The following is a 57,671-nucleotide window of genomic DNA, read 5'->3' on the forward strand; positions in this document are numbered from 1 at the left end:
TGGCGGTGTCGACAGACGCCGCCACGCCACCAGGCAATTAGAACCGGTGGATGATGCCTACGCCCGCAGCAAACTGGCTGCGTGACGAGGACGGCGCGCTGTTCTGACCGTCGCCGATATCGGCCGTTGCGTTGATGATGCTCGTGCCGTTCGTTCCGATCGTCTGGCCACCCGCACGCTGATAGGCTTCCAGCGCGTACAGACCGGTCCGCTTGGAGAGGCTGTAGTACTGCGAGAGGTTGAACTGCTGATAGCGTGCCGAGCTCGAAATGCCATTCGACTGCGTTGCGCGCGTATAGCTATAGCCGGCAGCCAGATCCAGCACCGTCAGCGGCTTGAAGTGCAGCACTGCGCCAGCCGTATTGAAGATCGCCTCGTTGTGGAACTTCGAGTTGATGCCCGGGATGTATTGCACGTTCGAGTACGAGAACGAGACGTCCCATTGCGCGCTGAACGCATAACCTCCCGTCACTGCAACGCGTTGCTGCGCCTGCGCCGTCTGGTAGCCGTTATTGATGCCCGACACACCCGCCTGCGCGCCCGCATTCGACGTCGTGGAGTTAGCGTCCCACGCACCGCCGCCAGACGCCGCGTTATTGATGCGCTGGTAGCCTGCCGCGATCCCGAACGGACCATTCAGGTACTGGATCGCCGCGCTATACGTCGAACCGGCATTGGTGCTGCCTGCCACGCCGCCCAATGCATACGAACCGCTCACCGTCAGGCCATACATGCTCGGCGACGTGTACACCAGCGAGTTATTCACGCGGTACAGCGTATCCAGCGAATCGATATCGCCCGGGTGTGCACCGTACGCGCCCGTCAGCCACGTGGTTGGGCTATACGGCGACAGCAGCGTGTAGTACGACGTGTACTGGCGGCCGGCCGTGAACGTACCGTAGGTGGGATTGGCCACACCGACATACGCCTGCCGGTTGAACGCCAGACCGCTGACGGACTGTGCGCCGGTTGCGCTGTTAAAGCCTTCTTCCAACTGGAAGATCGCCTTCGTGCCGCCGCCCAGATCTTCGGAGCCCTTCAGGCCGAAGCGGCTGCCGGCCCAGATGCCGTTCAGCATCTTGATCACCGAGCGGCCGCCACTCGTCGAACCGAGCGACGTCTGGCTGCTCTGATAACCAATCCCCGTATCGACGATCCCGTACAGCGTCACGCTGCTTTGAGCGTGCGCGCCGAGGGCGACCAACCCAAGGGCCGAGGTTGCTATTACCTTTTTCATTTCTGCTCCTCTGTAAAAAACTTATTTGTCGTATCTGGCAGTGCCACACCGGCGCCGACTCTTAATCAAGCGTTCAAAACACCGGGTGACCATTGATCAGGCTAGGCAACCACGTCGAGAACATCGGCACGTACGTCACGATGTTGATCGCGCTGAAGATAGCCAGGTAATAAGGCCACGCCACCTTAGTGGTTTCACCTATCGACACATTGCCGATCGCGCAGCCGATAAACTGCACCGACCCAATCGGCGGATGCACGAGACCCAGTGCGCAGTTCAGCAAAATCATGATGCCGAACTGGACAGGGCCGACGCCAGCATGCATCGCCATCGGCAGGAACAAGGGCGTGGTGATCAGGATGTGCGCGGCCATGTCGACGAACGTGCCGAGGAAGATCTGGATGATGTTGATGTAAAGCAGCATCAACCAGGGCAGGCTCGTTGCCCCGTCGAGCATGTGTTCGATGGCGTCGGGAATCTCCAGATAGGCCATCTGGTAGCGCAGCATGTTCGACACGCCGATCAACAGCAACACCACGCCCGTGGTTTTAGCGGCCTTGGACAACGCATGAAAGAGCTTCTTCATCGTCATCGTGCGATAAATGACGATCGTCAGCACGAGCGAATAAGCCACTGCGATAGCAGCCGCTTCCGTCGCTGTAGCAATACCCTTGGCCACGCAGAACAGAATGATCGCGATCACCATCAAGCCGGGCAATGCGCCGAGGAACGTGCGGGCCACCGCAAACCAGCCAGGAAAGCGCTGCAGTTCGGTCGAGCCGTCAGGACGGCGCGGATAGCCGAACTTGACCGCTTGCCAGTACGCAGCGATAAGCACGAAACCCATCACCCACAGCACCGGCAGCAGACCAGAAAACAACAGATCGCCGATCGACACGCCGCTCATCTGGTGTCCGTTCAACGTTCCCGTGATGCCTTGGGCCGCGAACGCATAGATGATCATGTTCGTCGACGTGGGCATCAGCGCGCCCGCCAGCGACGAATGGGTCGTCACGTTGACCGCATAGGCCGCGCTATAGCCTTCGCGCTTCATCAGCGGAATGACGACGCCGCCCATGGCGGAGGTGTCTGCCGTCGGCGAACCGGACACGCCGCCGAACAGCGTGCACGCGACCACGTTAGCCATGCCGAGCCCACCGCGGAAATGGCCTACCGTGGCCTGAGCAAAGCGCAGGATGCGGTCGGCGATACCGCCGTGCAGCATCAACTCGCCAGAGAAAATGAAGAACGGGACCGCGAGAAACGAAAACGCGTTCATTCCCGAAATCATCGACTGCATGGCGGTAGCCGCCGGCAAGCCTTCATACAGATACGTCAGGACACACGAGAGTCCCAACGCGAACGAAACAGGAACCCCGAATACGAGGAAGACGAGGAAACTAACTGAGAGGATGGCAAGTTCCATGATTCTTCTATTTTTGTTTCTGTGCGAAAAGCCCCAGCAGGTTCTCGAACGAGAACAGAGCGATGCAGGCGCTGGCAATGACCGGAATCAGATATCGAAGCGCTTCCGGAAGGCCCAGGATCGGGATCTTGTCGTCCATCGTCGTCTCCGCCATCTGCCAGCAGCCGAAGAAAATCGCCACGGCCAGCACGATCAGGCAAATATGCTGGAACGCATGGGCGATCGTCTGGCCTTTCGGCGGCAGTTTCTTGACCAGCGAGTCAAGGCCGATGTGGCCGCCTTCACGAACTTTGAGCGCGGCGCCGAACATGGCGATCACGATCACCAGCAGGAGGGCAATGGGTTCGACAAAATCCGGTGCGTCGCTAAAGACATAGCGCATCACGACGCTATAAATCACCAGCAGGCACAGCGTGGCGAGACTCGCCGACGCCACGACCACCAGCACGCGGAAGAGAAAATCATTTGGGCGTTTCATGAATCTCATTGACCCCATCCTTGCATACAGCGGACTTATATTTGATCTTCAGGAATCCTGCTAACGCTCACCGGCTCAGGAAACCGCGCGGCGGGAAAAACCGGCAGCGCGTGCTGCACGGCCCTTCTCCACCGCGTTACGTCCAAACTTATTTGACTGCCTGGATTTCGTCGACGAGCTGCTTCATTTGCGGGGTCTTTTCATACTTCGCCCAGACCGGTTGCATCGCCTTCACGAAAGCAGGACGGTCGATCTGCGACGCGGTAACGATCGTCGCGCCACCCTTGGTGACCGTCTTTGCCGCGTCGCTTTCACGCGCGGTCCACAGCTTCGTGTAGTAAGGCACGGAGTCAGCCGCCGCCTTCTTGATGATGTCCTGTTCCTGCGGCGTTAGTGTGTCCCACACCTTCTTGGAGAACACCAGCACTTCCGGCGTCATCGAATGCTGGGTTTCGGAATAGACCTGCGCGACTTCGAAGTGCTTGGTCTCTTCGTACGACGGCAGGTTGTTTTCCGCGCCATCCACCAGACCCGTCTTCAGGCCCGTATAGACTTCAGCGAACGGCATCGGCGTCGGCGTGCCGCCCATCGCCTTGATTTCGTCGACCATCAGATCCGACGGCTGCACGCGTACCTTGAGGCCCTTCATGTCGGCGGGCGAATGGATGGCCTTCTTTGCGTACATCGAACGCGCGCCGCTCTCGTAGAACGTCAGTGCGATCATGCCCTTCGCCTTGAAGGCGTCGAGAATCTTCTGGCCTTCCGGGCCGTACATCACTTTGCGGAAATGGTCGATGTCGCGAAACAGGAACGGCAGAGACGGAATCATCGATTCAGGCACGATCTCGTTGAACGCGGCACCGTTGGCGCGCGCCATGTCCAGTGCGCCGATGCGCACCTGATCGATCGTGTCGTTCTCCGAGCCCAGTGCACTGTTGCCGAAGACCTTCACGGAATCCTTGCCACCGGTTGCCTTGCTGATTTCTTCACCCATGTATTTCACGGCCATATTGGTCGGATAGGTGTCGCCATGCACGTCCGACACGCGGAACACGCGCGCGTGTGCCGACACGGTGCTGAACGCCAGCACGGAGGCCGCGACAATCATCGAAACACGGGAAGAGGCAAACTTGTTTTTCATCGTGACATTCCTTGAAATTAGATCATCCGGATGCGGAGGGCCGCTTGCGAAGGACCGCTTTCGCGGAGTCGCTTACGGAGGGCCGCTAACGGATGCGACATGGTTTTGATGCGTCTCCCGGCTCCACGCACGCAGCCCCTGTGGGTAGCGAGCGGTTCGCCGTGCTGGCCTGTTGTACTTCCCCGGCACAGATGCTCAGCACTCCTGTCAGACAACTCGACTTCTTTACTTCGACTGCTTCGGCATGAACCCGCGCGCGTTGGTCATGCGCGTAGAGAACACTGCCCTCTTTGTCCGGCGCCCCAACCATCTTGAAATGAATTTGTTGGGGCTCATATGTTGTACGACGACATATGAAGTCTATAAAACGTCGTATGCGTTGTACAGCCGGTATTTACCCGCACGACAGCAGGTTGGGCGTAAAAGTTTCTGAGTCAGAAACTAGCCTGAAATCCATGCCAGAAGGGGATTCAGGCAAAATCCCCACCTCGCAGGTTTATATTTTTCGTAGGGAGGAAGATGACCCGAGAGTGGCATTTTTGCCACTATGTTGTACGACAAGTGACGAATAAAAGGCAGCAACTGTTGGGCGCCGACGTGCTAATTCGCCGGCGCCCGCCTCATGCACATCGCTTGTTCAGAGTTCGCCCGCGTATTCGGGCTCGGGCAGCCCGGTCACACCGGGACGAACGGCAAACAGGTGGCCGTCGTGTTCACTCGCGCCCGTCGCGGGGCGAATCGACGTCACGAACAGCGTGTCCAGATCCCGGCCGCCGAACGCGCACATTGCCGGTTTCACGGCCGGCACAGCAATCTGCCGATCGAGCTTGCCTTGCGGCGTAAAACGCAGCAGCAGGCCGGCGTCGTTTGCGCAAATCCAGTAGCAGCCATCGGCATCGACCGCCGCGCCGTCAGGACGACCAGCATAATCATGCAGGTCGGCGAATACGCGCCGATTGCGCGGCACGCCCGCTTCGATGTCGTAATCGAACGCCCAGATTTGCCGGCGCAGAGGATGCGAGTCAGACAGATACATCGTGGCGCCATCGGGCGACCACGCCAGACCGTTTTGCGTGATCAACGCGTCGACAACCGGCGCCGACAGCACGCCCCGCTCGTCGAAGCGATAGAGCGCGCCCGCAGGATTTGCCGCCGCCATGTCCTGCACCATCGTGCCTGACCAGAAGCGCCCTTGCCGATCGCAACGACCGTCGTTGAAGCGCATATCGTCGAAAGCGAAGAGCGGCGCAGCGAGCTTTTTGCCCGTCACCTTCATCGCTTCGCCGCGGGGCGCGTCTTCAGTCAAAGTGACCGCGAAGAGCCCGGTCTCACAGCCCGCCAGCACCGTGCCGCGATGATCGAAGGCGATGCACGCCACCTTCTCCGGCAATTGCCACTCGGTGCGCTCAGCCGTTTCGAGCCGCAGCCGCACGATCTTTTGCGCCGGAATATCCACCCAGTAGAGCGCCTGTTCAGCGGCACGCCATACCGGGCTCTCGCCGACCGACGCGGGCGCCTGCCCTGCCGCCTCGACACGCTCCACCCGCGGGTTCGCGATGCCGCTCACCGCTTCGGCTCCATCGGACCGGCCAGCACGAACGGGCCGCCCTGGAAATGCTGCGTCGGATCGTCGAGGTCGGTGGTGGGTGCCGTGACCGGAAAGAGGTGCTCGAACTCGACCGAACTGTCCTGCGGACGAAAACCGAGGAACGCCGCCTTGGTGTTATCAACCCACTTGGTCCGGTTATCCGAGACGCCATAAACGATTGCGTGCCCGACCCGGTTGGTAAATAGCGAGCAGCGCACCAGTTCGATAAAGTCGCGGAAGCTCAGATAGGTGACGAGCATGCGCGGATTCTTCGGCTGCTCGAACGACGAGCCGATCCGCAGACACACCGTCTCGAGACCGAAGCGGTCGAAGTAATAGCGCGACAGCGATTCGCCGAAGCACTTCGTCACGCCATACAGGCTGTCGGGACGCAGCGGCGCGTCGATATCGACCACTGACGTCGTGGGATGAAAACCCACGGCATGATTCGAGCTCGCGTACACGATGCGCTTCACGCCCTGCTTCTGCGCCGCCGAGTAAAGGTTGTACAGGCCGCGGATATTCGCTTCGAGCAGATCTTCGAACGGCGCCTCGACGGAAATGCCGCCCAGATGAACGACCGCATCCACACCTTCCAGCAGCGCATGAACGGCGGCTTCATCCGCGAGGTCCACGATCGATGCTTCTTCATGCGCCGCCACTTCGCCCAGCGGCGCGATATCGGTGACGCGTACTACATCGGCCCATGCAGCGAGCGCACCGCGCAACTGCTTGCCGAGGTTGCCGGCAGCGCCCGTGAGCAGAAGACGGCGGAAAGGTTTCTGCGCCGCCGGGCGGTCGAGGTTCGAGTCAGTCATATCCCAGTCTTTGTCGTGATTACGATCGGTACTATCAGGTCACCGGCGCCGGATTGAACAGCGTCAACGCATTGTGGAGTTTGAGTTTCTCCGCGCACGTCTCTTTGCGTCCGCTTGCGACGTCGAGCATCAGGCGGAACAGCTCCCAACCCACGTCTTCGATCGTCGCGGCGCCGGTCGCAATAGTACCGGCGTTGATATCCATCAGATCGTGCCAGCGGCGCGCGAGATCGGAGCGCGTCGCGACCTTGATGACTGGCACTTCAGCGAGGCTGTACGGCGTGCCGCGGCCGGTCGTGAATACATGCAAGTTGATGCCCGCCGCGACCTGCAGCGTGCCGCAGATGAAATCGCTCGCCGGCGTGGCCGCGTAAATCAGGCCCTTCTGCTTGACCTTTTCACCAGGCGACAGCACGCCGGAGATGGCCGAGTTGCCCGACTTGATGATCGAGCCCATCGCCTTTTCAACGATGTTCGACAGGCCGCCCTTCTTGTTGCCGGGTGTGGTGTTGGCGCTGCGGTCCGCGCCGCCGCGCTTCAGATAATCGTCGTACCACTGCATCTCGCGGATGATCGCAGCCGCCACGTCCGCATTGGCCGCACGCGCCGTCAGTTGATCGACGCCGTCGCGCACTTCGGTGACTTCGGAGAACATCACCGTTGCACCGGCGCGCACCAGCAAATCGGTGGCGAAGCCCACGGCGGGATTCGCGGTCAGTCCGGAAAATGCGTCGCTGCCGCCGCACTGCACGCCGATCACCAGATCGGAGGCCGGGCAGGTCTCGCGGCGGCGATTATTCAACCGCTTCAGATGGCCTTCGGCCATTCTCATGATCGACTCGATCATCGACTGGAAGCCGACGTGCGCCTCGTCCTGCAGCACCACCACGTCGCCATTCAGATCGGCTTCGACGTCGCCGATGTCGGCTACTTCGGCGACATTCGCAGCAGCGGCAATCGGAATCGTGCCCGGCGGCATCAGGCGTTCAGGCTGCAGCTTCTCGCAACCGAGGCTGACCATCATCACTTCGCCGCCGAAATTCGGATTCAGGCTGATGTTGCGCACGGTGCGGATCGGCACCATTGCATCCGGCGCGTCGATCGCGACGCCGCAACCATAGGTGTGGCCAAGGCTTACTACATCGTCGACGTTCGGATAGTTCGGCAGCAGTTCAGCCTTGATGCGCGTGACCGCGTGCTGAACCACATCGGCCACGCATTGCACCGTGGTCGTAATCGCCAGAATGTTGCGGGAGCCGACCGAGCCGTCGGCATTGCGATAGCCCTCGAACGTGAAGCCTTCCAGCGGCGGCATCTCCGGCGCCTTGATGGTGGCGATCGGCAGATCTTCCAGCCCCGGCGGGCTCGGCATGCGAATCACGTGCTCGTTGATCCAGCTGCCCTTCGGCAAATCCTTGAGCGCGTAACCGATCACCACGTTATAGCGGATGACTTCGTCGCCTTCCGCGAAATCGGCCAGCGCGACTTTGTGCCCCTGCGGAACACGCTCGCGCAGCGCGAGGCCATCGGGAAATACAGCGCCCTCACCCAGACCGCCGTCATTGACGACGATCGCGACATTGTCATTGGGGTGAACGCGAATGTAGAGCGGGGTTTGTTCCATGACATCGATCCTTGTGGCGATTTCACGCCTGCTGGCCAACTGTTGCACCAACTGTTGCGTCAATCATTCATACGTCATCCTACAACATGAAAGGTTGCCCAGACGTTCCGTATTTACCCTATGGCGCGCATTATGCCGTGAAAACACCGTTGAGTTAGCCGAATTGTTGTTGTACGATGACGTATAAGAAATCATCATTTCTAAATACCGACCCCATTCGACGCCCTGGATACTCATCATGACGACACCGCAGGAACTGAAGCAGATCGTTTCGGAAGGCCTTCTGTCCTTCCCCGTTACCGACTTCGACGAACAAGGCGATTTCCGCGCCGACACTTATGCCGAGCGCCTCGAATGGCTCGCACCTTACGGCGCGTCGGCCCTGTTCGTCGCCGGCGGCACGGGCGAATTCTTCTCGCTCACGCATAACGACTACTCGAACGTCGTGCGTACGGCAACCGAAGTCTGCAAAGGCAAGGTACCGATTCTCGCCGGCGCCGGCGGCCCGACCCGCGTCGCAATCGCGTATGCCCAGGAAGCCGAACGTCACGGCGCGAACGGCATTTTGCTGATGCCCCACTACCTGACCGAAGCCTGCCAGGAAGGCATCGCGGCGCACGCCGAAGAAGTCTGCAAGTCCGTGCCGAACATGGGCGTGATCATCTACAACCGCGCGAACTCCAAGCTTAACGCCGACATGCTCGAAGGGCTGGCCGAGCGCTGCCCCAACCTGATCGGCTTCAAGGACGGTGTGGGCGAGATCGAGAACATGGTGTCGATCCGCCGCCGCCTCGGCGACCGCTTCTCCTATCTCGGCGGCCTGCCTACCGCTGAAGTCTACGCCGCGGCCTACAAGGCGCTGGGCGTGCCGGTGTACTCGTCGGCCGTGTTCAACTTCATCCCGAAGACCGCGATGGACTTCTATCGCGCGATTGCCGCGAACGACCACGCGACGGTCGGCAAGCTGATCGACGAATTCTTCCTGCCGTATCTGGCGATCCGCAACCGCCGCCAGGGCTACGCGGTGAGTATCGTGAAGGCCGGCGCGAAGCTGGTCGGCCATAGCGCAGGTCCGGTGCGCGCACCGCTGACCGATCTGACCGAAGAAGAAATGGCGCAACTCGACGTGCTGATCAAGAAGCTCGGCGCGCAGTAACGCAGCAAGGCGCCAAGCCGTGCGAGCCTGGCCGAATCTGGCTCGAGCACGCGGCACCGTAAAGAGCGCCCGGGACGGCAACGTCACCGGGCGCTTTTTCACAGATAAAAAGTTCAGGAGATGACGATGGAAATGAGCCGCACCGCGAGCCCCGCCCACGTCGCAAAGCGCACCAAAGTCCGCTACGCGATTCTGTTGCTGATCTTTCTGATCACGACCTTCAATTACGCGGACCGCGCCACGCTCTCGGTAACCGGATCCGCGATGCGCGCCGAATTCGGTTTCGACGCGATCAGGATGGGTTACATCTTCTCCGCGTTCAGCTGGGCCTATGTTCTGTCTCAATTGCCGGCGGGGTGGCTCCTCGACCGCTTCGGCGCGCGGCGCGTCTACGCGGCGAGCATTTTCCTGTGGTCGTTGTTTACGTTGCTGCAAAGCTCGATCGGTCTGCTGGGCAGCGCAGCCGCCGCCGTCACCGCGCTGTTCGTGCTGCGCTTCGCAATGGGCGCCGCCGAATCGCCGGCGTTTCCGGCCAATGCCAAGGTCGTGGCGAGCTGGTTTCCCACCAACGAACGCGGCACCGCCTCCGCCATTTTCAATTCGGCTCAATACTTCGCGGCAGTCATTTTCACGCCGCTGATGGCCTGGCTGACCCATGCGTTCGGCTGGCACGCGGTCTATCTCGTGATGGGCCTGACCGGACTGTTGCTCGCCCTCACCTGGCTGAAGGTGATGAAGAACCCCGCCGATCACCCGCGTGTCTCGCGCGCCGAACTCGACTACATCGAACAGGGCGGCGGCGTGGTGAACGGGCACACGAAAGCGGCCCGAGCCGCGGACGTCGCCAGCACCGGTGGCTGGTCGCTGGTGCGTCAACTGCTGACTAACCGCATGCTGGTCGGCGTCTATCTCGCCCAGTACTGCATCAACGTGCTGACCTACTTCTTCCTGACCTGGTTTCCAATCTACCTCGTTCAGGCGCGCGGCATGACGATTCTGCAGGCAGGTCTGGTGGCGTCGCTGCCGGCGATCTGCGGATTCTCCGGCGGCGTGCTGGGCGGCATCTTGTCCGATGGGCTGATCCGGCGCGGGCATTCGCTCACCATCGCGCGCAAGGTGCCGATTGTCGGCGGCATGCTGCTGTCGGTGTGCATCATCGGCTGCAACTATGTGTCGACCGACTGGATCGTCGTCGCGCTCATGTCGCTCGCGTTCTTCGGCAAGGGCATCGGCGCACTCGGCTGGGCCGTGGTGGCTGATACATCGCCGAAAGAGGCACTCGGGCTGTCGGGCGCGATCTTCAATATGTTCGGCAATGTCGCCGGCATCGTGACGCCCATCGTGATCGGCTATCTCGTCGCGAAGACCGGGTCGTTCAACGGCGCACTGGTTTTCGTCGGCCTGAATGCCCTGCTGACGGTGTTCAGCTATCTCGTGATCGTGAAAGACATCAAACGGGTCGAACTGCGCCGAGGCTAGCAGTCAGGCGGTTATCGTACTTCCCGGGGGCGCCTGCCAATAACGCGGCTTGTCCGCCAGGCGCCTGAAACCGGGCATCGACGCCAGGTCCGACACCGATGCCTAAAATGATCCGGCGTTTATATAATCAGTCGTCAGACGACGGTATAATGAATCGTAGGAAGTACCTGCAACTATTTGATTCAAGGGGCGTTTTCGATGGCTACACCACTGGCATCCGCAGCACCGCCACGGCGCGCGCGCAATCTTGCCGAGTTTGTCGTCAGCTACGTCACCGAGCAAATCGCGTCTAACGCCTTGAAGCCCGGCGACAAACTGCCGACCGAATCGCAACTGATGGTCACGCTGAGCGTGAGCCGCACCGTCATCCGTGAAGCGATTTCACGCTTGCAGGCAGGCAAAATCATCGAGACACGCCATGGCATCGGCAGTTTCGTGCTGGAACCGCAGCGCGAAAAGCTGGGCATCGACATGGTGCCCGCCACCACCTTGCGCGACGTACTGTCGATCCTGGAGCTGCGCATCAGCCTTGAAACGGAATGCGCGGGTCTCGCCGCTCAACGGGCCAAACCAGACGACCTCGCGCGCATGCGCGCCGCGCTCGACGCGATCGAAGCCACCCGCCACAACGGGCTGGATAGCGTCGATGCCGACTTGCAATTCCATATCTCCGTGGCGCGCGCAACCGGCAACCGCTATTTCGTCGACATCCTCACGCAAATGGGCAGCGCGCTGATTCCGCGCAACCGGCTCGACTCGGCGGGGATCGCGCGTGCTGAACCCGACGCGTATCTGTCGCTCGTCAACCTGGAGCACGAAAGCATTCTCGAGGCGATCACGCGGCACGACGCAGAAGGCGCGCGCGCGGCGATGCGCATGCACCTGTCGAATAGCCGCGAGCGGCTGCGGCGCGCCAACGAAGCAGCTGAAGCGAATAGCTGATTCTTTTCGCTGAGCAAGCACTGATTCACCACGCTGAATGCAAAAATGGCCGGGATATCCCGGCCATTTTTTTCTCACGCGGCGCCCACTTGAGCGCCGCTCACGCATCGCTTAGCTGCGCGTGATCTCGCCGTCACGACGGCGCCACAGGTCCAACGGGTTGGCGTCAGCCAGCGCTTCCGGCAGCAGATCGGCCGGGAAATCCTGATAGCACACCGGACGCAGGAAGCGTTCGATCGACGTCGTGCCCACTGACGTCGCCCGGCTATCGGACGTCGCCGGGAACGGGCCGCCATGCACCATCGCGTGCGAAACCTCGACGCCGGTCGGGAAACCATTGACCAGAATCCGGCCGGCCTTGCGCTCGAGAATCGGCACCAGCTTCTTCGCCGCTGCCAGATCGGCGCTATCCATTTGCACCGTGGCGGTCAGCTGACCGTCGAAGTGCTCGGCAACAGCGAGCAACTCCTGATCGTCCTTGCAGCGCACGATGGTCGAGGCGGGCCCGAAAACCTCGTCCTCCAGTGCCGGCGTGGACAGGAAGGTCAGCGCGTCGGTCACGAACAGAGCCGCGCAAGCCTGCGTCGGGCCCGTCGCGTCAATGCCGCGTGCAACCGCCTCAACGCCGCGCGTCGCCGCCAGCTTGTCCTCGCCCTCTTCATAGGCCGCGTGAATGCCTGCGGTCAGCATGGTCTGCGCCGGCTTGCCGCTCAGTGCCTCGGACGCCGTTGCAACGAAACCCTTGAGTGCGTCGCTGTCGACAGCGATCGCGAGGCCCGGGTTGGTACAGAACTGCCCCGCACCGAGCACCAGCGAATCGACGAAACCACGCGCGATGGCCTCACCGCGTTGCGACAGCGCATTCGACAGGAGGAACACCGGATTGATGCTGCTCATTTCCGCGTAGACCGGAATCGGCTCGGCCCGCGCGGCCGCGACGCGCATCAGCGACGTGCCGCCTGCGCGCGAACCCGTGAAGCCCACCGCCTTGATCGCCGGATGCGCGACCAGCGCTTCACCGACTGAATTGCCGGCGCCGACGATCATCGAGAACACGCCTTCAGGCAGGTCCATATCCTGCGCGACTTGCTGAATCACACGACCGACCATCTCGGAGGTGCCCAGGTGCGCGCGATGCGCCTTCACCACCACCGGGCAGCCCGCCGCGAGCGCCGCAGCGGTATCGCCGCCCGCCACCGAAAACGCGAGCGGGAAGTTGCTGGCGCCGAACACGGCGACCGGGCCCAGCGGAATCTTTTGCATCCGCAGGTCGGAACGCGGCAGCGGCTTGCGCTCGGGCAACGGTGAATCGAGCGTGGCGGCGAGCCATTGGCCGGCGCGTACGACTTGCGCGAACAGTTTGAGCTGGCCAGTGGTACGGCCGCGCTCGCCTTCAAGGCGCGCCTTCGGCAGGCCGGACTCTTCGTGCGCGCGCTGGATCAGCGCGTCGCCGAGCGCCGTGATGCCGTCCGCGATACGCTCGAGAAACTCGGCGCGCACCGTGAGCGGCAAATGCCGGTACGGGTCGAACGCTTTCTGTGCAAGTTCACAGGCGAGTTCGACATTCGCGACCGAGCCGCTGCCGAACACCGGCTCGGCGATGTCGGCTCCCGTGGCGGGATTGAACGCGCGCAAGGGTTTTTCCTCGCCGCGCACTGCTTTGCGACCAATCAGCATTTCGCCGGTAATAGACATTTCGCTTTCCTTGGATGGACATCTCAGATATAGGTCATCCTACAACATTGAGTGGCCTACGTGCAACCTGAAACCCTTGCGCAGTGAGGAATTCGGGTTTACGTGGCCGTTACAACCAATCGCTCCGATGCTAATCTTCATTAAGATGTACGACGACCTATAACATTTCAATCAGTAAACGTCGGAGCTTGCCCGCTTATATCTGCCAGCTTATTTGCCAGCTTACCTGCCCGCTCAATCGCAGCTCGAGGAGACACCCATGACAGCCGCCACGCCATATCAGCCTCTACCCAATAGCTTTCGCCGCGCCGTCTGCGGCGGCGAAACCCTGATCGGCTGCTGGGCTTCGCTTGCCAGCCCGATTGCTACGGAACTGCTCGGCATTGTCGGCTTCGACTGGATGCTGCTGGATGCCGAGCACGCGCCGAATGACGTTCTGACGCTGATCCCCCAGTTGATGGCGCTCAAGGATAGCCCGAGCGCACCGGTGGTGCGCCCCCCGGCCAACGACAGCGTGTTCATCAAGCGGCTCCTCGACAGCGGCTTCTCGAATTTTCTGGTGCCGTTCGTCGATAGCGCCGAAGACGCGGTGCGTGCTGTCGCCGCGACGCGTTATCCGCCGCAGGGCATCCGCGGCGTCTCGGTGAGCCAACGAGGCAATCGCTATGCGACCGTTACCAATTACTTCGACATCGCCAACGACAACGTCTGCGTCATCGTTCAGATCGAAAGCCGCAAGGCGGTCGACAATATTGACGAGATTCTCGCCGTGGACGGCGTCGATGCCGTTTTCGTCGGACCGTCCGATCTCGCGGCTGCCTATGGCCACATCGGCAACCCGAACCATCCCGACGTGCAACAGGCGATAGCGCGCGTCTTCGAGCGCGCACAGGCCGCCGGCAAGCCGAGCGGCATCCTCGCGCCCGTGCAGGCCGACGCTGAGCGCTATCTCTCGATGGGCTGCCGCGTCATCGCGGTCTGTGCCGATATGGGGCTGCTGAAAGCCGCCGCGCAGACCGTTCAAAAACACTTCATGCAGAAACAGGCGGACCGGAAGTAAGGACGGCCGCCATGACATCTCCGGAGATTTCCATGCAAAAAGCAGGCTTTATCGGACTCGGCATCATGGGCAAGCCCATGGCCGCCAACCTTCTCAAGAACGGCGTCGCGCTTGCTGCGTTTACGCGCAGTGGCGTGCCCGACGATCTCACCCAGGCCGGCGCCGTCGCGTGTGACAGTCCGGCCGCCGTGGCCGTGCATGCCGACGTGATCTTCGTCATGGTGCCGGATACGCCGGACGTCGAACGCGTGCTGTTTGGCGAACACGGTCTCGCCGAGGCCTTGCGCCCAGGACAGACGGTGGTCGACATGAGCTCGATTTCGCCGATGGCCACCCGTGACTTCGCAGCCCGCGTGCGTGAGCGCGGCGCGGACTATATGGATGCACCGGTTTCCGGTGGCGAAGTCGGCGCCAAGGCCGGTTCGCTGACCATCATGGTGGGCGGCGAACCCGCAACCTTCGAGAGCGTCAAGCCGCTCTTCGACATGATGGGTAAGAACGTCACGCTGATCGGCGCTGTCGGCGCGGGCCAGGTGTGCAAGGTGGCCAATCAGGTGATCGTCGCCGCGACGATCGAGGCCGTCGGCGAAGCACTGCTGCTCGCCTCCAAAGCCGGTGTCGATCCGGCGCGTGTACGCGAAGCACTGATGGGCGGCTTTGCGTCCTCGCGCATTCTCGAAGTACACGGTGAACGGATGACGAAGCGCACCTTCGACCCGGGCTTCCGGATCGAGCTCCACCAGAAGGATCTGAATCTCGCGCTCTCGACGGCTCAGGCGCTCGGCGTCTCATTGCCGAATACCGCCACCTGCCAGCAGCTCTTCAACGCCTGCGTGGCGCATGGCGGCAAGGCATGGGATCACTCCGCCATGGTGCGCGCGCTCGAAATACTCGCCAATCACGAGATCGGCCAGAAGACCGCCTGAACCTGCAAGGCCGCAAGCCTAATCCGCAGCGCCGTTTCCGCTTGCTCTATGCAAATAGAGAAGATGAAACGGCGCAGGCCGCGTTAAGCGTCCTCACTAATCTCCACAGCAACCCAACCACACTCATCAATAAAGTTTTATTACAAATACTAAGGATGACTGACGGCCATGCAAATGGGTTCGATATTCGCCGCTTAATCAAGCGACGGATTGAAGAGGCATGGCCCATCAAAAACTGACGATCACTTACAACGCCCGCAAAGGGCAAGGAGACATCCGTGGCATCTAAAGATAAAAACAACGGCAAGCCGGCGACATCGAGAATCCGCAGCCAGGACGAACCAAACTCGCCTAAACGCAGAGCGTTTATCGTGCTCGCGGGAACCTCCGCGGGCGCAACCCTGCTAGGCGGACTGTCCGCCTGCGGCGGCAGCAGCGGCTCTTTAAGCGCTACGACACCCGTGTCGACTACGCCAACCGCAGCTGCGGACCCAATCTGGGGACCAACCGGCCAGGCAACGGCGATTATCAACAAGCTTGCGGGCATCACCACGTCGACGTTCCCCGCGGTTGATTTCCAGGTGACGGGCTACGGCGCACGGACGCTGCCGGCGTCCGCCTTGATCCAGGCAAGCGCGTGGCCCGGTGGCGCGATTTCATGGGTGACGGGCTCGCAGGCTGCAACGTCGCCGCAAAGCCCCGGCTCGAACGTGATGGTGCCGTGGGATATGACGGACACGGTCTATGATTCGTGCTCCGCGTTCAATGCCGCGATTCAGGCCGCGCACGCGGTGGGCGGCGGCCGCGTGGTGGTGCCTGCCGGCAACTGGTATTGCGGCGGCCCGATCGTTCTCCTGAGCAACGTGAATTTCCATTTGAGCTCCGGTTGCACGATCTATTTCAGCCCGAACCCGGCTGACTACGCGAAGAATGGTCCGTACCCGACTGCGAACGGCAATCTGTACTGGACGCGCTGGCAAGCGAACGACTGCCTGAACTTCGGCTCGCCGATCTATGCGTATCAGCAGAACAACATCGCGCTGACCGCCGACGACAACACCTGCGTTCTGAACGGTCAGGCAATGACGCCGATGCAGTTGAGCACCAAGCCGCCGACGTCGTGCTGGTGGACCTTCAAGGGCACGAGTAGCGCGTATGGTTACGTGAAACCGGCTTCGGGAGGCACACCGGTTTCGCAAGCCGACGCGAACACGGGCACCACCTCCTACCCGGCCAACGCCGGCACCTACCCTGCCAGCACGGCCCTGACGAGTCTGCCCGCGGCCCAGGTCACGAATCCGCAAGCCAACGTGTCGTTCACGAATCAGGATGGCACGACAACGACGCTGATGAATCTGCTCACGGTTTCGGGCTGGAATCAGGACCAGAACTACCTGCCCGCGCTGTCGGAACTCGGCGTGCCGGTTGTGAATCGCGTCTTCGGTCTCGGTCACTTCCTGCGTCCGTGCATGGTCGAATTCATCGGCTGCACCAACGTGCTCCTGCAGAATTACCACACGCAGAACACGCCGTTCTGGCAGCACCATCCGACCGATTGCACGAACGTGGTGATCGACGGCGTGTTTGCCGACAGCATCGGCCCGAACAACGACGGCTTCGACCCGGATGCGTGTAACAACGTGCTGGTGCAGAACGTTCAGTTCAATACCGGCGACGACTGCATCGCGATCAAGTCCGGCAAGTGCCTCGACACGGAGTACGGCCCGATGCAGAACATCGTGGTCCAGAACTGCACCATGCAGAGCGGCCACGGCGGGCTCACGATCGGCAGCGAAATGAGCGCGGGCGTGGAAAACGTCTACGCGCGCAATCTGACGATGCAGAACGAGAACTGGGCGACCAATCCGCTGAATATCGCGCTTCGCTTCAAGACCAACATGAACCGTGGCGGCTTCATCAACAACGTGTGGATCAATGGTGTAACGCTGGCCAATGGCGTGAATCTGGCGGGGAAATACGGCGGCGGCGCGCTGGGCTCGAGCGTTCCGGGTTCGGTCCCCGGTACGGGCACGGTCGGTCTCGCGGCAAACCCGTCTACCGGACAGGGTGGCCTGATCACGTTCGACTGCGATTACAGCCCCTCGGGCGATTCGGTGCGCTGGAACCCGGCGACGATCAACAACGTCAACATCACGAACGTGAATGCGACCAACGTGTCGGGTACGGTGAGCTACGCGATGCCGACAGGCTTCTCGGCGACGTCGGCTTCGTGCTTCCAGGCGATCGTCGCGCAGGGTCCGGTGGCTGCGGACTACAACGGTCCGCTACCCGTGCCGACGGTGCAGCCGATTACCGGCGTGACGATCTCGAACTGCAACCTCGGAACGCCGATCTGCGTGGGACCGGCAACGACGACTACGCCAGGGCCGGTCTTTGTGAGCAACGTGAAATCCATCACGCTCAGCAACGTGGTGATCGGTGGCGTCACGTATAACAGCTCGCTGGTAGGCTGATGGGCAAGCGGTCTCCGGCATGCGCAGTGCCGGAGACCTCGAGACGGTCGTTGGCCAGCGCTAAGTGTTAAGCGTTAAGCGCGAGGCAAAACAAATGGCGGCGCCCTCGGGCGCCGCCATTTTAATTACCCGGCGCGATTCGCGGCCCGGGCCTAATCGTGACTCACTTGACTGCTACACTCGCCGCCGCCCAGCGCGGGTCGATTGTCTTATCACCGCTTCGGGCCAGCAGGCACACCACAGCCGCCGCGATGATGTCGAACACAGCCAGCACCACGAACAACGGGCTGTAGCCGATCTGCGTGACCAGCACGCCGAACAGCGCGGTGAACGCTGCCGCGCCCAGGTAACCCGCCATGCCGCCCATGCCCGTAGCGGTAGCGACTTCGTTCTTGCCGAACATGTCGGAGGTAATCGCGTACAACGCACCCGACAGGGTCTGGTGAGCAAAACCGCCAACGCACAGCAGCGCGACGGCCGCATAAGGACTTGCCACCAGCCCGACGCAAGCCGGTCCGATCATACAGAGCGCACCCACAACGAACACCATCTTGCGCGACGTGAACAGCGAGACCTTCGCGTACTTATGAAACAGCGGGCTGAGGTAACCGCCAAGCACGCAACCGATATCCGCGGCGAGAAAAGGCATCCACGCGTACAGCGCGACTTCCTTCAAGTTCATATGCCGCTCGGTCATCATGTACAGCGGAATCCACGCGTTGAAGGTCTGCCAGGCCGGCTCGGAAAGAATCCGCGGAATGCCGATTGCCCAGAAGTCGCGGCTGCCGAGCATGGAAGCCCAACTGCGTTTAACCGCGCCGGCGTCGCTGTGCTTTGCCTCCTGCCCACTGAGGATGTAATCGCGCTCGGTGTCGCTCAACAGCTTCTGTTTCTGCGGATGCTTGTACAGCAGCATCCACAGCGCGCTCCAGACAATCCCCGCCACGCCGACGATCAGGAAAGCCCATTGCCATTGACCGTGCAACAGCGCCCAAACGACCAGCGGCGGCGCAAGCAGTGCGCCCACGGACGAGCCGATATTGAACCAGCCGATTGCAACGGAACGCTCCTTGGCCGGAAACCATTCGCTCGTCGCCTTAACGCCGGCCGGGATGCCAGCCGCTTCGGCGATACCGAGCACGCCGCGGAAAAACGCCAGGCTGCGCCAGCCCGTCGACCATGCCGCTGCGGCACACGCCAACGACCAGGCCAGTGCGAACGCCGCGAAGCCGATCTTGGTGCCGACGGTGTCGAGCACATAGCCCGCGACCGGCTGCATGAACGCATAACAAAGTTGCCACGCCACCACGACATGCGAATACTGCGCGGTGGTGATGTTGAGGTCCTTCATCAGCGTCGGCGCTGCCACCGACAACGTATTGCGCGCGAGGTAATTGATGATGAGCCCGGCCGCGACCAGACTGACCATCCACCAGCGGATGCCCTTGATTTTCATGACTGTCTCCTCGTATTCCTTAATCAATCAGGACGGCTGGCCTGCGGTGTCGCTGCTCGCTGCGTCGTCGCGCGAGTAATCGATGCCGACGAAACTTCCGCCCTGATAACGCTGACCCAAGGCATCAAGCGGATTCGGCCGTGCCAGGATTTCCTCGGCGTAGGCTTCGGCGTCCTGGGTCGGTTGATAACCGAGGCGCTCGGCGCCGCTGTTGTCCCACCAGCTACGTGTGTTGGCCGACACGCCCCACACGGTGATGAAGCCGATTTCCTCTGCCTCGACACAGCGGTCGAGGAAATGCAGCAGGTCGCGATGACCGAACCAGGTGCTCAGATGCCGCTGCTCCGTCGGCCGCTCAAGGCAACTGCCGATGCGCACGCAAATACTCTCGATGCCGTGCTTGTCCCAATACATTCTTGCCAGTGCTTCGCCCCACACCTTGCTCAGGCCGTAGAAACCGTCCGGACGCAGCGCGCAGTCGAGACTGAGATGGTCGGTGACCGGATACATGCCGATCGCGTGGTTCGAGCTGGCAAACACCACGCGTCGAACGCCTTGCCGGCGCGCGCCTTCGTACACCTCGACCAGCGCACGCAGGTTGTTGTCGATGATTTCGGGCAGCGGACGCTCCACGCTCGTGCCGGCGAAGTGAATCAGTACGTCGACACCTTTAAGCAGGCGATCCACGACGGCGGGATCGCGCAGGTCACCGTGCATCACGTCCTCGCCTTCCACCAGCGGCACGAGGGGCTTCGAACCCGCCGCCGAACGCAAGGGGATGCCGCGGCCGACCAACGCCGTCCGCACTACCGAGCCGAGCTGGCCGCCGGCGCCACTCAGGGCAATCTTCTTCATAAGGATCCTTTACAGCGCCGCGCGCGATTAGAGCCGGAGGACGGCAAGCAGTCGAGCCGTAGCGGCAACGGGCTGGAACCAGCCCTTAAGTTGTACGATAACGTACTATCTTCGATTCGAAGGCCGATTTCAACCAGGCATTTACCCGTATAAGCATGCGCTGTACAGCAACTTATCTTTTGCAAACAAGCACATATGTCACGCATATATTTATGCGACGTCGTATAACTTAGCGGATCGATTAAGACCTGCTCATTCGTCATCCGGCGCATGTGGCCGGTTGTCTCAATGGGCACTGAAGCTTGAGCGCGCGTTGTCCGGCACGCGTAGACTTGACGCGTATGCGCGCGATCGAACTGCGGCGCCCCGCGGCAAAGTCGCCCTTTCCATTTCAGTCTCTTTTCGGCGCAGCACCTTCCTATGCCAGATGCCAACCGTTCCGTGCTTTCCGTTGCCGTGCCGGCCGAATCCGGCGTGGCCCGCATGTACGATGCCCCGGACCTCGCGGACGCGTACGCCGTCCGCTTGCCGGACAACGCAATCGACGACCCGGAATTGCTCGCGCGCTTTATGTTCGCCCATCAAGCGGGATGGATAGCGAAACTGCTGGGGCTGCGCGATGCGTTAGTCGCCCGCTTCGGGCTCAAGACGGCGAAGCAGTTGCGCACGGCGAATCCACCCGGCTCAAGGGATCGGGTCGATTTCTTCCGAATCTACGCGCGCAGCGCACGCGAGATCATTCTCGGCGAGAACGACAGCCACCTGGACTTCCGGCTTTCGGTATTGCAGCAAACGCGCGATACGCACGAGGGCAGCGCGCGCTATCTGATTCTGTCCACAGTCGTGCACTGTCACAACGGACTTGGGCGTTTTTATATCCTCGCCATCGCTCCGTTCCACCGGTTGGTGATTCGCTCGACATTGCGCCGAGCGGCGCGCGTCGGCTGGCCAACTGCCTGAGCGGCGACCGCCGTACGCGGGTACGGGCGCGGCCAGCGCCAGCGCGGAACAATCGCCCCTCGCCAGCCGCACTTGCTACATCAACGCATTACGAGCCGATGAACTCCAGTAGATCGGCATTCACCTTGTCCGCCTCCACCGTGCACATGCCGTGCTGCCCGCCCGGGTAGACCTTGAGCGTGGCGTTCTTCACGATCTTCGCCGTCTTGCGGCCTGCGGCATCGATCGGCACGATCTGATCGTCGTCGCCATGCAGTACCAGAGTCGGCACGTCGATCTTCTTCAGGTCTTCCGTGTAGTCGACTTCGGAGAACTGCTTGATGCAGTCGTACAAGCCCTTGATCGACCCAACCATGCCTTGCGCCCAGAACGAATCGATCACACCTTGCGACACCTTCGCGTTCGGACGGTTGTAACCGTAAAACGGTAACGCAAGATCCTTGAAGAACTGCGAACGATCCGCCTCGACACCCTTGCGGATGCCGTCGAACACGTCGATCGGCGTGCCCTCCGGATTGCCCTCAGTCTTCAGCATCAGCGGCGGCACCGCGCCGATCAGCACAGCCTTCGCGACACGTTTCGTACCGTGACGGCCGATGTAGTGCGCGACCTCCCCGCCGCCGGTCGAATGGCCGACCATGGTGGCGTCCTGCAGGTCGAGGTGCTCGATCAGCGCGGCGAGATCGTCGGCATAGGTGTCCATGTCGTTGCCGTCCCACGTCTGCGCCGAACGGCCATGCCCGCGCCGGTCGTGCGCGATCACGCGAAAGCCTTTGCTGCCGAGGAACAACATCTGCGCGTCCCAGGCGTCCGCGGACAGCGGCCAGCCGTGCGAGAACACAACCGGGCGCCCTTTGCCCCAATCCTTGTAGAAAATTTCCGTACCGTCTTTCGTGGTGATCGTGCTCATCTGTCGACTCCTTTGGATGAAGTCTGCCGTCGCCGGCAGGTGGATGAAGCGTGCCGCTCAAACCGGTCGGGCAGCACAAGCCGTGCCGCCCAACGAAAACCGTTAACAGCGAATGCAGGACGAACTCGACGCGCGTGAGTGGAGCATGCGAGGGAACGACCAGTCGATGCACGATGAGACGCTTGCTCAAGCATGACACGGTCTGCAACGCATTTTGATGACGGGCGCACGAAGAACCGGTCGGTTCACGTGGTGTTCGAAATGACTATCAGGAATGAAACAGGATGGCGATGCAGCGCGCATCCATTTCAGGTATGCGATGACGCCGAAGGAACCGCCGGTTAGCTGCTTGCATGTTAGAAGCAAACTAGCCTGTTGGCTAGCTAACCGGCTAATAGAAAGTCGGCGCGAACGGCGTTATTGTCGGATGGCGACGAATGACCCTGGTTGCGCCAACGCCGTTGTAACCGCTCATCGCGGTCCTGCTTTCGCCCTCTTCCTGTCGTTCGATTTCCTGCCAGGCAATGCGCCCAGTTTTTGCTGACTGACAGCAACAAACTGCGAGGTGGCTTGCTTGCGTGTTAATAACATATTTGTTATCATTGAATCCAATGGCATTTACGATCGACTTCTACAACGAAAAGGTCAAAGTGAACGTTGCCTCCTTGCCGAAAACGCTGCTTGCACGCTTCATTGCGCTGGCCGATCGCATGGAGGAATACGGGCCGAATCTCGGCGAGCCTCACACCGCATCAATGGGTGGTGGCTTGTTCGAAATGCGCCTCAAAGACGCCGAGGGCATCGCCAGAGTGTTCTACTGCTCGATCGTGGAACGGAAAATCGTCATGCTTCACAGCTTCGTGAAGAAGTCGCAACAAACGCCGCGCAACGAACTGGACGTGGCGCGCAAAAGACTGCTGGAGATCAGAAATGGCAACCTATAAGGCAATGCGCGAACGGGCGCTCGCCGACCCTGAAGTACGCGCCGAATACGAGCGGCTGAACCGCGAAGAATTCGCGCTGCTCGACCAGATGCTCGCCGCGCGCCGCGAAGCCGGCTTGACGCAGGCGCAAGTCGCCGAGCGCATGGGCACGAAAGCGCCGGCCATCACCCGGCTGGAACGCGCGCTTGCGTCGGGGCAGCACTCGCCTTCCGTCGACACGTTGCGCAGATACGCGGCCGCGTGTGGCAAGCAACTGTTTATCTCGATCGCCTAGGCTTCGCCGCGCGGCGTTGAGCGCCCGCGCCGCCTGGTGCGGCGATCTCTTGCTGACTGACATGACTGGAATGCGGCGTCCGCAGCGAGGGACTTAGCCACGAAGACGCCGGTGCCGCCTTGTTGCAGCGCGGTCTATTGCCGCAGTTCCGCGCAGACCACGAGAAACGCACGCAAGGACGCACTAAGGAAAACTTGATACCTATCAAGGCTTTGCCGTCTCAAAAACGAAAACACGCGCAAAACAACGTGGTTTTTTGACGCACGTCGCATTGCAGCAAAAATTTTCCTCATCCCCTACTCTTGCGCCATCTGCCCAGCGCAGTGCGCACCGACAACGGTCGACGCGCGTAGTCCGCCCTCCTGGGCGTCACGACCTTCACGCTCATGAACTCCGCAATTTCGGCCTTCGATCTCGCCCGCATTCAGTTTGCGTTCACCGTTTCGTTTCACATTGTTTTTCCGGCGCTCAGCATCGGCCTCGCCAGTTTCATCGCTGTCCTCGAATGGCGCTGGCTGAAAACCGGCAAGGCGTACTACAAAGATCTTTGCCTGTTCTGGTCGAAGATCTTCGCAGTCGCCTTCGGTATGGGCGTCGTATCCGGCGTCGTGATGAGCTATCAGTTCGGCACCAACTGGTCGGGCTTCTCCAGTTTCGCCGGACCCATCACCGGACCTCTTCTCATGTACGAGGTCATGACCGCGTTCTTCCTCGAAGCGGGCTTCCTCGGCATCATGCTGTTCGGCTGGCAGCGCGTGAGTCCGCGCGCCCACTTCGGCGCCACGCTGATGGTGGCGATCGGCACGCTGATCTCGACCTTCTGGATTCTCGCGTCCAATAGCTGGATGCAAACGCCGCAAGGCTTTGAAGTTGTCGACGGCCATGTCGTGCCGCTCGACTGGTTCAAGATCATTTTCAATCCGTCGTTCCCGTATCGGCTTGCGCATATGGCGCTCGCGGCATTCATTGTCGCGGGGCTGGTGGTGTCGGCGGTGGGCGCATGGCATCTGTTGCGCGGCCGGCGCGATCCTGCCGTCAAGAAGATGTTCTCGATGGCGCTCTGGCTGCTCCTGATCCTCACGCCGATCCAGGCATTCGTCGGCGATCAGCATGGTTTGAACACGCGCAAATATCAGCCGGCCAAGATCGCGGCGATCGAAGGTCTGTGGGAAACCGAGAAAGGCGGCACCGCGCTGAATCTCTTCGGCATTCCTGATATGCAGGCGGAGACCACGCGTTACGCCGTATCGATTCCGCACCTCGGCAGCCTGATCCTCACGCATAGCTGGGACGGCGAAATTCGCGGCCTGAAGGAATTCCCGCCACAAGACCGACCGAACTCGACGGTGGTGTTCTGGAGCTTTCGCATCATGGCCGGGCTCGGCGTGCTGATGATCCTGATGTCGCTGGCCGCATGGGTGCTGCGCCGTCGCGAACGCCTGTTCGAAGCGAAGTGGTTCCAGCGCATCGCCGTGGCCATGGGCCCGACCGGTTTCATTACGTTGCTGGCGGGTTGGGTCACCACGGAAGCTGGCCGTCAGCCGTGGGTGGTGTACGGCGTGATGCGCACCTCGCAGGCCGTATCGCCGCTCACCACGCAGCAGGTCGGGATCTCGCTGATGGCCTTCGTGGTTGTCTACTTCCTCGTGTTCGGCACCGGCATCTACTACATGCTCAAGTTGATGCGCTCGGGTCCGGCACTGCCGGGACAGACACCGCACGGTGTGCCTGAGCACATGCCGAATCAGACCGCGCGCCGCCCCCTGTCCGCCGCCGATCACATGATCGACGCCGCCTAACCTCACTGCTTCACTTCCTGCTTGCGAGAAAGAAAATGGACGTAACCGTAGCGTGGGCCGCAATCATCGCACTGGGCCTATTCATGTATGTGGTGCTGGACGGCTTCGATCTGGGCATAGGCATCGTCTTCCCGTTCTTCCCCGATGAGAAAGAACGCGACCTGATGATGAACACCGTCGCGCCCGTGTGGGACGGCAACGAAACCTGGCTCGTGCTTGGCGGCGCCGCGCTGTTCGCGGTGTTTCCGGTGGTCTACTCGACCGTGCTGTCCGCGTTGTATCTGCCGCTGATCTTCATGCTCGTCTGCCTGATTTTCCGCGGCGTGTCGTTCGAGATTCGCGCCAAGGCGAAGCGCACGAAACATCTATGGGATCTGGCGTTCATCGGCGGCTCGGCGGGCGCGACGTTCTTTCAGGGCATCGTGCTGGGCGCGTTTCTGCAAGGCATCCCGGTAGTTGACGGCAGCTATGCGGGCGACGCCTTCGGCTGGCTCACGCCGTTCAGTCTGCTGAGCGGTCTCGGCCTGGTGATCACCTACGCGCTGCTCGGCTGCTGCTGGCTGGTCGCGAAAACCGAAGGCGATCTGCAACGCCGCCTGCATCGCGTGGTGTGGCCGCTAACGCTCGTGCTGCTCGGCTTCATCGCGATGGTCAGCCTGTGGACGCCACTGCAAGATCCGAATATCGCGCAGCGCTGGTTTCACGACAACCTGTTCTACCGCCTGCTGCCGGTGCCGTTCCTCGTGGCGATCTGCGCGTTCTTCATGCACCGTGCGGTGCGGGCGCGGCATCACAACACGCCGTTCGTGCTGGCGCTCCTGCTGGTGCTGCTCGGTTACGCCGGGCTGCTGGTGAGCCTGTGGCCTTATGCGATTCCGTCGAGCATGACGCTCTGGGAAGCCGCTGCGCCGCGCTCGAGCCAGATGTTCACGCTAGTCGGCGCAGCAGTGATTCTGCCGGTCATCATCGCTTATACGACGATGGGTTATTGGGTATTTCGCGGCAAGGTGCGTCATGGCGACCAACATCACTATCACTAAGGATACGGGCGGCAACACCGCCCACGGCGCGTCCCAAACGCCGCGGCGCCGGCTGCCCGGCTGGCTGTGGTTCGTCGCGCTATGGTGCTTGGGCGTTGCCTCGGCGATGTCGCTCGGCTTCGCGTTCAAGCTTCTGATGAATGCGACGTTATTCGCAATCAAGTGAATCATGCGCTTGCCTAATTTCATCTGGTGCGCATAACCTGCGGATTCCCGCGTGGACGGCTTCAAAAATTGCGCCGTGCGGCTCGTCTTCGTAACAAGCCGGAACCTATGCGCGGGAGACCTACCTTACACATAATGCTGGTGCATCGAACCAGCCGGCGATTATATAAATAGATGTTCATTCGTGCGGCAAACCGGAAGGCGCGCCGCACCACCGATCGGCATATGATCGCGGGGTAGCCGGCAATGACGCGAATCAAGAATAGAAGTAAAACGGGAAGTAGAGCCAGCAGCACGACCGTGGCAGTCCACAACGCGCAGTCCCGACTCGCGGAGACATCATGAAGTTTCTTGTGGCCGACGACCATGAACTGATCCGGCAAGGCGTCAAAGGACTATTGCGCGGGCTCGATCCCGACGCGCAATTCGACGAAGCCGATAGCTGGGAATCCCTCGCCGCCGCCGCGCGGCCCGACGCCGACCACGACCTCGCCATCGTCGACCTGCATATGCCAGGTATGACCGGCGCGTCGTCGCTCGAAGTGCTGTTGAAGGCGAACCCGGCATTGCCGGTCGTCGTGCTCTCCGCCGAAGAGTCGCCCGACGAGATGCGCGCGGTGCTGGCCGCCGGCGCGCTCGGCTTCGTGCCCAAGCGGCAACCCGCCAGCGTCATGCTCAAGGCGATCGAGCTGGTGTTGTCGGGCGGCGCCTATGTACCGATGGAGGCGCTCAGCCTGCTCGGCTCACGCGAGACGCAAGCCGCACCCGCGCGTGCCGAAGCGGCCGCCGAGCTTGCCGCCCATGACACGGGGCACGCCCCGACTCAGGGCGGCGCCGCGCTTACGGAACCGATCACGCAAATCTCGGCGCTGCAGCCGCACCAGCAACATCTGCTGGAGAACCTGTCGCCGCGGCAGCAAGACATCATGCGGCTGGTGCATCGCGGCTGGACCAACAAGATGATCGCGCGTGAGCTGGGCGTTGCGGAAGGGACGGTCAAGGTGCATCTGTCCGTGATCTTCCGGGCGCTCGGCGTGCACAACCGGTCCACGGCGATCGCCGTGATCAACGGCTGGCTCGAGGCCGGGAAAACCCTGTAATAGCGGATCGACGGGCGGCGCTTATGCCGCCGCCCTTTATGTCGCTCCTCATGCCGCCCTTCACGCCGCCCGCCCCTTATCCAGTTCCGCCTGCTGCCACAGCATTTCCAGAGTGCGTCGCAAGCGCGCCGGCGTGACCGGTTTGTGCAGTACCGGAATCCCCTGCAAGGCCAACGCCGCCAGTTCGGCCGACGCCATATCGCCCGTGATCAGCAAGGTCACCACACCGTCGTGGCCCGCCCGCCCGAGCATATTGCGCACGGCAGACAGCGCTTGCGCGCCGGTTCGGTGATTAGCCAGCTGGTAGTCGCACAACACGGCATCCGGTACGAAACCGTCTTCCAGCGCGACCAGCGCGTCGACCTCATCGCGTGCGCCACGCACGATGCAACCCCAGCGTCCCAGCAGACTGGTCAGGCCTTCGAGAATCGACGGTTCGTCGTCGATGCACAGCACGCGCCGCCCCTGCGCCGACGGTCCGCCCGCCACCGCCTCGTTCAGACTCGCGACAATGCCGCCGGCGTCGCCCGCCTGCACCGGAAAGCGGAACACCGAGCCACGGCCCGGCGCCGAGCGCAGTTGCAATTCGCCGCCGAGCATTTCGACGAGGCGCCTCACCGTCGGCAAGCCCAGACCGTGCCCTTGACGCGCGTCGCGCTGCGGATTGGCCACCTGGTAGAACTCTTCGAAGATGCGCTCGTGTTCCTCGGCCGGAATGCCGATGCCGGAATCGCGCACCTCGATATAGCCGCCCGATCGACGCCCGGCGCGACGATAGCCGACCCAGATCGCGCCTTCCTCGGTATAGCGCACCGCATTCGAGAGCAGATTGCTCAGCACACGTTCAAGCAACACGGGATCGTCATGCAGGACCACCGAGGACGGCGCGATCCGCAGCGCCAACCCCTTGGCGGCGGCCTGCGGACGGTACTGGCTGCCGACCCGCTCGAACAGTTCCGACAGCCGGAAATGCAAGCGGATCACCTGGGTCACGCCGCTTTCGAGCCGTGCAAGATCGAGCACCTGGTTGAACAACTGATTCAACGCCTCGACGTTATAAACGATGTGCTGGGCCGTCCTGGCATGCTGCACGGGCGTCGCCGCCGTGTCATTGAGCGAAGCCGCCAGCAATCCGATCGCATGCAGCGGCTGGCGCAAATCGTGGCTCGCGGCTGCAAAAAACCGCGTTTTGGCGAGACTGGCTTCTTCGGCGACACGCTTCTGCGCCGCCAGCGACTCCGCCAGATACTGCTGATCGACGCGCGCCTGCACGACCTGCTGGAACAGCTTGCGATAACTCAGCGCATAGACGTTGATCGCGCAGAAGAAGAACGCGAGGACGATGGCGAGAATGGTGCGGTCGAACGTATGCGTGCCGAAATGCAGCACGATCGCCGGAAACAGCAGAAACGGAATCGCGGTCGAAAAGTTCAGCAGATCGAAGCCGTTCGACATGAACACGCCGGCCGCCAGCGTGACGATCATCACGGTGTGCAGCAGCGGCAAATCGGCTTGCGGGCTCTGGAACGCGAACCACACCGCGAACCCCGGCGCGCTGTACAGCAGCACACCGCGCAGCGCGTGCAGGTTGATCCAGCCGCGCGGCGTCGCGAGATGCGGGTAGCGGCGATGACAGATCCACAGCGCCAGGCCGCCGCAATTGGCGGCCGCATAAAACCCGAAACACGCGATGAACAGCGGCGGCGACGGCACGTGCGGCCAGTAGATCGCCACCAGCACCGCAATCGAGAACCAGTGCGAAAAGAAGGCGATGGGATCTTGCGCGTACAGCACGCGCACAAGGTCTTCGTCGATTGCACGCTGGATTGGATCAGCCCGCATCATGCGGTCTCCTTTGTCGACCGGATTCGATGGCGTAGGACTCAAGCTCAGCGACGCAGGCACGGCGGGCCTGACGTGCTGCGCGAGAGTTGCTGCATCAGGTGTTGCGGTGCTCCATCGCGCGCTGCAGCCTTTTGGTGCAGCGCACGGTCATCAGACGGCGAACAGGCAGACGCGCGGATGGTTTACCCGGCAGTTTACCCATCAGCTACCACTTAATCCATATAGGCGAAGCGCCCGCCGGAAACCATACTGGCTTCACATTCCAGCGCGGCTCAAAAGTTCCAACACCCCCTTCATTGCCTGCAGTCGAGGCTCCCCGCGCTCATTGCCTAACCCTTTATGGAGGTTTTCATGGGCGCAGTTCCGAGCCACGCGTTCGTCCGCAATCTCGACGATGCGATCCTGCCCGACCTGTGGCGTCGGCGTACCCAGTTGTCCGCCGACGAGATGGTGTCGATGGTCGATCTGGTCAAGCGGGCGCTACGCACCTATCACCCGCTTGAATTGCAGGCGCTCGGTGAAGACAAGGAAGAACTGGTTGCGCAGTTCATCTACGCGAAAGTACTGCGCCTCGCGCCCGGCCACACTGAAACGAATGCTTGCGCCGACAGCGCGCCGTCCAACGGCTACGCACTGTGCGCATATTTTCGCCGTTACCTGATCGACTGTCTGCGCAGCGCCGGCCATCAACGCAACGTGTCGATGGAAAACGAAGGCATGGCGCAGGAAATCGATCTGCACGCGCAAGCGCTGGAAGACCCCGTCGAAAGCGTGTTGCTGCAATACGGCCTCGACGAACAGCGCGTGCGCCTCGCGGCACGGACTTTTATCGACAGCCTCGACGAGCCGGAGCGCATCGTGCTGGCCGGCAGCCTCGGCTGGTGCTCGGAAGGAAAAGGCGGCCTGTCGGCCGTCGCTGCTCAGCATCGTGTGCCCTCGTATCACTATCGCGCCGTCAAACTTGGCGTCACCATGAAAAAGACGGCCGGGGCCGACGAATTTTCCAATACCAAGATCGGCCGCTGGCTGATCGACGTGCTCGGCATCGAGATCGATCTCGACAACCGCGCGGCGATTCTGATCGCCTTGAACCTGCTCGCCGCCGAATCGAGCGACAGCGAAATGAATGAAGTAGCCGCCTAAAAGTGCATTAACCGACCAGCGCGGGCCGACGGCCGCTTTTCCCCCTTCCGGAAATCGGGCGCGCCTCGCGCAAGCGTCGCGCGCCACGTACGATGCGCCTTTTTTTGTCATCGCGCACCGCCTACGATAAAAAAGCCGCAGCCGCACGCCGTCTTCCTTCCGAAGTCCGGGTTCCCCTACCCGGCATCCCCTTCCTGACGAGGTGGTCTGAATGAACCGCTTATCAAGCGCCCTGACAGCAATGCAGTCGCATTACGACGTGGTGGTGGTGGGATCGGGATATGGCGGTGCGATTGCCGCGAGCCGCATGGCACGTGCCGGCAAAAACGTGTGCGTGCTGGAACGCGGGCGCGAATTTATGGCCGGCGACTATCCGCGCACGCCGATCGAAGGCGCCGCCGAGGTGCAATACAACACCTCGCTCGCGCAAATCGGCTCGCCGCTCGCGCTGCTCGAAGTCCACGTGAATGAAGACGTGAATGCGGTGGTGGGCTGCGGACTGGGCGGCACCTCGCTGATCAACGCGAATGTTGCGCTCGAAGCCGAACCGCGCTTATGGGACGACAACCGCTGGCCGGCTGCGCTGCGCGCCGACAAGGCAGGACGCGACAAGGGCTACGATCTGGCTCGCGCCATGCTGCAGCCGTCGGCGGTGTCCGGCGATTTTTTGCAATTGCCGAAACTGCTGGCGCTGAAAAAATCCGCGCAGGCGCTCGGCATGGAAGATCGCTTTTACCCGCCGCCGGTCACGGTCACTTTCGAGGATCGCATCAACGCTGCGGGCGTCGAGCAGAAAGCCTGTGTCGGATGCGGCGATTGCAACTCGGGTTGCAACTACGACGCGAAAAATTCGACGCACATGAACTACCTTCCCGATGCGGTCGCGCACGGCGCCCATATTTTCACGGGCGCCGCAGTGCATTCGGTGTTGCGCGACGCCGCCACGCAAAAGTGGATCGTGCGCTTTCAGGAAGTGAAGCTGGGCCGCGAGAGCTATGACGCGCCCGATCTGTTCATCAGTGCCGATGTCGTCATCATGTCGGCCGGCACGATCGGTTCGACCGCCCTGCTGTTGCGCTCGCGCAAGGAGGGCTTGAGCGTGTCGGACATGCTCGGCCAGCACCTCACCGGCAACGGCGACGTGCTCGCCTTCGCGTACAACACCGAGGAGGTGATCAACGGCGTCGGCTGGGGTGCGCACAAGAAGGGCGACATCCCGCCGGTCGGACCGACCATTACCGGCATCATCGACCACCGCAACACCGCTAACGTAACCGACGGCTTCGTCATCGAAGAAGGCTCGCTTGCCGGGCCGGTCGGCGCCGCGCTGGTCGCCCTGCTCGGCGGCGCCGCGCCGTTCGAAGGCGTCGACATTCCCGCGCCGCACGACGCCGAAGAACCGTTCGGCTACGACGCGCGCGTGATCGAGAGCTTCCTGCGGGGCCCCTATCACGGCGCCCTCAATCACACACAAACCTACCTGGTGATGGCGCATGACGACCAAAGCGGCCAGATCAGCGTGAATGACAAAGGCAGGCCGCGCATCGCGTGGCCGAACGCGGGCAAGCAGCCGATCTTCCAGACCATCGAAGAAACGCTCGAGAAGGCGCAGGCGCCGCTCGGCGGCAAATACATGCGCAACCCGATTTCGACCAAAATGCTCGGCGATCAGATTGTCACCGTGCATCCGCTCGGCGGCTGCGGGATGGGCGAGGATGCGGCGCGTGGCGTCGTCGATCATGGGGGGCGAGTCTTTAGCGGCACGAGCGGAAATGCGGTGCACGAAGGCCTCTACGTAATGGACGGCGCGGTCATGCCGATGTCGCTTGGCGTCAATCCGCTGCTGACGATATCCGCGCTGGCGGAACGCAATTGCGCGCTGCTCGCCAACGCGCGCGGCTGGAACATCGATTACGAGGCCAAGGGCACGGCCGCTACACCGACGCCCCAGAAGATCGGCCTGCGCTTCACCGAAACGATGATCGGTACGTATACGCCGGCCGTGGCGGGCGAAGCCGCCACCAGTCCGATTCAATTCACGCTGACGGTGGAATCGGACGATCTGGCCGATATGCTGAGCAATCCGCAACATCTGGCCCACACTACGGGCACGCTGACCTGCCCCGCGCTCTCCGCGCAACCGATGACGATCACGGACGGCACCTTCAATCTGTTCGTGGTCGACGAATCGGATGTGGACGAGCGCAACATGAATTACCGCATGACGCTCAACTCCACGGAAGGCAAGAAGTACTACCTGACGGGACAGAAAATCATCACGCGTACGTCGCCGGTCAATCTATGGGAGCAGACCAACACGCTCTACGCCGAACTCCGCGACTCGGCGCAAGCGGATGCGCCGGCGATCGGCAAAGCAACGCTGATCATTACGCCCGAGAATTTCCTCAAGCAGCAACGCACGCTCGAGGTCACCAACACGCCCGACCTGACATCACGCCTTGAATGGACCCTGAAGTTCGGCAAATTTTTTGCGGGTGTGCTGTTCACCGAATACGGCGGCGTGGCCGCGCCCTTGCAGTTTTACGATCCGAAGGCCGAGCCGCGCCTCAAGCGAGCACTGCGCGCGCCCGCGCCGCAAATCGTCTTCTTCGACACCGCCGACGGAACCAGGCTTCGACTCACGCGCTACGCCGGACCTTCCGACAAACCGTTGCGCCCTGTGCTGCTGATCCACGGCTCGGGCGTGTCGAGCCGGATCTACTCCACCGATCTGATCGCAACCAACCTGGTGGAGTATCTCTGCGCAGCTGGCTACGACGTGTGGCTCGTCGATCTACGCGTCAGCATCGAAATGCCGAGCGTGCTGGTGCCGACCAACGTCGACAAGGTCGCGCGTGAGGACGTTCCGGCCGCGGTCGCCAAAGTGCGGGAGTTGACCAATATGCCGAACATTCAGGTGCTGGGTCACTGCATGGGTGGCCTGGCGCTGACCATGTCGCTGCTGTACGGCCTCGAGGGCGTGCGCTCGGCGGTCATTTCGCAGGTCTCGGCGCATCCGGTGCCGGGCACGCTGGAAAAGATCAAGTGCGGGTTGCATGTCCCGGACATCATGGAGCATCTCGGCGTGCTCGATCTGACCGCTTTCACGGAACACAGGTCGTGGCCCCATAACCTGCTCGATGAAGCGTTGCGGCTCTATCCGCTCAGTCATAAACAGGGCTGCGGCAGCCCGATCTGCCACCGGGCGACCTTCCTTTACGGGCTGCTCTACGAACACGAGCAGCTGAATGAGACGCTTCATTCGAATCTGCAGGAACTGCTCGGCGTGCACGACGTCTCCGTCTTCAAGCATCTCGCTGCGATGGTGCGGGCGGGCAAGGTTGTCGATGCCGAAAGCAGAGACGTCTACCTGAGCGGCGCGGACGGCATGAAGGGTCTGGATGGTTTGCGCCTGCCGATTGGCTTTATCCATGGCGAGAAAAACGAAACCTACCTGCCGAAGAGCACCTTGCTCACCTACAACATGCTGATCGGGCAATGGCCCGAGCAGCCGTATGAGCGACATCTGATTCCCAACTATGGGCACATCGATTGCATCCTCGGCAAGAATGCGGCGGTGGACGTCTATCCGGTGATTGCGCGGTATCTGAATGCGCATTGACGGAGGTTGAGCGTAGCGTCGCGATTGGGTCAGACTGGAGCGTCCCGTAAGCGCGTGCAAGTGTTGCGCGCCGCTCGCTGTGCTGGCGCCGGTTCAGGTGTGGTATGTATAAGGGCGGCGAGTCGCCACGTTTTGTGGTCGGCTCGCCTGGCCTCGTGAGCCGATCACGCCTTTATCCCTATCAGACTGCCACGCCTATCCGGATGAAAACCTTCTTTCAGACCATGTTGACCGCCGCGCTGCTGGCCGGCACCGTTGCAACGGCACACGTAGAGGCCGCCGAACTCCACGTGATGAGTTCGGGCGGATTCACCGCCGCGTATAAGCTGCTCGGCCCCAAGTTCACGGCGTCGACGGGCAATACGCTCGACACCATACTCGGGCCCTCCATGGGCAAATCACCCGAAGCCATTCCGAACCGGCTCGACCGCGGCGAGCACGCGGACGTGGTCATCATGGTCGGCTACGCACTCGACGATCTGATCAAGCAGGGCAAGGTGATTCCCGGATCGCGCGTCGAGCTCGCCGATTCCCGCATCGGTATGGTCGTGCGTAGCGGTGCGCCGAAACCGGATATCAGCTCGGTCGATGCGCTGAAAGAGACCTTGCTACACGCCAGATCGATCGCCTACTCGGACAGCGCGAGCGGTGTCTATATCGAGCGAGAGCTTTTCAGGAAGCTCGGCATCGAGGATCAGGTGAAAGCCAAGGCGAAGAGGATTCAGAAGATCCCGGTCGCCTCGGTGGTCGCCAATGGCGATTACGAAGTAGGATTCCAGCAGGTCAGCGAGGTGCTGCCGGTGCCGGGCGTCACCTTCGTCGGAAAGATTCCTGAGTCGGTGCAATCCGTGACGCGGTATGCCGCGGGCATCCCGGTGAACGCCGAGCATCCGAATGAGGCGAAGGCCCTTCTCGACTATCTCGCCTCACCCGCTGCGCAGCCCGCAGTCACGTCGACCGGAATGGATTCCGTCGCGGCGCATTGACGAAACGGCCAGGGCGCAGCCGCGCGTTACGCGCGCGAGCCGCTGGCGCGCGGCACGCCCTGTTCAAAACAACTTGCCCGGATTCAGAATGCCGTGCGGGTCCAGCGCATGTTTGATGGCGGCCATCGCAGCCAATTCAGCGGGCGAGCGCGAGATCGGCAAGAACTCGCGCTTGAGCAAGCCGATGCCGTGTTCCGCCGATACCGAACCGCGCAACGGCCCCAGCATCTCATAGACGAACGCATACACCGCGTGATGCTCGACGCCGGGAATCGAATGGCCGTCGACGGTGAGATGCAGATTCGAATCGCCGATATGGCCGAAGAAATACGACACGTTGCCTGGCCAGCGCTGATCAAGCGCTGCGCGGCAACGGTCGACAAAAGCGCCGATTTCGCCGATGGGCAAGCTCACGTCGAAGTTGATCGGATCGAGCCGCACCGGAAACTCGGCGGTGCATTCACGAATCGCCCATAACGCGCGTACGTCGGCCACCGATTGCGCGATCACGGCGTCGCGGATCGCTTCTGAATCGAGCGCTTCGGTCAGCACGGCGGAGAAGCGTTCGCCGTCGTCACTCGCGTCAAAACTCGCGTGTTCGATCAGTGCATAGAGCGGGTGCGAATCGGCGAATGGCGAGCGCGTGCCCGTCAGCTTCACGCCGAAATCATAGAAATCCGGCCACATGATCTCGAACGCGCCGATGTCGTTGCCAAAGCGCGTCGACAGGCGGCGCAGCAGGTTCACGGCGGCGTCGTAATCGTCGAGTGCGACGAGCGCAGTGTGGCGCGCCGCGCGCGGCGGATGGAGCCGCAACACCGCGCGCGTGATCACACCGAGCGTGCCTTCCGAACCGATGAACCAGTGCTTGAGGTCGTAGCCGGTGTTGTTCTTGACCATCTTGCCGAGCGAAGTCAGCACGTCGCCGTTGGCGAGCACGACTTCGAGGCCGAGCACCTGATCGCGCGCGGTGCCCGACTGGATCACGCGATTGCCGCCCGCGTTAGTCGCCAGATTGCCGCCGATCTGGCACGAGCCGCGTGCACCCAGATCGAGGGCGAGTTCGAAACCCGCTTCGGCGGCGGCTTCCTGCGCGGTTTGCAAGGTCGTGCCGGCGCGCACGGTTAGCGTGGCCGACGCTGCGTCGATTTCTTCTACGCCGGTGAGACGTTCGAGCGACAAAGCAATATCCGTCGCGCGCGCAATCGCGCCGCCCGCGAGACCGGTCATGCCGCCCTGCGGCACCACCGGTTGATGCGCTGCGTGGCAAATGGCCAGCGCGCGCGAAACTTCTTCCGTGCTGCGCGGCAAAAGCAGCGCGGCTGGACGAGTCGGATCGTGGCGGGTCCAGTCGGTCATCGCGTGCTCGCCGATCTGCTCGCCAACGCGCACCGCGTCGGCACCGAGCGCGGCACGCAGCGCATCGAGCGTTGCGGAAAGCGGTGCTGCGCTATGGGTTGCGCCGTTTGCCAAACTGTTATCTGTCATGCAGTCGTTCCTTGCGTTCCTTCAGCTGCCGCTTTCTTGCGATAACCCATCGAATCATTGATACGCCCGAGGATGTAGTCACCTGCGGCGACCGGCTGATACTTAAGTTCGGCATCGCTCGTACCGAGTTCGCGCGGATCGACCGTCGCACCGTACGTGGGATCATAGAACGTCGCGATCGAATAGCGCTCGCGCCCCGACGCATTGATCACGCGATGCAAGGTGGAGCGGAAGCGGTCATTGGTCCAACGCGCCAGCAGATCACCGACGTTCACCACGAAGCTGCCCTCGATCGGCGGCGCATCGACCCACGTATCGTTGGCGATCTCGCGCACCTGCAGGCCCCCCACCCGATCCTGCCACAGCAGCGTAATGCAGCCGTAGTCGGTATGCGGCGCGACGCCGAACTGATCCGCGTCCGATTGGGGCGGCTGCGGCGGGTAGTAGACCATCTGCGTGCGCTGCATCCGCTTCGTATAGCGCGGCGCGAAGAAATGTTCGTCGACGCCGAGACTCACCGCCACGGCACGCAACAGATCGGCACCGCATGCGGCGACCGCTTCGTAATAACCGTAGAGCGCGGGCCGCAGCTCCGGCATGAAATCCGGCCAGTTGTTCGGCCCTCGCAGCGCCTGACCCGCACGCACATCGGGATCGTCCTCAGGCAACTCCAGGCCGATGCTGAAGAATTCCTTGTAGTCGGGGCGCTTGGCCTGATACATGGTGGCGTCGCCGAGCGCGTTGAAACCGCGATGCCGTTGATTGACCGCCGCGCGCCGCTTCGTCTCCACCGGAAACGCAAAGAACGTACGGGCCGCCTGTTCGGCCGCATCGATTGCCGCTTGCGGCACGCCGTGATTGATGATGTAGAAGAAGCCGATCGTCGTGCACGCTTCGCGGATTTCGTGCGCTACTCGCGTCAAAGCCTGCGGGTCGCCGGCACGCACGCCGGCAAGGTCGATGATCGGAATGCGGGTCACGGGCATTGCATTGCTCCCTGGTGGGCTAGTCAATTCAACTGACGAAAGAGGCTGATGAATCGTTCGCGACAGGTTCGCGTGCCTCGCGCATTCCAGTTGTATATACCGCCAAAAGCGGACCCGCAAGTTGCTTTGCACGCCTTCACGTAAGGGCTTTTCTCTACTCGCGAGTTTATTTATTTCGCGCGAAAACTGCGGTATATACTGCAACGCATGACTCGCGCCGGTCCCTACTGACAAACCGCTTTCGCGCGACACCGCTTTGCCAACCGGAGAATCCCATGAGCATCCTTGCAGGCTGGAAGTGTCGTTTGGTTATGCTGGCGTTGTGCGCGGCAAGCGTCACCGCCCACGCGGAAGACCAACTCGCCAAAGTGAAGAAAGCAGGCGAACTGGTGGTGGGCACCGAGATGCAGTTCGCGCCGTTCGACTTCCTGGAGAACGGCCAGCAAGCGGGCTTCAATAAGGACCTGTTCGCCGAGGTCGGCAAGGAGATGGGCGTGAAGGTTCGCTTCATCGACCTGCCGTGGCCGAGCGTGCTGCCGGGTCTCGAAGCCGGCAAGTTCGATATGGTGGGCGGCCCGCTGACGGTTACGAAGGCGCGTATGGAACGCTACACGTACACGCTGCCGATCGCGGACGCTACCGACGCGCTGCTCAAGCGCGCCAACGACTCCGCCGTCAAGCAATCGTCGGATATCGCCGGCAAGACGGTCGGCGCGGGCAAGGGCTCGGCCCAGCTCGACCAGTTGAAGGCTTACGTCGCCACTTTGCCGAAGCCGCCTGAAATCCGCGAATACGTCGACAACAATCAAGCCTACGCCGATCTCGCCGCCGGCCGCATCGCGGCGGTCGCGAACTCGATGACCAACATCGCGTACGTCGCCAAACAACGTCCTGAAACCTTCGCCGTAGTGCAGCCGCCGTTCGGCGCAAAGGTGTACTTTGCTTACTGCCTGCGTAAAGACGCGGACAGCAAGCCGCTCGCCGATGCCTTCAACGCCGCGCTCGTGAAAATGCACAATGACGGGCGCCTCGCGGCCTTGCAGAAAAAGTGGTTCGGTGTCGCCATGGATGCGCCGACAACGATGCCGGCGCCGAACTATTGATGAACTGATGATGCATTGATCTAGCGGGTGCGACACTTATGTTCAGCACGACCGTCTTCCTCCAGGGCCTGCCGCTGCTGCTGCATGCGGCGCTCGCCACCATCGGCATTTCGCTGACGGGACTCCTTATCGGTTTCTTCGTCGCGATCGGCGTGTGTGCGGCACGTCTCTCCCCGAAGCGCTGGGCGCGCATGTTCGGCGGCGCCTACGTGTTCTTTTTTCGCGGGGTGCCGATGCTGGTGCAACTGCTGCTGGTGTATTACCTGCTGCCGTTTGCCGGGATCAATGTATCGCCCATCGTCGCGGCGATCAGCGCCGTGTCGCTGTGTTCCGCTTCCTATATCGCCGAGATTCTGCGCGGTGGGTTTCTCAGCATTCCGCCGGGTCATCTCGAAGCCGCACGCATGCTCGGACTGTCACCGTTCGATATGCTGCGGCGCATTCTGGTACCGCAGGCGTTTCGCTTGACGCTGCCTTCGCTCGTCAACGAAATGGTGCTGCTGATCAAGGCTTCGTCGCTGATTTCGGTGGTGGGTGTGGCCGAGTTGACCCGCACTGCGCAGAATATCGCGGCCAGCACCTATCGGCCGCTCGAAGCCTACGTCGCGGCCGGGCTGATTTATTTCGTGATCTGCGGCACGCTGGCGCTCGTCGCGCATGCCGCCGAATACCGTTTGCAGCACGCCTGACCCACCTTGAGCTCGAGACTGAAATAGGCCATGCAAAAGCTCGACCCCACCGTCATCACGCACAACCTGCAGCCGATTGCCGCCGGTCTTGCGACCACGCTCGGCACCTGGGCCGCGGGCGTCGCGATCGGCATTCTGATCGGCTTTCTCATCGCCGTGCTGCAGCTCTTTTGCGGACGCTGGGTGCGCGGCGTATTGCGCTTCTATATCGAACTGTTTCGCGGCACGCCATTTCTGGTGCAGCTGTTTTTGCTGTACTACGGCGGCCCGTCTTTCGGCCTCACGCTCGAACCGATGACAGCCGGCGTGCTCGGTTTGGGCCTCTACGGCAGCGCGTATTTCGCCGAAGCCTTCCGCTCCGGTTTCCAATCGGTGCCGCCGGGTCATCTCGAAGCGGCGTCCTGTCTCGGACTCACCCGCTGGCAAGCCGTCCTGCGCATTCAGGTGCCGCAAATGCTGGTGCTGATCGTGCCTGCGCTGACCAATCTGATTATCGTACTGAGCAAGGAAACCGCGGTGCTGTCGATCGTCACCGTGCCTGAGCTCACCTTCGTGCTGACCGGCATCGGTTCGGCCACCTTCGCTTTTGTCGAAACGCTGCTGGTGCTGTGCGTGTGCTATCTCGCGCTGGTCGAACTGACCTCGCGCGCGGGCATGTGGGCCGAAACCCGCATCGCGCGCTTCATGGCATGAACGGAATCCGGACCATCTTATGAACGCTATCGCCGACATGCCGTCCTCCACTTCCACCGCTGCTTTCGATACGCCGCCCGGCGCGCCGCTGATCGAAGTGCGCGACCTGCGTAAGCGCTTCGGCGAAGTCGAAGTACTGCGCGGCGTCGATCTCGAGATCGCGCGCTCCGAAGTGGTCTGCATCATCGGTCCATCGGGCTCGGGCAAGAGCACGCTGCTGCGCTGCCTCGCCGCGCTCGAAACTTACGATCAGGGCGACGTCCGCATCGAAGGCGAACTGCTCGGTTACAGCGAGCGCAATGGAAAACGCGTGCGAGCGTCGCAAAGCGAGATCAATCGCGTGCGGCGCAACGTCGGCATGGTGTTTCAGCAATTCAATCTGTGGCCACACATGACCGCGCTCGGCAATGTGATGGAAGCGTTGCTGCGCGTGCGCAGTCTGTCACGCGACGAAGCGCGCCGCCGCGCCAATGCGATGCTGGAAACCGTCGGCCTCGCGCATAAAGGGGACGCCTACCCGTCGAAACTCTCGGGCGGCCAGCAGCAGCGCGTTGCGATTGCCCGCGCGCTGGCAATGGAGCCGCACATCATGCTGTTCGACGAGCCGACCTCGGCGCTCGATCCGGAGCTGGTCGGCGAAGTATTGCAAGTGATGAAGCAGCTCGCGCGCGACGGCATGACGATGGCCGTGGTCACACACGAAATGGGCTTTGCCGCCCAGGTCGCCGATAAGGTCATGTTCATCGACCAGGGGCGCATCGCCGTGCAAGGCAAGCCGCGTGAAGTCTTTCACGATGCCGGGCAGCCGCGCTTGCGGCAGTTCCTGCAAAACTACTTCGACCGCAATGCCTTCTGGGCACGCGGTCCCGATGATGCGGAGCCGGTATGAACTTGCGCCGATGCCCTCCTGATGCGGCTCGCTCGTGCAGTTCACGCGGACTGTAGGAGAAGGACCGCCGATGTCCTCCACCGTTCGCAGCAAAGCCCACGACACCCCGCCCGCCGCGGCGATGAAAACCGCGCGCGTCGCAACTGATGCACCGGCTGCCCGCTACGAACAGGTCAAGAATCACATCCGCCAGATCATCGAATCGGGCGAGCGGCAAGCGGGCGACCGTCTGCCGTCAGAGCTGGACCTGGTCGCGACGTTAGGCGTGTCGCGCATGACGGTGAACCGCGCGCTGCGCGAACTTGCCGATGAAGGCCTCGTCACCCGCGTGTCCGGCGTCGGTACGTTCGTCGCGCAATCCAAACCGCAATCGACGCTGCTGATGATCGCCCATATCGGCGACGAGATCCGCTCGCGGGGTCACGAATACAGCTACGACACCGTCCTCTCGCAACGCGAAACGGCGCCAGTGACGGTGTCGAACGCTTTAGGGCTTGCGCCCGGCGCTTCCGTGTTTCATGTGATTTGCGTGCATCGCGAGAACGGTCTGCCGGTGCAACTCGAAGACCGCTACGTCAATCCGGTCACCGCGCCGGACTTCCTGAAGCAGGATTTCTCCACGACAAGGCCGTCCGAGTATCTGTTCGAGACCGTGCCGGCGCACGACGTCGAGCATGTCGTCGACGCGGGTCTGCCGACGCGCGCCGAAGCCGAGTGGCTGGAAATTCGTGCCGATGAACCGTGCCTCACGCTGATGCGCCGCACATGGACAAGCGGCGTTGCGGTCACGTTCGCGCGTTTCGTGCATCCGGGCTCGCGATATCGGCTGGGTTGCCGATTCACGCCTGATCTGTCGCAGCGCCAGGGCTAGCGGCGCGCACGCCGCCGTGCCCTCGCCCACGTCCTGCCACTCACACGTTGCCCGCCAGATGGAAACGCGACGCCGGATGCCACAGTTGCACTGACGTCGCCACATCATCGCCGACCCATGTGCGGCGCCATAGCTGCAGGCAAGGTTCGCCGATATCCATCATCAGATGCCGCCGCACGTAGGCGTCGGGCTTCTGCGCATAGATACGAAACTCCGCGCGCTGGATCGGCGCGAGCCGCACCATGTAGTGATTCGGTGTCTCGATAGTAAAGTCCTGCTCCAGGTACTCGGGGAACACCTTCGGATTGACGTAACGATCTTCATACTGGATCGGCTCGCCCTCTTCGCTGTGCACGATGCACGAGTGAAACGCCGGGCCGCTGGCGAGACCGAGCGCTTCGAGCGCCTGCGGATCGTCGCTGGGTTCGAGCGTCAGCACACGCGCGGAATGGCGATGGCCACGCGCGGCGATTTCGTCGGCGATATTGCGGATTTCCAGCACCGTGGATTCGTAGCGCTGTGGCGCGACGAACGTGCCGGAACCTTGCACGCGCGTCAGCACGCGTTCGGTGGTGAGCTCACGCAGCGCGCGCGATACCGTCATGCGCGCGACGCCGAATTCTTTAACCAATTCCGTTTCTGATGGGATCAGGCCGCCTGGTTTCCAGTCGCCCTCGCTGATGCGCCTGATCACATAGCGCTTGATCTGCTCATAGGCGGGCATCGCCTTGGCCGGTGTCTCAGCGGTACGGCCAGGGCGGTCCTGCGTGTCTGCGGTTTGCGCGTTTGTAATAGTGTTCACGTCGACCTCGTGGGTGGTACGCGGGTGGTACACGTTAGGCCGGTTCACCGGCGGGTAAGCCCGCTCACCGGCTTTGTCTCCATCAATCTGAACCCATCTTTCTGATTCATCCATTCGAGCCGGCCGCGCGATTGCAGTAACGAGCGCCGTCAACCTGTGTGGGCAGTGGCCCGGCCGTCGTTGGCCGCCGCGTCGGCGCCGAGCTTGCCTGTGGCGCCCACGCTCGTCACGTTCGCCAATGCGGCAAGCGCTGCGCCGTTGACTGAAGCTTCCGGCCCGGGCCGAATAGTACCCGGGTTTGGCAGCGGCGGCGGCGTTTCATCGGCGATGATGCGAAACGCGACGGTCATGTCGTCCGCGAGCGGCCGATCGTCGCGATAGGTCGGCACAGCGCGGCGTATGCGTTGCCAGAGCGCATCGGTGTGCGGCGCGCGCGGTGCGTCGATGCTTTGCAGATCGTAGGCTTGCGCCGCCGCCAGCAATTCGATGGCGACGATGCGCCCGGCGTTGTCGACGATCTCCAAGGCTTTCAGCGCAGCGGGCGTGGCATGGCACAGGTGGTCCTCCTGCAGACCGGATGTGATGCCACCATCGAGACTCGCGGGCATCGCGAGGCGTCGGTTCTGCGCGACCAGCGAGGCCGCCGTGTACTGCGCGATCATGAAGCCCGAACAGGTGCCGCCCGGCTCCGCGAGAAACGCCGGCAAGCCGCTCACGAGCGGATTGACGAGACGGTCGAGGCGCCGCTCGGCCATCGCCGCGACTTGTGCGATTGCGGTGGCGAGACTGTCCATCGCCAGTGCGATCGACGCCCCCACCGCGTGCGCCTGCGAATAGACGCGCGGGTTTTCCGGCGTGCCGGCGACGATCGGATTGTCGGTAATCGATGCGAGTTCGCGGTTGACCACGTCGGCGGTTCCGGTGAGCACGTCGCGCGCGGCGCCATGTACGTGCGGAATGGTCCGCATGCTCAGCGGATCTTGCGTGCGCTGGCCGACCACCGCGGCAAGAATGCCGCTATCCGCGAGCGCGGTACGCATGCGTTCACCGACCAGGTTCAGGCCCGGCGAAATGCGCAGCGCCAGCGAGTCTTCGTCGAAGGCCGCAAGCTGACCGCGCAGATTCTCGAAGCTCATCGCGGCAACCACGTCGGTCCAGTCGAGCAGACGTGCGGCGCGCGCCAGCGCCAACGCGGCGAGACCCGTCACGCACGGCGTGCCGTTGACGAGGCTTAAACCCTCCTTCGCGTCGAGCACCAACGGTTCGAGCCCAAGCAGTTGCAACGCGTCACGCCCTTTGAGACGCTCACCGCGATAGCGCACATGCCCCTCGCCGATACAGACGAGCGCGATATGCGCCATATGGCTCAGATAACCCACCGAACCGAACGCCGGCACTTCCGGCAGGCAATCGGCGTTGAGCAGCGCGACCAGTTGATCCGCGACTTCGAGGCGAATCCCCGAATGCCCGTGGGCAAAATTATTGACGGCAGCCGCCATGATCGCGCGCGTCTCGGCAACACCGAGCGGCGCGCCCACGCCTACCGCATGACTCATCAGAATGTTGCGCGACAGCGTGCGCTGTTCGGACGGCGACACGATTACATCGCACAACGCGCCGACGCCGGTATTCACGCCATACGCGCGTATCCCGCGCTCGACGATCTGTTCAACAAGCACGCGTGCCGCACGGATACGCGAGCGGGCATCGGCGGAAAGCTCGAGCGGTTCGCCGGCGGCGATCGCCGCCACCTGAACCCAGTCGAGAGGACGATCGGAACGGATCACGGCCATGATAGTGCTCTGTGCGGTGAGGTAACGAAGTGATAAGCAGCCAATGCTGATCGATTAATTAGTGGTGCGATCCTGGTGGCTCGACACGAATTGACGGAAACGGTCCGACTTGCATTCGACGAACACCTCGTCCGGCGTACCGTCGGCTTCCACCTGACCTTGATGCAGGAACATCACGCGATTCGACACATGGCGCGCGAAACCCATCTCGTGCGTGACGACGAGCATCGTGCGGCCTTCTTCGGCGAGCGAGCGCATCACACGCAGCACTTCGCCGACCAGTTCGGGGTCGAGCGCCGAGGTCGGTTCGTCGAACAACATCACTTTGGGATGCATCGCCAACGCACGCGCGATCGCCACGCGCTGCTGCTGACCGCCGGACAGATGGGCCGGATAGTGGCCGCGCTTTTCCGCGAGACCGACCTTCGCCAGCAGCGCTTCCGCTTCTTCAACCGATTCGGCGCGGCTGCGCTTTTGCACGCGCATCGGCCCTTCGATCAGATTTTCCAGCACGGTCATATGCGACCAGAGATTGAAATTCTGAAACACCATGCCGAGTTGCGAGCGCACCCGGTCTACCTGGCGGCGGTCGCTCGGTTGCAGCTTGCCGTCGCCGCGGCGCTTCATTTTCAGCTCTTCGCCGCCGAGCGCCACCGAGCCGTCATCCGGCGTTTCGAGCAGATTCAGGCAGCGCAGGAACGTGCTCTTGCCGGAGCCGCTCGCGCCGAGAATCGAAATCACGTCGCCTTGATGGGCGTCGAGCGAAATGCCTTTGAGCACGTGATGGTCGCCGAACGACTTATGGATGTTCTTGACCGACAGTGCAACAGGTGCCGTAGCGTTCATGGGATTCTCCAGATTCTGCAAGATATGCGTTCGTTCAGGGCGCGGCGCGGCGCGCTTCAGTCGTGGACGAAACCGGCCGGTTCGGCGTGCTTTGCGCGGGCGCCGCACGCAGATGGCGCGACAGGCGCGTTTCGAGGAAACCAAGCAAACGCACGATGACGAAATTCAGGAACAGATAGATCAACGCGGCACAGATGAATACTTCCGTGGTGCGATACGTTTGCTGAATGATCTGCTGCGCGACGCCGGTCACCTCCCACACGGTGACGAGGCTTGCAAGCGCGGTGGATTTGACGAGCAGCACGGCTTCAGTCGAGTACGCGGGCAAACATTGGCGCAGCGCAATCGGCCCGATCACGCGGCGCAGCAGCGCGAAACCCGACAAGCCGATCGAATAGCCCGCTTCGATCTGACCGACCGGCACGGCCATCAAGCCACCACGGATAATCTCCGCGGTATATCCGGCGGTGCACAGCGCCAACGATAAAACCGCGCACATGTACGGCTCGCGCAACACCGGCCACAGGAAGCTCTCGCGAATCACGCCGAACTGACCCATGCCGTAGTAGACGAGGAACATCTGAATCAACAGCGGCGAGCCGCGGAACACGAGGATATAAGCACGCGCGAAGCGGTTCGGCAGCCAGTGCGGCGACACGCGCATCGTGACGATTACGAGCGAGAGCAAGCCGCCGAGAATCAACGAGCAGAAGAACAGCCCGAGCGTGGTCGGCACAGCCGCGATCAGTTGCCGCAGCGTGTCGAGAAGAAAATCGAAGTCGAAATGCATGATGTCCGGTCCTCGTCAGTTGCGCGCGAAGTTGCGCTTGAAGGATCGGCCAACGCGCGCTTCGGCGTGGTTGAAGACCCGGTTCGAGATGCTGGTCATCAGCAGATACAGCGCGCCGCCCACCACGAAGAACGTGAAGTACTGATGTGTCGAACCCGCCGCCACCTGGCTGGCGCGCAGCAGTTCGGCCAGGCCCGTGACGGAAATCAGCGCCGAATCTTTCAGGCTCAATTGCCAGACGTTGCCAATGCCGGGCAACGCGAAACGCAACACTTGCGGAATCAGAATGCGGCGTGCCATCGTCATGGTGGGCATGCCGATCGAACGTGCCGCTTCGAGTTCGCCGCGCGATACCGCGAGCACCGCCGAGCGATACACCTCGGCCTGATACGCGCCGGAAATCATGCCGACCGCGAGCGCGCCGATCACGAACGGCGGCACGCCGACAAAGCCGTCCGCGCCGAACCATTGACCAATCGTGGTCACGAGCGTCGAACCGCCAAAATAGAACAGATAGATAACAAGCAGCTCTGGTACGCCGCGAAACACGGTGGTATACGCATCGCCGAGCACGCGCAGCGTGCGAAACCGCGACAGCTTGGCCGCCGCAATCAGTGCGCCGAACACCGCGCCGACCGCGAGCGCTGCCAGCGTGAGCGCGACCGTCATCAATGCCGCAAGCAGCAACACGCCGCCCCAGCCTTCCGGCCCGAAGCCGAGCATCTCTATCAGAGCCATTCCCTACCCCTCATCCATTACGGCGGATCGAACCAGCCGGCGGGCGCGGTTTTTCACGCCGCGCCTGCCGTTACCTCAGAACGCTCAGGTGAATCAAGGCGTGACGTCGGTCTTGAACCACTTGGCGGAGAGTTTCTTGACCGTGCCATCGGCAAGCGCGGCGCTGATCGCGGTATCGAACTTCGCTTTCAGGTCGGCGTCCTGCTTGCGGAACGCGAGGCCTTCACCCGGACCCCAGATCGGGCCGCCGATCTTCGGACCGGCCATGATGATCGATGCGGTCTCTTTCTTGTCGACGTTGGCGGCGTAGTAGGTCACGTCGTCGAACGAGGCGTCGATGCGGCCGTTGGCCAGATCGAGGTCACGCTCAGGCGAGGTTTTGTAGACGCGGATCGTGGCGACGTCCTTGAAGCCGTCGTTGATGAATTTAGTGTAGACCGTGCCCGACTGAATGCCGATGGTCTTGCCCTTCAACTGCTTGCGCAACGCGTCGACGGTAGGTTGATCGGTCTTCGGATCGCCCGACAGCTTGACGACGGCAGCCGTCGGCGCAGCCTTGGGCAGCACTTTTGCATCAGTCACGGCAAACGTAGCCGGCGTGGCGGCGTACGGCTTCGAGAACGCGATGATTTTTTCGCGTTCCGGCGTGATCGAAATCGCGTCCATCAGGACGTCGAACTTGCCGGCTTGCAGACCGGGGATCATACCGTCCCAGTCTTGCGCGACGAGATTGCACTGGAGCTTGATGCGCTCGCACAGATTGGCGACCAGTTCAGGTTCGAAGCCGCCTAGCTTGCCGCCCGGCAAGGTCAGGTTCCAGGGTGCGTAACCGCCTTCGAGCGCGATTGTCACCGTCTTCCAGTCTTTCGCCTGCACCGGTGCCGCGAAAATTGTCGCGGCGCCGAGTACGGCGCCCATCAATGCTTTTGCTAACGTCGTGCGCTTCACTTTCACGTCGAAACTCCTTTGATTGAGGAAACCGTCGAGCTGGATTTTTACTGCCGTCTAATTTGTATAGACAAGCTTGCATGAGTCAAAAAGCCATCGCAAGAGGATTTTTTCGAAATCGTCGAAATCATCGGGTAAGCCCCTAGACGAGGCCGTCCGATAAGGCTTTTAAGGGAGTCTTGAAAGGGCAAAGACGATGCGTCGGCTAGCGCTGGGTGCGTCAGCGTGGTGCGCTTTGTCTAGACAGGTTGGCGTGAAAGGAGCGAACGCGCTCCGAATTGGCGCATGACGCGCCCTACCAGATGAGCGGCACGAAGCGATAACGCACACGCGTGGTGTAGGCGGTGTAGCCCTCGAGTTGCGCTGCCAGTACGCGCTCCTCGCGCACGGCGCGCCAGCCAATGCCGATCACCAGCAGCGGCACACAGGCAAGCCCCCACCACGAGCCGAGCAGCAAGGGCGTGCCGATAAACAACAGCAGCGCCGCCGAGTACATCGGATGACGGACAAAGGCGTAGGGGCCGGTGTCGATGACTTTGTGGCCGCGGCTTGCCTGAATCTTCACAACGGGCGCGGCATAGCTATTCGCCCGGAAGACGATCAGGCACATGAAGATGCAGACAAGAATGCACAGCGAACCGAGGCTCACCAGCCAGATTGGCAGCGGCGCCGACCAGCGATAGCGCATTGCATCGAGCGCCATCAGGACGAGCCAGGCGCTCCACATCACCGCCACGGCCACCATAAAGTAGCGGTCCCAGCGGCTTTGCTGCGCCTGAACGATCGGCGCGAGACGCTCGGCAAGCAGACCGGGATCGTGGCGCGCCAGCCAGAAGCCGACCCACAAGCTCAGCCCGCCGGTCTCGATCAGATACCACCAGCCGGCAGGCCACGCGAGCGTACCCGCGGCGCCGAACAGCAGCGCGCCCATACATACCAGCCAGGCTGCCGTTTGCAGGACAAGGCGCGTGATCATGGCTGGTTCGTGCCCGCTGGTGATTATTGAAGCGCGTTTATACGCGGCTGTCTCAGACGGAGGCCGTCACGGGTGAGCGCACCCGTCCGAATACGTCTGCCAGATCGATGTCGCCCGTGTTCAGACCGAATTGATCGCGCAGGCAGGTTGCGAGTTCGTCCGCGCTTTTTAGCTGCCTTTCGCTGATGACCTGACCGTCCGCGGCGCGTTCGTTCAGTTGGTCATCAAGCAAGGTCAGCCGCGCCTCCGCCAGGACCCGGCAAACGATCAGATGGTTCAGGAAGACCGAGTCCGGTGCGGTCGAGGTGTACCAGTTCGAGGTCTCGTAATCGATCCACTCGACCGGGTGCAGATCGAAACGGTAGACGCGGGCCCACGTGTCATCGCGGGATTGCACTTCGAGGTAGAGCGCCTCATTCGATGCATCGGCGAGGCGGAAGGTGCCCAGTTGCGTCGGTTGCGCCGTGCCTGCGATCAAACGCAGCGGCGCCGTCAACGTCACGCTGCCGAAGCCGACGTCGGCGATCCACGCCTCGTCTTTGATGTCGACGCGCAACACCATGTGCGTGCGAGGCGGGATCGCATCGGATTCGCGGCCCCACAGGACTCGGCCCAGCAGGGGCGTGATGTTGAAGCCTAACTGCGTCAGGACGTTCGCGAAGAGTGCGTTCTGCTCGAAACAATAGCCGCCGCGCTTTTGCGTGATCAGCTTTTGTTCGACTGATTCGAGATCCAGTTTTACCGCGCGGTGAGTGAGTGGATTCAGGTTCTCGAAGGGGATCGCTCGGGGGTGCAGCTTGTGGAGTTCCTGGAGCACTTCCAACGTCGCCGCGCGAGGTCCTTTGTAGCCGATGCGGGTGAAATAGTTTTCCAGATTCACTGTGTGTGACATCGGTGTCGTCCCGGTATGGTTTTGGGCGCCAGGCACTTAGGCACTTAAGGCTTTCGCGCAGCGGCGCGGCTTCGGAAGATGATCATAGCGTCTTTTGCTGTCTGTCCAGGCTCCGGGCTCCGGCACCGCTTCGATATGAACAAAACCATACGAATACATTACGTTTGCATTATTTTTTATTTACACCCAAAGAACCTTTAGTAGCAGTACGTAAAGCTAAAAATTACACCATAGTAATATTGATGCGAATCGTTCTCATTTGTGTTGACGCACCTATTCCGCATGCGTACGATCTCGCCATCTGCCGCATCCGGCGTCGCGAACCGATGCGGCACATCGCAGGCACCTGGTGATGTCACGCCGCGATAGTCAGATCAGTCGATACAACACAAATAAGGATTTCGATGAAGTTCGCTCACTCCGTCGAGCCCGCCGTTCAGGCGCGTTCGCTTCACGACTCCGCCATGCGCGGCGGCGCCACCCGCCGTTCGCGTTTGCCTTCCTTACGCCGCGCCGCACTCTGCACGGCTTTCGCGTGGGCCTCGTTGACCGCCGGCGCAGCCATGGCGGAAGCCAATCCCGATGCTGCGCCGGAAGCGCCCGAAGCCGACCTGAACATCAAGGCGACGCAGACGAATCAGTGGACCGGTTTCTGGAATCGCCCGACGATGCTCGGCGACATCGGCGGTCTGCGCCCCTGGCTGGGCAAATACGGCGTGACGTTCGCGCTCACGGAAACCAGCGAAGTGCTCGCCAATGTACGCGGCGGTCTCGCGCGCGGTGCGGACTACGATGGCCTGACCACGGCGACCGTTCAGATGGATACGCAAAAGGCGTTCGGTTTGCCAGGCGGCCTGTTCAACATCAGCGCCTTGCAGATCCACGGGGCCAACCTTAGCGCCAACAAGCTCGGCACGCTGAACACGGCGAGCGGTATCGAAGCCCAGGACACCACGCGCCTGTGGGAACTGTGGTATCAGCAGTCCTTCCTGAACAAGCGCATCGACGTCAAAGTCGGTCAGCAAAGTATCGACCAGGAATTCATCACCAGCACGAATTCGGCGCTGTTCGTGAACACGATGTTCGGTTGGCCTGCCCTGCCGTCCTGCGATATGCCATCCGGCGGTCCTGCTTATCCGTTGGCCGACCTCGGCGTGCGCGTGCGCGGACAGATCACGCCTTCGTTGACGGCGCTCGCCGGCGTATTCGACGGCGATCCGCTCGGCAACAATCCGAACAACAAGAGCGGCACCAACTTCAACCTGCACAACGGCACGCTGTTTATCGGCGAGTTGCAGTACGCGATCAACCAGCCGGCCGAAGGCGAAATGGTCAGTGCGGGCGGCGGCGGTTTGCCCGGCACCTACAAGCTCGGGCTCTGGTACAACAACGGCAGCTTCGCCGACCAGCGCTTCGACAACACCGGCCTCTCGCTCGCGAACCCGGCGACGACCGGCGTCGCGCAGAATCATCACGGCGACTATAGCTTCTATGCGGTTGCCGACCAGATGATCTGGCGCCCGGATCCGGACGAACCGCGCAGCCTCAACGTCTTCGCGCGCGTGATGGGCGCGCCGGGCGACCGCAATCTGGTGAGCGTTGCCGCCAACCTCGGCATCGTGCTGAAGGCGCCGTTCGCCGGCCGCGACAACGACAGCGCGGGCATCGCGCTCACCTACATCAAGATCGGCAACCACGCGAATGGTCTTGATCAGGATAACCTGGCATTCAGCGGCGGCCCCTACGGCGTGCGCACCAGCGAAACCACGCTCGAAGCGACCTACCAGTATCAGGTCAACCCGTGGTGGCAACTGCAGGCCGATGCGCAATACACGTTCAACGCCGGCGCCGGCCAGAATCCGAACGATCCGACGCAGCCGCTGCGCAACACGTTCGTCATTGGCGTGCGAACCAACATTACGTTCTGATGCCGTTCGCCATCACCACACACGCTCAAGACCCATCGAATCCCATGCTTTCGATCATGACCGCAACTACCGCTTTGTGCGCAGGCACCGAGGCTCACTCATGAACAATCCCACGCGCAAGTTTTCGCCGCGCGCCGCGCGCGCCTTGATCGCCGCCGCAGTCAGCACGGCCGCATTCGCGACGGCTGGCGTCGCGCACGCCGAGCCGCAAGGTTTCCTCGAAACTGTCAAGCATCACACCACGCTCATCAACACCGTGCCGGGGAACGGCGACCAGAATCCGTACGCGGTGGTGGTCGCTCCGGTCACGGCGGGCACCGTCAAGCAAGGCGATGTGCTGGTCGGCAACTTCAATAACTCGACCAATCTGCAGGGTACCGGCAGCACGATCATCAACTATCACCCGGACGCCAAGGAAATGACGGTGTTCGCCACGGTGCCGCGCGACCTGAAGGAATGCCCGGGCGGCATCGGCCTCTCGACCGCGATGACGATGCTCAAGTCGGGCTACGTGATTGTCGGCAGCACGCCGAGCAATGACGGCACCACCGGCACCAAGGGCGCCGGCTGCCTGATCGTGATCGATCCGAACGGCAAGGTTGCATCGACCATCAGCAGCCCGAATATCAACGATCCGTGGGGCAACATGGCGGTTGTCGACAACGGCACCAGCGCAACGCTGTTCGTCAGCAACGCCGGCTTCGGCGTGGGCGGTGCGAATGGCAATCCGCCGGTGTTCAAGCAGGCCACCGTGCTGCGCCTGGACCTCGACGTGCCGGCCGGCAAACCGCCCGTCGTGAAAAAGGAAACCGTGGTGGGCAGCGGTTTCGGCGCACAGGCCGATAAGGGCGTATTCCTCGTCGGCCCGACCGGACTCGCACTCTCGAGCGATCAGAAACTGCTGTACGTGTCCGATGCAATCGGCAACCGCATCACCGAAATCGACGAACCGATGACGCGCGACACCAGCGCGGGCGTGGGCCGCCAACTGACCGCCGACGGCCTGCTGCATCGCCCGCTTGCAATGGTCACCGCGCCGAACGGCCACCTGCTCGTCACGAACGCGCTGAACGGCCAGATCGTCGAAATCGATCCGGCCAGCGGCAAGCAGATCTACGCACGCTGGATCGACACCGACAAGGCGCAATCGCCGCCGGGCAACGGCGACCTGTTCGGTCTCGCAATGACGCCCGAAGGCGACGGTTTCTACTACGTGCAGGACGACGTGAACACCCTGGTGCTCGCGAAGTAAAAGCAGCAAAGACGGACGCAGATCCGGCCAACGAGCCGGAACGCAACCCTGGCATCCCCACGGCCAAGTGAAGGTGAAGGAACCATGGCAAACGATCAACCCCCGCGGCCCTCCAGGCGCGGTTTTCTGAAGGCCGGCAGTGCGGCGGTCGCAGCGGGCGCGAGCCTCGGTGCGACCGGTGTCGCCCAGGCCGCGCTCGGCAAGACGCCGGCGCACGGTGCCGATCCGCAGACGGCGGTCGAGCCGTTCTACGGCTTGCATCAAGGCGGCATCGTCACGCCGCAGCAGAGTCACACGTACGTTGCCGCGCTCGATCTGACGACCGAGAAACGCGAAGACGTGATCGCGCTGCTGCGTGCCTGGACCGATGCTGCCGCGCGCCTGACGCAAGGCGCCACGGCCGGACCGCTGCCGACCGGCGCTGCGGCCAAGACTGCACTGGCCGACACAAAGATTGATGCGCAGGTCGAGACGAAGGCCGACCCCAAAGCCAACGACACGGCCTACAGCCCGACCAACGCCAAAGCCGCGCCCGATTCCGGCGACGTGCTCGGCCTCGGCCCATGCGGCCTGACGATCACATTCGGTTTCGGCCCGGGTCTGTTCACGAAGGACGGCAAAGACCGTTACGGTCTGGCCTCGCGCCGCCCTGCCGCGCTCGTCGATCTGCCGCGCTTCAACGGCGACCAGCTCATCGCCGAAAAAACCGGCGGCGACCTGTTCATCCAGGCTTGCGCGAACGATCAGCAGGTCGCGTTTCACGCGGTCCGGCAATTGGCGCGTCTCGCCTACGGCACCGCAGCGATGCGTTGGGGCCAATCCGGTTTCCTGTCCGGCCCGCGTGGTCAGACGCCGCGCAATCTGATGGGCTTCAAGGACGGCACCAACAATCCGTCGACCGCGAAACCGCAGTTGATGAACGAATTCGTCTGGGCCGGCGCCACCGCCGACGCACCCTGGATGGAAGGCGGCACCTACACTGTGGTACGGCGCATCCGCATCACGCTCGAACACTGGGACAACACCGAAGTCGACTTCCAGGAGCAGGTGTTCGGCCGCCACAAGTACAGCGGCGCGCCGATCGGCAAGAAGAACGAGTTCGATCCGGTGAACCTGAAGGAAGAGGACAAGGACGGCAATCCGGTGATTCCGGAGAACTCGCATGTGCGTCTGTCGAATCAGGCGAGCAACAACGGTGCGCAGATTCTGCGTCGCTCGTACTCATACAACGACGGCACGAACTTCTACATCGAGCGCTGGCCGCCATGGCGTCAGGAAACCGAGTACGACGCGGGGCTGATTTTCGTCGCTCACCAAAGCGACCCGCGTACCGGCTTCATTCCGATCAACGACAAGCTCGCGAAGTTCGACATGATGAACCAGTTCACGACGCACGTAGGCAGCGCGGTGTTCGCAGTGCCGCCGGGCGCGAAGCCGGGTTCGTATATCGGCGCGGGCTTGTTCGAGACGTAATGCAAGCCGCAGTAAGCCGCCGGCCGTGAGGCTGGCGGCGCTTCGAAGACCAACAACAACATCACTAACGGATTTTAGGATCATGGCTCATTCCTGGTTTGGCACCCGCCTGCGCCTCGTCAGCAGCGCCGCCGCCCTCACGCTGGCAGCGCTCACAACTGTGCCGTCGACGGCCCACGCTGCGTCGATCACGCTGTACAACGCGCAGCACGAACAGGTCGTCAATCTGCTCGCGAAGGACTTCGAAAAGCAGTCGGGCATTTCGGTGAAGATCCGCAACGGCGAAGGCCCTGCGATGGCCGCGCAAATCGTCGCGGAAGGCGCAGCGACGCCCGCCGACGTGTACTTCACGGAAAATTCGCCTGAGCTGATGCTGCTCGAAGAGAAAGGCCTGCTGAACAAGGTGGACGGCTCGACGCTCGCCACCGTGCCGGCGCGCTTCAACTCGCCGACCGGCGCATGGGTGGGCGTGACCGCGCGCGAAAGCGTGCTGGCCTACAACACGACCAAGGTGCAGGCGTCGCAACTGCCGCAATCGCTGTTTGACCTGGCCAAGCCGGAATGGAAAGGCAAGGTCGGCATCGCGCCGAGCGACAGCGACTTCCTGCCGCTGGTGAGCGCCGTGCTCGCGTTGAAGGGCGAAGCACAAACGGTCGCATGGCTGAAGGGCCTGAAAGCCAACTCGCAGATTTTCGATGACGACGAAGGCGTGGTGGCAGCCGTCAATCGCGGCGGCGTCGCGACCGGCATCATCAATAACTACTACTGGGCGCGTCTGCACGCCGAACTCGGCGATGCGAAAACCCGCAGCGCGATCTATCACTTCGGCAACGGCGACGCCGGCGCGATGGTGAACGTGTCGGGCGCAGCGGTGCTGAAGTCGGCACACAACACGGACGGCGCGCAGAAGTTTCTGGCCTATCTGGTCAGCGAACGCGCACAGGAGTTGATGGCGAAGAGCCACGTCATGTTCGAGTATCCGCTGCACGCGGGCGTTGCACCGGACCCGATCCTCAAGCCCTTCGCTGAACTGAGCCCGCCGGCGTTGACGATCCAGCAACTCGGCGACGACAGCCAGGCAGGCAAACTGCTGCGCCAGGCAGGCTTGCTGTAAATGAGCGATGCCGTGTCAGCCGGGCCTCCGGCTGTAACCCCCGCCCCGGCGCGCGCCCGTTCGCGCGCGCCGCGCGGTTTGTTCGCGGCAGCAGCACTCAGCGCTTTGCTGGTGTTGCTGCCGATTGCGTTTACCTTCTGGCGCGCGGCGAGCTTCGGTATCGGTGAGGCGATCGATCTGATCTTCCGACCGCTGGTCGGCGAACTGCTGATCAACACAGTGCTGATCACCGTATCGACCACGCTCGTCTGCGCTGCCGTCGGCACGGCGGCCGCCTGGTTTGTCGAACGTACGTATTTGCCGGGGCGTCGCATCTGGGCCGTGCTCGCTGCCGCACCGCTCGCGATGCCGGCCTTTATCTCGAGCTATGCCTGGGTGTCGCTGAGCCTCGATTTGCAGGACTTCAACGGCGCGCTGCTGGTGCTGAGTTCCGCGTATTTCCCGCTCGTTTATCTGCCGGTGGCCGCGGCGTTGCGCAGCATGGACCCGGCGCTCGAAGAAAGCGCGCGCGCGCTCGGCTGCAATCGCTGGACCACCTTCATTCGCGTCGTGCTGCCGCAACTGCGCCCTGCGCTGCTCGGCGGCATGCTCCTGGTGGCGCTCGGTGTGCTGTCTGAATTCGGCGCGTTTACGCTGCTGCGCTTTCACACCTTCACCACGCAAATCTACGCGGAATACCGCACCAGTTTCGATGGCGGCGGCGCTTCGCTGCTCGCGTGCCTGCTGATCGTGATCTGCCTCGTCGTATTGGCGTTCGAGTTTCGGGTACGCGGCGCGGCGCGTTATGAACGTGTCGATCGCGGCACACGTCGGGCGGTGTTGCGCTACGACCTTGGCGCGTGGCGCTGGGTCGTCGTTGGCGGCTTCGCCGCGCTGGCGATCGCAACGCTCGGCGTGCCGCTCGGCATGATCGGCTTCTGGCTCACGCAACCGGGGGCGGCCGCCGTCACTCCGGCTGACGTGTCGCCCGAACTGCTGTTCAACGCGACGATCTCGTCGCTCGGTTTCGGGCTCGCCGCCGCATTGCTGACCACGCTGCTGGTCGTGCCGCTCGCGTTCCTGCTGGTGCGTTATCCGACACGTTTCGCGACGCTGTTCGAACGCACCGTGTTTCTGGCACAAGGCATACCGGGGCTGGTGATCGCGCTGGCCATCGTGTCGCTCGCGGTGCACGCGCTGCAGCCGCTTTATCAAAGCGCGACGCTGCTGGTGATCGCTTACGCGATGCTGTTCATGCCGGTGGCGCTGGTGAGCGTACGTGCCGCCTTCATGCAGGCGCAGCCGCGCCTTGAAGAAACTGCGCGCGCTCTCGGCCTGACCTGGTCGCAGACCCTGTTCCGCGTTGTGTTGCCGCTCGCGGGCCCCGGGCTCGGCGCGGCCGCGGCGATGGTGTTCATCTCGGTCGTCACCGAGTTGAATGCGACGCTGCTGCTCTCGCCCCTCGACACGCAAACACTCGCGACCCAGGTCTGGGCCGACACATCGACAATGGCGTTCGCCGCCGCCGCGCCCTATGCGGCGTTGCTCACCGGCATTTCGCTGTTCGCCTCCGGCCTCCTGTTCGCATTGCTCGGCAAATCGGCATTACTCGGCGAGCGCAGCTGAACGCCGCGCGCCCTCGCCCGCTTTTTCCATCGGATTTTCATGAGCGAACTTCGTATCCGCGGCCTGCAAAAATCGTTCGACGGCCATCCGGTGCTGCACGGCATCGATCTCTCCGTCGAACGCGGCACGTTGCTCGCGCTGCTCGGACCGTCCGGCAGCGGCAAGACCACCTTGCTGCGTCTGTTGTGCGGCTTCGAACGCGCGGATAGCGGCAGCGTCGAAATAGACGGCCGCCGCGTTGTCGGCGACAACCTGCATGTGCCTTCAGAGCAGCGCCGCATCGGCTATGTGCCGCAGGAAGGCGCGCTGTTTCCGCATCTGTCCGTGGCGGACAACATCGTGTTCGGCTTGCCGCGGACGCAGCGGCGCGCACGTCATCGTGTGGCTGAATTGCTGGAGCTGGTCGGCTTGCCGGCTAACTTCGGCATGCGCGCGCCGCAGCAGTTGTCGGGCGGTCAGCAGCAGCGGGTGGCGTTGGCTCGCGCGCTCGCGCCGTCGCCGACCCTGGTGATGCTCGACGAACCCTTCTCCTCGCTCGACGCCGCCTTGCGGCTCGAAACGCGGCAAGCGGTGGCAAGCGCCCTGGCCGCGGCGGGCGCAACTGCCGTTCTTGTCACGCACGATCAATCGGAAGCGTTGTCGCTCGGTCATG

49 protein-coding genes (1 of these 49 cut by a window edge) are annotated in these 57,671 nt (G+C 62.2%); 27 read left to right on the forward strand and 22 right to left on the reverse strand.

The window, feature by feature from the left end:
- Window positions 1-37: 37 nt before the first annotated feature.
- From KHO33_RS21440 to garD, 7 genes are all read right to left on the reverse strand, one after another.
- The gene (locus KHO33_RS21440) at window positions 38-1,237 is read right to left on the reverse strand and encodes a porin (protein WP_211629223.1); all 1,200 of its coding nucleotides are present in this window, start codon (window positions 1,235-1,237) and stop codon (window positions 38-40) included.
- 73 nt (window positions 1,238-1,310) lie between these two features.
- Window positions 1,311-2,663 (reverse strand): TRAP transporter large permease, encoded by a 1,353-nt coding sequence (locus KHO33_RS21445; protein WP_054040217.1) that lies wholly within the window; start codon window positions 2,661-2,663, stop codon window positions 1,311-1,313.
- A 7-nt stretch (window positions 2,664-2,670) separates the two neighbouring features.
- The gene (locus KHO33_RS21450) at window positions 2,671-3,150 is read right to left on the reverse strand and encodes a TRAP transporter small permease (protein ID WP_054040219.1); all 480 of its coding nucleotides are present in this window, start codon (window positions 3,148-3,150) and stop codon (window positions 2,671-2,673) included.
- A 139-nt stretch (window positions 3,151-3,289) separates the two neighbouring features.
- Window positions 3,290-4,282, reverse strand: coding sequence for a TRAP transporter substrate-binding protein (locus tag KHO33_RS21455; RefSeq protein ID WP_054040221.1), 993 nt, complete (start codon window positions 4,280-4,282; stop codon window positions 3,290-3,292).
- A 637-nt stretch (window positions 4,283-4,919) separates the two neighbouring features.
- Window positions 4,920-5,849 (reverse strand): SMP-30/gluconolactonase/LRE family protein, encoded by a 930-nt coding sequence (locus KHO33_RS21460; protein ID WP_200567340.1) that lies wholly within the window; start codon window positions 5,847-5,849, stop codon window positions 4,920-4,922.
- Window positions 5,846-6,688 (reverse strand): NAD-dependent epimerase/dehydratase family protein, encoded by an 843-nt coding sequence (locus KHO33_RS21465; RefSeq protein WP_200567339.1) that lies wholly within the window; start codon window positions 6,686-6,688, stop codon window positions 5,846-5,848. Before KHO33_RS21465 ends, KHO33_RS21460 begins: the two co-directional genes overlap by 4 nt.
- A 34-nt stretch (window positions 6,689-6,722) precedes the next feature.
- The gene (gene garD, locus KHO33_RS21470; protein WP_200567338.1) at window positions 6,723-8,312 is read right to left on the reverse strand and encodes a galactarate dehydratase; all 1,590 of its coding nucleotides are present in this window, start codon (window positions 8,310-8,312) and stop codon (window positions 6,723-6,725) included.
- A gap of 238 nt (window positions 8,313-8,550) precedes the next feature.
- On the opposite strand from garD, the gene kdgD reads away from it, so the two are divergent.
- From kdgD to KHO33_RS21485, 3 genes are all read left to right on the forward strand, one after another.
- Window positions 8,551-9,468: a 5-dehydro-4-deoxyglucarate dehydratase gene (gene kdgD, locus KHO33_RS21475; protein ID WP_093646437.1), complete on the forward strand. Its 918-nt coding sequence runs from the start codon at window positions 8,551-8,553 to the stop codon at window positions 9,466-9,468.
- A 126-nt stretch (window positions 9,469-9,594) separates the two neighbouring features.
- Window positions 9,595-10,947 carry an MFS transporter gene (locus tag KHO33_RS21480; protein ID WP_200567337.1) on the forward strand — a complete coding sequence of 451 codons (1,353 nt, stop codon included), beginning with the start codon at window positions 9,595-9,597 and terminating at the stop codon, window positions 10,945-10,947.
- A 198-nt stretch (window positions 10,948-11,145) separates the two neighbouring features.
- Window positions 11,146-11,889 carry a FadR/GntR family transcriptional regulator gene (locus KHO33_RS21485; protein WP_054040224.1) on the forward strand — a complete coding sequence of 248 codons (744 nt, stop codon included), beginning with the start codon at window positions 11,146-11,148 and terminating at the stop codon, window positions 11,887-11,889.
- A 111-nt stretch (window positions 11,890-12,000) separates the two neighbouring features.
- Here the strand turns inward: KHO33_RS21485 and KHO33_RS21490 are convergent, their stop codons facing one another.
- On the reverse strand, window positions 12,001-13,584 hold the full coding sequence (locus KHO33_RS21490; RefSeq protein ID WP_200567336.1) for an aldehyde dehydrogenase (NADP(+)): 1,584 nt from the start codon (window positions 13,582-13,584) through the stop codon (window positions 12,001-12,003).
- A 259-nt stretch (window positions 13,585-13,843) separates the two neighbouring features.
- Here KHO33_RS21490 and garL point away from each other — a divergent pair, with 259 nt between their 5' ends.
- The 3 genes from garL to KHO33_RS21505 all read left to right on the forward strand — a co-directional run bounded on the left by garL (window position 13,844) and on the right by KHO33_RS21505 (window position 18,044).
- Window positions 13,844-14,644: a 2-dehydro-3-deoxyglucarate aldolase gene (gene garL / locus KHO33_RS21495; protein ID WP_054040227.1), complete on the forward strand. Its 801-nt coding sequence runs from the start codon at window positions 13,844-13,846 to the stop codon at window positions 14,642-14,644.
- A 32-nt stretch (window positions 14,645-14,676) separates the two neighbouring features.
- A complete protein-coding gene (locus KHO33_RS21500) occupies window positions 14,677-15,570 on the forward strand; it encodes a 2-hydroxy-3-oxopropionate reductase (protein WP_234480786.1) in 894 nt (297 codons plus the stop codon).
- Window positions 15,571-15,848: 278 nt separating this feature from the next.
- Window positions 15,849-18,044: a glycoside hydrolase family 28 protein gene (locus tag KHO33_RS21505; protein ID WP_200567334.1), complete on the forward strand. Its 2,196-nt coding sequence runs from the start codon at window positions 15,849-15,851 to the stop codon at window positions 18,042-18,044.
- 163 nt (window positions 18,045-18,207) lie between these two features.
- On the opposite strand, the gene KHO33_RS21510 is transcribed toward KHO33_RS21505, so the two are convergent.
- Together KHO33_RS21510 and KHO33_RS21515 are read right to left on the reverse strand one after the other, a co-directional pair.
- Window positions 18,208-19,500, reverse strand: coding sequence for an MFS transporter (locus KHO33_RS21510; RefSeq protein WP_200567333.1), 1,293 nt, complete (start codon window positions 19,498-19,500; stop codon window positions 18,208-18,210).
- A 27-nt stretch (window positions 19,501-19,527) separates the two neighbouring features.
- Window positions 19,528-20,355, reverse strand: a complete 828-nt coding sequence (locus tag KHO33_RS21515) for an NAD-dependent epimerase/dehydratase family protein (protein WP_200567332.1) — start codon at window positions 20,353-20,355, stop codon at window positions 19,528-19,530.
- Between the two features lie 420 nt (window positions 20,356-20,775).
- On the opposite strand from KHO33_RS21515, the gene KHO33_RS21520 reads away from it, so the two are divergent.
- Entirely contained in the window at window positions 20,776-21,315 is a 540-nt protein-coding gene (locus KHO33_RS21520) for a DUF2867 domain-containing protein (protein WP_200567331.1), read from the forward strand.
- An 88-nt stretch (window positions 21,316-21,403) separates the two neighbouring features.
- On the opposite strand, the gene KHO33_RS21525 is transcribed toward KHO33_RS21520, so the two are convergent.
- A complete protein-coding gene (locus KHO33_RS21525; protein WP_200567330.1) occupies window positions 21,404-22,225 on the reverse strand; it encodes an alpha/beta fold hydrolase in 822 nt (273 codons plus the stop codon).
- A 611-nt stretch (window positions 22,226-22,836) separates the two neighbouring features.
- Here KHO33_RS21525 and KHO33_RS21530 point away from each other — a divergent pair.
- From KHO33_RS21530 to KHO33_RS21555, 6 genes are all read left to right on the forward strand, one after another.
- Window positions 22,837-23,169, forward strand: a complete 333-nt coding sequence (locus tag KHO33_RS21530; protein ID WP_200567329.1) for a type II toxin-antitoxin system RelE/ParE family toxin — start codon at window positions 22,837-22,839, stop codon at window positions 23,167-23,169.
- Window positions 23,156-23,443, forward strand: a complete 288-nt coding sequence (locus tag KHO33_RS21535) for a helix-turn-helix domain-containing protein (protein WP_054040241.1) — start codon at window positions 23,156-23,158, stop codon at window positions 23,441-23,443. The genes KHO33_RS21530 and KHO33_RS21535 overlap by 14 nt, the downstream gene beginning before the upstream one ends.
- A 386-nt stretch (window positions 23,444-23,829) precedes the next feature.
- Window positions 23,830-25,242 (forward strand): cytochrome ubiquinol oxidase subunit I, encoded by a 1,413-nt coding sequence (locus KHO33_RS21540; RefSeq protein ID WP_200567328.1) that lies wholly within the window; start codon window positions 23,830-23,832, stop codon window positions 25,240-25,242.
- A 35-nt stretch (window positions 25,243-25,277) separates the two neighbouring features.
- A complete protein-coding gene (gene cydB / locus KHO33_RS21545; protein ID WP_200567327.1) occupies window positions 25,278-26,282 on the forward strand; it encodes a cytochrome d ubiquinol oxidase subunit II in 1,005 nt (334 codons plus the stop codon).
- Window positions 26,257-26,448 (forward strand): hypothetical protein, encoded by a 192-nt coding sequence (locus KHO33_RS21550; protein ID WP_200567326.1) that lies wholly within the window; start codon window positions 26,257-26,259, stop codon window positions 26,446-26,448. The genes cydB and KHO33_RS21550 overlap by 26 nt, the downstream gene beginning before the upstream one ends.
- A 340-nt stretch (window positions 26,449-26,788) precedes the next feature.
- Window positions 26,789-27,547 (forward strand): response regulator transcription factor, encoded by a 759-nt coding sequence (locus tag KHO33_RS21555; RefSeq protein ID WP_200567325.1) that lies wholly within the window; start codon window positions 26,789-26,791, stop codon window positions 27,545-27,547.
- Window positions 27,548-27,607: 60 nt separating this feature from the next.
- On the opposite strand, the gene KHO33_RS21560 is transcribed toward KHO33_RS21555, so the two are convergent.
- Window positions 27,608-29,389 (reverse strand): ATP-binding response regulator, encoded by a 1,782-nt coding sequence (locus KHO33_RS21560; RefSeq protein WP_054040311.1) that lies wholly within the window; start codon window positions 29,387-29,389, stop codon window positions 27,608-27,610.
- A 354-nt stretch (window positions 29,390-29,743) separates the two neighbouring features.
- Here KHO33_RS21560 and KHO33_RS21565 point away from each other — a divergent pair, with 354 nt between their 5' ends.
- The 3 genes from KHO33_RS21565 to KHO33_RS21575 all read left to right on the forward strand — a co-directional run bounded on the left by KHO33_RS21565 (window position 29,744) and on the right by KHO33_RS21575 (window position 35,143).
- Window positions 29,744-30,535, forward strand: coding sequence for a hypothetical protein (locus KHO33_RS21565; protein WP_175054841.1), 792 nt, complete (start codon window positions 29,744-29,746; stop codon window positions 30,533-30,535).
- 211 nt (window positions 30,536-30,746) lie between these two features.
- On the forward strand, window positions 30,747-34,157 hold the full coding sequence (locus KHO33_RS21570; RefSeq protein WP_200567324.1) for an alpha/beta fold hydrolase: 3,411 nt from the start codon (window positions 30,747-30,749) through the stop codon (window positions 34,155-34,157).
- Between the two features lie 203 nt (window positions 34,158-34,360).
- Entirely contained in the window at window positions 34,361-35,143 is a 783-nt protein-coding gene (locus KHO33_RS21575; RefSeq protein ID WP_200567323.1) for a substrate-binding domain-containing protein, read from the forward strand.
- A 63-nt stretch (window positions 35,144-35,206) separates the two neighbouring features.
- Here KHO33_RS21575 and KHO33_RS21580 read toward each other — a convergent pair whose 3' ends face one another.
- Window positions 35,207-36,631 (reverse strand): FAD-binding oxidoreductase, encoded by a 1,425-nt coding sequence (locus KHO33_RS21580; protein ID WP_200567322.1) that lies wholly within the window; start codon window positions 36,629-36,631, stop codon window positions 35,207-35,209.
- Entirely contained in the window at window positions 36,628-37,617 is a 990-nt protein-coding gene (locus tag KHO33_RS21585) for an isopenicillin N synthase family dioxygenase (RefSeq protein ID WP_200567321.1), read from the reverse strand. Before KHO33_RS21585 ends, KHO33_RS21580 begins: the two co-directional genes overlap by 4 nt.
- 275 nt (window positions 37,618-37,892) lie before the next feature.
- Here KHO33_RS21585 and KHO33_RS21590 point away from each other — a divergent pair, with 275 nt between their 5' ends.
- The 5 genes from KHO33_RS21590 to hutC (KHO33_RS21610) all read left to right on the forward strand — a co-directional run bounded on the left by KHO33_RS21590 (window position 37,893) and on the right by hutC (KHO33_RS21610) (window position 41,862).
- On the forward strand, window positions 37,893-38,720 hold the full coding sequence (locus tag KHO33_RS21590; protein ID WP_200567320.1) for a transporter substrate-binding domain-containing protein: 828 nt from the start codon (window positions 37,893-37,895) through the stop codon (window positions 38,718-38,720).
- 38 nt (window positions 38,721-38,758) lie between these two features.
- A complete protein-coding gene (locus KHO33_RS21595; RefSeq protein ID WP_054040252.1) occupies window positions 38,759-39,409 on the forward strand; it encodes an amino acid ABC transporter permease in 651 nt (216 codons plus the stop codon).
- Window positions 39,410-39,439: 30 nt separating this feature from the next.
- Complete coding sequence (locus tag KHO33_RS21600; RefSeq protein ID WP_054040254.1) at window positions 39,440-40,102, forward strand: amino acid ABC transporter permease; 663 nt, start codon at window positions 39,440-39,442, stop codon at window positions 40,100-40,102.
- 19 nt (window positions 40,103-40,121) lie between these two features.
- The gene (locus KHO33_RS21605; RefSeq protein WP_054040256.1) at window positions 40,122-40,991 is read left to right on the forward strand and encodes an amino acid ABC transporter ATP-binding protein; all 870 of its coding nucleotides are present in this window, start codon (window positions 40,122-40,124) and stop codon (window positions 40,989-40,991) included.
- Window positions 40,992-41,061: 70 nt separating this feature from the next.
- A complete protein-coding gene (hutC, locus tag KHO33_RS21610; protein ID WP_200567319.1) occupies window positions 41,062-41,862 on the forward strand; it encodes a histidine utilization repressor in 801 nt (266 codons plus the stop codon).
- A 40-nt stretch (window positions 41,863-41,902) separates the two neighbouring features.
- Here hutC (KHO33_RS21610) and hutC (KHO33_RS21615) read toward each other — a convergent pair whose 3' ends face one another.
- From hutC (KHO33_RS21615) to KHO33_RS21650, 8 genes are all read right to left on the reverse strand, one after another.
- Window positions 41,903-42,586, reverse strand: coding sequence for a histidine utilization repressor (gene hutC / locus KHO33_RS21615; RefSeq protein WP_128576677.1), 684 nt, complete (start codon window positions 42,584-42,586; stop codon window positions 41,903-41,905).
- A 227-nt stretch (window positions 42,587-42,813) separates the two neighbouring features.
- A complete protein-coding gene (locus tag KHO33_RS21620) occupies window positions 42,814-44,457 on the reverse strand; it encodes an HAL/PAL/TAL family ammonia-lyase (protein ID WP_200567318.1) in 1,644 nt (547 codons plus the stop codon).
- A 54-nt stretch (window positions 44,458-44,511) separates the two neighbouring features.
- Entirely contained in the window at window positions 44,512-45,303 is a 792-nt protein-coding gene (locus KHO33_RS21625; RefSeq protein ID WP_028197383.1) for an ABC transporter ATP-binding protein, read from the reverse strand.
- A 34-nt stretch (window positions 45,304-45,337) separates the two neighbouring features.
- Window positions 45,338-46,093: an ABC transporter permease gene (locus KHO33_RS21630; protein WP_093646381.1), complete on the reverse strand. Its 756-nt coding sequence runs from the start codon at window positions 46,091-46,093 to the stop codon at window positions 45,338-45,340.
- Between the two features lie 15 nt (window positions 46,094-46,108).
- Entirely contained in the window at window positions 46,109-46,831 is a 723-nt protein-coding gene (locus KHO33_RS21635) for an ABC transporter permease (RefSeq protein WP_054040266.1), read from the reverse strand.
- 93 nt (window positions 46,832-46,924) lie between these two features.
- Window positions 46,925-47,749: a transporter substrate-binding domain-containing protein gene (locus KHO33_RS21640; protein WP_154567718.1), complete on the reverse strand. Its 825-nt coding sequence runs from the start codon at window positions 47,747-47,749 to the stop codon at window positions 46,925-46,927.
- A 325-nt stretch (window positions 47,750-48,074) separates the two neighbouring features.
- On the reverse strand, window positions 48,075-48,755 hold the full coding sequence (locus tag KHO33_RS21645; RefSeq protein WP_054040268.1) for a methyltransferase family protein: 681 nt from the start codon (window positions 48,753-48,755) through the stop codon (window positions 48,075-48,077).
- A gap of 52 nt (window positions 48,756-48,807) precedes the next feature.
- Window positions 48,808-49,647, reverse strand: a complete 840-nt coding sequence (locus KHO33_RS21650) for an arylamine N-acetyltransferase family protein (RefSeq protein ID WP_200567317.1) — start codon at window positions 49,645-49,647, stop codon at window positions 48,808-48,810.
- Window positions 49,648-50,051: 404 nt separating this feature from the next.
- Between KHO33_RS21650 and KHO33_RS21655 the strand changes: the two genes are divergently transcribed.
- The 6 genes from KHO33_RS21655 to KHO33_RS21680 all read left to right on the forward strand — a co-directional run.
- Window positions 50,052-51,575, forward strand: coding sequence for a carbohydrate porin (locus KHO33_RS21655; protein WP_200567316.1), 1,524 nt, complete (start codon window positions 50,052-50,054; stop codon window positions 51,573-51,575).
- A 100-nt stretch (window positions 51,576-51,675) separates the two neighbouring features.
- Entirely contained in the window at window positions 51,676-52,827 is a 1,152-nt protein-coding gene (locus KHO33_RS21660) for an NHL repeat-containing protein (RefSeq protein ID WP_200567315.1), read from the forward strand.
- 84 nt (window positions 52,828-52,911) lie between these two features.
- Window positions 52,912-54,300, forward strand: coding sequence for a Dyp-type peroxidase (locus tag KHO33_RS21665; RefSeq protein WP_200567314.1), 1,389 nt, complete (start codon window positions 52,912-52,914; stop codon window positions 54,298-54,300).
- An 82-nt stretch (window positions 54,301-54,382) separates the two neighbouring features.
- Window positions 54,383-55,414 (forward strand): iron ABC transporter substrate-binding protein, encoded by a 1,032-nt coding sequence (locus KHO33_RS21670; protein ID WP_200567313.1) that lies wholly within the window; start codon window positions 54,383-54,385, stop codon window positions 55,412-55,414.
- Window positions 55,415-57,019 (forward strand): ABC transporter permease, encoded by a 1,605-nt coding sequence (locus KHO33_RS21675; RefSeq protein ID WP_200567312.1) that lies wholly within the window; start codon window positions 55,415-55,417, stop codon window positions 57,017-57,019.
- A gap of 39 nt (window positions 57,020-57,058) precedes the next feature.
- On the forward strand, window positions 57,059-57,671 hold the 5' portion of the coding sequence (locus tag KHO33_RS21680) for an ABC transporter ATP-binding protein (RefSeq protein WP_200567311.1). The gene runs 446 nt beyond the window's last position; 613 of the gene's 1,059 nt are visible here — the first part of the coding sequence; its start codon is at window positions 57,059-57,061; its stop codon lies beyond the right edge, outside the window.

The organism is Paraburkholderia nemoris (genome assembly GCF_905221015.1).
GTDB lineage: Bacteria > Pseudomonadota > Gammaproteobacteria > Burkholderiales > Burkholderiaceae > Paraburkholderia > Paraburkholderia nemoris.

Excerpts from the sequence above, each read along its gene's own strand:
- KHO33_RS21440 (WP_211629223.1), bottom strand. The coding sequence starts at position 1,237 with ATGAAAAAGGTAATAGCAACCTCGGCCCTTGGGTTGGTCGCCCTCGGC.
- KHO33_RS21445 (WP_054040217.1), bottom strand. The coding sequence starts at position 2,663 with ATGGAACTTGCCATCCTCTCAGTTAGTTTCCTCGTCTTCCTCGTATTC.
- KHO33_RS21450 (WP_054040219.1), bottom strand. The coding sequence starts at position 3,150 with ATGAGATTCATGAAACGCCCAAATGATTTTCTCTTCCGCGTGCTGGTG.
- KHO33_RS21455 (WP_054040221.1), bottom strand. The coding sequence starts at position 4,282 with ATGAAAAACAAGTTTGCCTCTTCCCGTGTTTCGATGATTGTCGCGGCC.
- KHO33_RS21465 (WP_200567339.1), bottom strand. The coding sequence starts at position 6,688 with ATGACTGACTCGAACCTCGACCGCCCGGCGGCGCAGAAACCTTTCCGC.
- garD (WP_200567338.1), bottom strand. The coding sequence starts at position 8,312 with ATGGAACAAACCCCGCTCTACATTCGCGTTCACCCCAATGACAATGTC.
- kdgD (WP_093646437.1), top strand. The coding sequence starts at position 8,551 with ATGACGACACCGCAGGAACTGAAGCAGATCGTTTCGGAAGGCCTTCTG.
- KHO33_RS21480 (WP_200567337.1), top strand. The coding sequence starts at position 9,595 with ATGGAAATGAGCCGCACCGCGAGCCCCGCCCACGTCGCAAAGCGCACC.
- KHO33_RS21485 (WP_054040224.1), top strand. The coding sequence starts at position 11,146 with ATGGCTACACCACTGGCATCCGCAGCACCGCCACGGCGCGCGCGCAAT.
- KHO33_RS21490 (WP_200567336.1), bottom strand. The coding sequence starts at position 13,584 with ATGTCTATTACCGGCGAAATGCTGATTGGTCGCAAAGCAGTGCGCGGC.
- garL (WP_054040227.1), top strand. The coding sequence starts at position 13,844 with ATGACAGCCGCCACGCCATATCAGCCTCTACCCAATAGCTTTCGCCGC.
- KHO33_RS21500 (WP_234480786.1), top strand. The coding sequence starts at position 14,677 with ATGCAAAAAGCAGGCTTTATCGGACTCGGCATCATGGGCAAGCCCATG.
- KHO33_RS21510 (WP_200567333.1), bottom strand. The coding sequence starts at position 19,500 with ATGAAAATCAAGGGCATCCGCTGGTGGATGGTCAGTCTGGTCGCGGCC.
- KHO33_RS21515 (WP_200567332.1), bottom strand. The coding sequence starts at position 20,355 with ATGAAGAAGATTGCCCTGAGTGGCGCCGGCGGCCAGCTCGGCTCGGTA.
- KHO33_RS21520 (WP_200567331.1), top strand. The coding sequence starts at position 20,776 with ATGCCAGATGCCAACCGTTCCGTGCTTTCCGTTGCCGTGCCGGCCGAA.
- KHO33_RS21525 (WP_200567330.1), bottom strand. The coding sequence starts at position 22,225 with ATGAGCACGATCACCACGAAAGACGGTACGGAAATTTTCTACAAGGAT.
- KHO33_RS21530 (WP_200567329.1), top strand. The coding sequence starts at position 22,837 with ATGGCATTTACGATCGACTTCTACAACGAAAAGGTCAAAGTGAACGTT.
- KHO33_RS21535 (WP_054040241.1), top strand. The coding sequence starts at position 23,156 with ATGGCAACCTATAAGGCAATGCGCGAACGGGCGCTCGCCGACCCTGAA.
- KHO33_RS21540 (WP_200567328.1), top strand. The coding sequence starts at position 23,830 with ATGAACTCCGCAATTTCGGCCTTCGATCTCGCCCGCATTCAGTTTGCG.
- cydB (WP_200567327.1), top strand. The coding sequence starts at position 25,278 with ATGGACGTAACCGTAGCGTGGGCCGCAATCATCGCACTGGGCCTATTC.
- KHO33_RS21550 (WP_200567326.1), top strand. The coding sequence starts at position 26,257 with ATGGCGACCAACATCACTATCACTAAGGATACGGGCGGCAACACCGCC.
- KHO33_RS21555 (WP_200567325.1), top strand. The coding sequence starts at position 26,789 with ATGAAGTTTCTTGTGGCCGACGACCATGAACTGATCCGGCAAGGCGTC.
- KHO33_RS21560 (WP_054040311.1), bottom strand. The coding sequence starts at position 29,389 with ATGCGGGCTGATCCAATCCAGCGTGCAATCGACGAAGACCTTGTGCGC.
- KHO33_RS21565 (WP_175054841.1), top strand. The coding sequence starts at position 29,744 with ATGGGCGCAGTTCCGAGCCACGCGTTCGTCCGCAATCTCGACGATGCG.
- KHO33_RS21570 (WP_200567324.1), top strand. The coding sequence starts at position 30,747 with ATGAACCGCTTATCAAGCGCCCTGACAGCAATGCAGTCGCATTACGAC.
- KHO33_RS21575 (WP_200567323.1), top strand. The coding sequence starts at position 34,361 with ATGAAAACCTTCTTTCAGACCATGTTGACCGCCGCGCTGCTGGCCGGC.
- KHO33_RS21580 (WP_200567322.1), bottom strand. The coding sequence starts at position 36,631 with ATGACAGATAACAGTTTGGCAAACGGCGCAACCCATAGCGCAGCACCG.
- KHO33_RS21585 (WP_200567321.1), bottom strand. The coding sequence starts at position 37,617 with ATGCCCGTGACCCGCATTCCGATCATCGACCTTGCCGGCGTGCGTGCC.
- KHO33_RS21590 (WP_200567320.1), top strand. The coding sequence starts at position 37,893 with ATGAGCATCCTTGCAGGCTGGAAGTGTCGTTTGGTTATGCTGGCGTTG.
- KHO33_RS21595 (WP_054040252.1), top strand. The coding sequence starts at position 38,759 with ATGTTCAGCACGACCGTCTTCCTCCAGGGCCTGCCGCTGCTGCTGCAT.
- KHO33_RS21600 (WP_054040254.1), top strand. The coding sequence starts at position 39,440 with ATGCAAAAGCTCGACCCCACCGTCATCACGCACAACCTGCAGCCGATT.
- KHO33_RS21605 (WP_054040256.1), top strand. The coding sequence starts at position 40,122 with ATGAACGCTATCGCCGACATGCCGTCCTCCACTTCCACCGCTGCTTTC.
- hutC (WP_200567319.1), top strand. The coding sequence starts at position 41,062 with ATGTCCTCCACCGTTCGCAGCAAAGCCCACGACACCCCGCCCGCCGCG.
- hutC (WP_128576677.1), bottom strand. The coding sequence starts at position 42,586 with ATGCCCGCCTATGAGCAGATCAAGCGCTATGTGATCAGGCGCATCAGC.
- KHO33_RS21620 (WP_200567318.1), bottom strand. The coding sequence starts at position 44,457 with ATGGCCGTGATCCGTTCCGATCGTCCTCTCGACTGGGTTCAGGTGGCG.
- KHO33_RS21625 (WP_028197383.1), bottom strand. The coding sequence starts at position 45,303 with ATGAACGCTACGGCACCTGTTGCACTGTCGGTCAAGAACATCCATAAG.
- KHO33_RS21630 (WP_093646381.1), bottom strand. The coding sequence starts at position 46,093 with ATGCATTTCGACTTCGATTTTCTTCTCGACACGCTGCGGCAACTGATC.
- KHO33_RS21635 (WP_054040266.1), bottom strand. The coding sequence starts at position 46,831 with ATGGCTCTGATAGAGATGCTCGGCTTCGGGCCGGAAGGCTGGGGCGGC.
- KHO33_RS21640 (WP_154567718.1), bottom strand. The coding sequence starts at position 47,749 with ATGGGCGCCGTACTCGGCGCCGCGACAATTTTCGCGGCACCGGTGCAG.
- KHO33_RS21645 (WP_054040268.1), bottom strand. The coding sequence starts at position 48,755 with ATGATCACGCGCCTTGTCCTGCAAACGGCAGCCTGGCTGGTATGTATG.
- KHO33_RS21650 (WP_200567317.1), bottom strand. The coding sequence starts at position 49,647 with ATGTCACACACAGTGAATCTGGAAAACTATTTCACCCGCATCGGCTAC.
- KHO33_RS21655 (WP_200567316.1), top strand. The coding sequence starts at position 50,052 with ATGAAGTTCGCTCACTCCGTCGAGCCCGCCGTTCAGGCGCGTTCGCTT.
- KHO33_RS21660 (WP_200567315.1), top strand. The coding sequence starts at position 51,676 with ATGAACAATCCCACGCGCAAGTTTTCGCCGCGCGCCGCGCGCGCCTTG.
- KHO33_RS21665 (WP_200567314.1), top strand. The coding sequence starts at position 52,912 with ATGGCAAACGATCAACCCCCGCGGCCCTCCAGGCGCGGTTTTCTGAAG.
- KHO33_RS21670 (WP_200567313.1), top strand. The coding sequence starts at position 54,383 with ATGGCTCATTCCTGGTTTGGCACCCGCCTGCGCCTCGTCAGCAGCGCC.
- KHO33_RS21675 (WP_200567312.1), top strand. The coding sequence starts at position 55,415 with ATGAGCGATGCCGTGTCAGCCGGGCCTCCGGCTGTAACCCCCGCCCCG.